At 61.7% G+C, this 55172-nt stretch carries 44 protein-coding genes; 21 read left to right on the plus strand and 23 right to left on the minus strand.

Annotated elements, in window-relative coordinates:
• From GIW28_RS20735 to GIW28_RS20770, 8 genes are all read left to right on the plus strand, one after another.
• Positions 1 to 565 (plus strand): ABC transporter permease subunit (locus tag GIW28_RS20735; RefSeq protein WP_236490408.1); only part of this gene is annotated, 565 nt, incomplete at its 5' end.
• 10 nt (positions 566 to 575) lie between these two features.
• Positions 576 to 2147, plus strand: coding sequence for an ABC transporter ATP-binding protein (locus tag GIW28_RS20740; protein ID WP_017136941.1), 1572 nt, complete (start codon positions 576 to 578; stop codon positions 2145 to 2147).
• Between the two features lie 101 nt (positions 2148 to 2248).
• On the plus strand, positions 2249 to 3655 hold the full coding sequence (locus GIW28_RS20745; protein ID WP_176992023.1) for a sigma-54 interaction domain-containing protein: 1407 nt from the start codon (positions 2249 to 2251) through the stop codon (positions 3653 to 3655).
• A 289-nt stretch (positions 3656 to 3944) separates the two neighbouring features.
• Positions 3945 to 5336 (plus strand): GntP family permease, encoded by a 1392-nt coding sequence (locus GIW28_RS20750; protein ID WP_017134627.1) that lies wholly within the window; start codon positions 3945 to 3947, stop codon positions 5334 to 5336.
• 7 nt (positions 5337 to 5343) lie between these two features.
• Positions 5344 to 6117: a 3-hydroxybutyrate dehydrogenase gene (gene hbdH / locus GIW28_RS20755; RefSeq protein ID WP_099549137.1), complete on the plus strand. Its 774-nt coding sequence runs from the start codon at positions 5344 to 5346 to the stop codon at positions 6115 to 6117.
• Positions 6118 to 6278: 161 nt separating this feature from the next.
• Entirely contained in the window at positions 6279 to 8237 is a 1959-nt protein-coding gene (locus tag GIW28_RS20760) for an acetoacetate--CoA ligase (RefSeq protein WP_236447060.1), read from the plus strand.
• Between the two features lie 137 nt (positions 8238 to 8374).
• The gene (locus GIW28_RS20765) at positions 8375 to 10912 is read left to right on the plus strand and encodes a PAS domain-containing hybrid sensor histidine kinase/response regulator (RefSeq protein ID WP_236447059.1); all 2538 of its coding nucleotides are present in this window, start codon (positions 8375 to 8377) and stop codon (positions 10910 to 10912) included.
• Between the two features lie 43 nt (positions 10913 to 10955).
• The gene (locus GIW28_RS20770) at positions 10956 to 11231 is read left to right on the plus strand and encodes a peptidylprolyl isomerase (RefSeq protein ID WP_010564624.1); all 276 of its coding nucleotides are present in this window, start codon (positions 10956 to 10958) and stop codon (positions 11229 to 11231) included.
• A gap of 120 nt (positions 11232 to 11351) precedes the next feature.
• Here the strand turns inward: GIW28_RS20770 and GIW28_RS20775 are convergent, their stop codons facing one another.
• The 8 genes from GIW28_RS20775 to GIW28_RS20810 form a co-directional block, all read right to left on the minus strand.
• Positions 11352 to 12257 (minus strand): sugar kinase, encoded by a 906-nt coding sequence (locus GIW28_RS20775; protein ID WP_236447058.1) that lies wholly within the window; start codon positions 12255 to 12257, stop codon positions 11352 to 11354.
• 118 nt (positions 12258 to 12375) lie between these two features.
• Entirely contained in the window at positions 12376 to 13584 is a 1209-nt protein-coding gene (locus GIW28_RS20780; RefSeq protein WP_236447057.1) for an amino acid deaminase, read from the minus strand.
• Positions 13585 to 13593: 9 nt separating this feature from the next.
• On the minus strand, positions 13594 to 14358 hold the full coding sequence (locus tag GIW28_RS20785) for an IclR family transcriptional regulator (RefSeq protein WP_017135913.1): 765 nt from the start codon (positions 14356 to 14358) through the stop codon (positions 13594 to 13596).
• Positions 14359 to 14524: 166 nt separating this feature from the next.
• On the minus strand, positions 14525 to 14914 hold the full coding sequence (locus tag GIW28_RS20790; protein ID WP_010210958.1) for a RidA family protein: 390 nt from the start codon (positions 14912 to 14914) through the stop codon (positions 14525 to 14527).
• A 15-nt stretch (positions 14915 to 14929) separates the two neighbouring features.
• Positions 14930 to 15712 carry an amino acid ABC transporter ATP-binding protein gene (locus tag GIW28_RS20795; RefSeq protein ID WP_017135914.1) on the minus strand — a complete coding sequence of 261 codons (783 nt, stop codon included), beginning with the start codon at positions 15710 to 15712 and terminating at the stop codon, positions 14930 to 14932.
• Positions 15709 to 16371 (minus strand): amino acid ABC transporter permease, encoded by a 663-nt coding sequence (locus GIW28_RS20800; protein ID WP_017135915.1) that lies wholly within the window; start codon positions 16369 to 16371, stop codon positions 15709 to 15711. The genes GIW28_RS20795 and GIW28_RS20800 overlap by 4 nt, the downstream gene beginning before the upstream one ends.
• Positions 16372 to 16382: 11 nt before the next feature.
• Complete coding sequence (locus tag GIW28_RS20805; protein WP_236447056.1) at positions 16383 to 17045, minus strand: amino acid ABC transporter permease; 663 nt, start codon at positions 17043 to 17045, stop codon at positions 16383 to 16385.
• A gap of 52 nt (positions 17046 to 17097) precedes the next feature.
• Entirely contained in the window at positions 17098 to 17946 is an 849-nt protein-coding gene (locus tag GIW28_RS20810; protein ID WP_017135917.1) for a transporter substrate-binding domain-containing protein, read from the minus strand.
• Positions 17947 to 18322: 376 nt separating this feature from the next.
• Here GIW28_RS20810 and GIW28_RS20815 point away from each other — a divergent pair, with 376 nt between their 5' ends.
• On the plus strand, positions 18323 to 18670 hold the full coding sequence (locus tag GIW28_RS20815; protein ID WP_017135918.1) for a thioredoxin family protein: 348 nt from the start codon (positions 18323 to 18325) through the stop codon (positions 18668 to 18670).
• On the opposite strand, the gene GIW28_RS20820 is transcribed toward GIW28_RS20815, so the two are convergent.
• The 3 genes from GIW28_RS20820 to rpiB form a co-directional block, all read right to left on the minus strand.
• Positions 18618 to 20195 (minus strand): TerC family protein, encoded by a 1578-nt coding sequence (locus GIW28_RS20820; RefSeq protein WP_017135919.1) that lies wholly within the window; start codon positions 20193 to 20195, stop codon positions 18618 to 18620. The genes GIW28_RS20815 and GIW28_RS20820 overlap by 53 nt on opposite strands.
• Before the next feature lie 369 nt (positions 20196 to 20564).
• Positions 20565 to 21545 (minus strand): sugar-binding transcriptional regulator, encoded by a 981-nt coding sequence (locus tag GIW28_RS20825; protein WP_017135920.1) that lies wholly within the window; start codon positions 21543 to 21545, stop codon positions 20565 to 20567.
• A 63-nt stretch (positions 21546 to 21608) separates the two neighbouring features.
• Entirely contained in the window at positions 21609 to 22070 is a 462-nt protein-coding gene (rpiB, locus tag GIW28_RS20830) for a ribose 5-phosphate isomerase B (RefSeq protein ID WP_016969738.1), read from the minus strand.
• A gap of 283 nt (positions 22071 to 22353) precedes the next feature.
• On the opposite strand from rpiB, the gene GIW28_RS20835 reads away from it, so the two are divergent.
• The 7 genes from GIW28_RS20835 to dhaL all read left to right on the plus strand — a co-directional run bounded on the left by GIW28_RS20835 (position 22354) and on the right by dhaL (position 29733).
• A complete protein-coding gene (locus tag GIW28_RS20835; protein ID WP_170040282.1) occupies positions 22354 to 23841 on the plus strand; it encodes a sugar ABC transporter ATP-binding protein in 1488 nt (495 codons plus the stop codon).
• On the plus strand, positions 23838 to 24815 hold the full coding sequence (locus tag GIW28_RS20840; RefSeq protein WP_017135922.1) for an ABC transporter permease: 978 nt from the start codon (positions 23838 to 23840) through the stop codon (positions 24813 to 24815). The genes GIW28_RS20835 and GIW28_RS20840 overlap by 4 nt, the downstream gene beginning before the upstream one ends.
• Before the next feature lie 34 nt (positions 24816 to 24849).
• Positions 24850 to 25857 carry a substrate-binding domain-containing protein gene (locus GIW28_RS20845; RefSeq protein WP_017135923.1) on the plus strand — a complete coding sequence of 336 codons (1008 nt, stop codon included), beginning with the start codon at positions 24850 to 24852 and terminating at the stop codon, positions 25855 to 25857.
• Positions 25858 to 25986: 129 nt separating this feature from the next.
• The gene (locus GIW28_RS20850) at positions 25987 to 26742 is read left to right on the plus strand and encodes an SDR family oxidoreductase (protein WP_236447055.1); all 756 of its coding nucleotides are present in this window, start codon (positions 25987 to 25989) and stop codon (positions 26740 to 26742) included.
• A 27-nt stretch (positions 26743 to 26769) separates the two neighbouring features.
• Positions 26770 to 27885 (plus strand): erythritol/L-threitol dehydrogenase, encoded by a 1116-nt coding sequence (locus GIW28_RS20855; protein WP_017135924.1) that lies wholly within the window; start codon positions 26770 to 26772, stop codon positions 27883 to 27885.
• A gap of 195 nt (positions 27886 to 28080) precedes the next feature.
• Positions 28081 to 29082, plus strand: a complete 1002-nt coding sequence (locus GIW28_RS20860; protein WP_017135925.1) for a dihydroxyacetone kinase subunit DhaK — start codon at positions 28081 to 28083, stop codon at positions 29080 to 29082.
• A gap of 3 nt (positions 29083 to 29085) precedes the next feature.
• A complete protein-coding gene (gene dhaL / locus GIW28_RS20865) occupies positions 29086 to 29733 on the plus strand; it encodes a dihydroxyacetone kinase subunit DhaL (RefSeq protein ID WP_017135926.1) in 648 nt (215 codons plus the stop codon).
• Here dhaL and GIW28_RS20870 read toward each other — a convergent pair.
• Positions 29690 to 30589: a LysR family transcriptional regulator gene (locus GIW28_RS20870; protein WP_236447053.1), complete on the minus strand. Its 900-nt coding sequence runs from the start codon at positions 30587 to 30589 to the stop codon at positions 29690 to 29692. The two genes, dhaL and GIW28_RS20870, sit on opposite strands and share 44 nt — an antisense overlap.
• 150 nt (positions 30590 to 30739) lie before the next feature.
• Between GIW28_RS20870 and GIW28_RS20875 the strand changes: the two genes are divergently transcribed.
• Positions 30740 to 32254: an MFS transporter gene (locus GIW28_RS20875; RefSeq protein ID WP_236459083.1), complete on the plus strand. Its 1515-nt coding sequence runs from the start codon at positions 30740 to 30742 to the stop codon at positions 32252 to 32254.
• Between the two features lie 176 nt (positions 32255 to 32430).
• On the opposite strand, the gene sohB is transcribed toward GIW28_RS20875, so the two are convergent.
• Positions 32431 to 33456 carry a protease SohB gene (gene sohB, locus GIW28_RS20880; protein ID WP_017135929.1) on the minus strand — a complete coding sequence of 342 codons (1026 nt, stop codon included), beginning with the start codon at positions 33454 to 33456 and terminating at the stop codon, positions 32431 to 32433.
• Between the two features lie 193 nt (positions 33457 to 33649).
• Between sohB and GIW28_RS20885 the strand changes: the two genes are divergently transcribed.
• Complete coding sequence (locus GIW28_RS20885) at positions 33650 to 34360, plus strand: histidine phosphatase family protein (protein WP_236447980.1); 711 nt, start codon at positions 33650 to 33652, stop codon at positions 34358 to 34360.
• A gap of 56 nt (positions 34361 to 34416) precedes the next feature.
• Positions 34417 to 34731 (plus strand): SCP2 sterol-binding domain-containing protein, encoded by a 315-nt coding sequence (locus GIW28_RS20890; RefSeq protein WP_099548211.1) that lies wholly within the window; start codon positions 34417 to 34419, stop codon positions 34729 to 34731.
• A gap of 63 nt (positions 34732 to 34794) precedes the next feature.
• On the opposite strand, the gene GIW28_RS20895 is transcribed toward GIW28_RS20890, so the two are convergent.
• From GIW28_RS20895 to GIW28_RS20905, 3 genes are all read right to left on the minus strand, one after another.
• Positions 34795 to 35388: a hypothetical protein gene (locus GIW28_RS20895; RefSeq protein WP_099548213.1), complete on the minus strand. Its 594-nt coding sequence runs from the start codon at positions 35386 to 35388 to the stop codon at positions 34795 to 34797.
• 322 nt (positions 35389 to 35710) lie between these two features.
• Positions 35711 to 38347 (minus strand): MGH1-like glycoside hydrolase domain-containing protein, encoded by a 2637-nt coding sequence (locus GIW28_RS20900; RefSeq protein WP_236447979.1) that lies wholly within the window; start codon positions 38345 to 38347, stop codon positions 35711 to 35713.
• Between the two features lie 131 nt (positions 38348 to 38478).
• Entirely contained in the window at positions 38479 to 39888 is a 1410-nt protein-coding gene (locus tag GIW28_RS20905) for an OprD family outer membrane porin (protein ID WP_169987635.1), read from the minus strand.
• 288 nt (positions 39889 to 40176) lie between these two features.
• Between GIW28_RS20905 and hglS the strand changes: the two genes are divergently transcribed.
• Positions 40177 to 41553, plus strand: coding sequence for a 2-oxoadipate dioxygenase/decarboxylase HglS (hglS, locus tag GIW28_RS20910; RefSeq protein WP_236448085.1), 1377 nt, complete (start codon positions 40177 to 40179; stop codon positions 41551 to 41553).
• A gap of 146 nt (positions 41554 to 41699) precedes the next feature.
• Here the strand turns inward: hglS and GIW28_RS20915 are convergent, their stop codons facing one another.
• The gene (locus tag GIW28_RS20915; protein ID WP_017135936.1) at positions 41700 to 41924 is read right to left on the minus strand and encodes a DUF465 domain-containing protein; all 225 of its coding nucleotides are present in this window, start codon (positions 41922 to 41924) and stop codon (positions 41700 to 41702) included.
• A 174-nt stretch (positions 41925 to 42098) separates the two neighbouring features.
• On the opposite strand from GIW28_RS20915, the gene tkt reads away from it, so the two are divergent.
• A complete protein-coding gene (gene tkt / locus GIW28_RS20920) occupies positions 42099 to 44162 on the plus strand; it encodes a transketolase (protein WP_017135937.1) in 2064 nt (687 codons plus the stop codon).
• Positions 44163 to 45063: 901 nt separating this feature from the next.
• Here tkt and uvrA read toward each other — a convergent pair.
• From uvrA to lexA, 6 genes are all read right to left on the minus strand, one after another.
• Positions 45064 to 47583, minus strand: coding sequence for an excinuclease ABC subunit UvrA (uvrA, locus tag GIW28_RS20925; RefSeq protein WP_236490409.1), 2520 nt, complete (start codon positions 47581 to 47583; stop codon positions 45064 to 45066).
• On the minus strand, positions 47580 to 49292 hold the full coding sequence (locus GIW28_RS20930) for an ATP-binding protein (protein WP_099548156.1): 1713 nt from the start codon (positions 49290 to 49292) through the stop codon (positions 47580 to 47582). Before GIW28_RS20930 ends, uvrA begins: the two co-directional genes overlap by 4 nt.
• 110 nt (positions 49293 to 49402) lie before the next feature.
• Positions 49403 to 52474, minus strand: coding sequence for an error-prone DNA polymerase (locus GIW28_RS20935; RefSeq protein ID WP_236447845.1), 3072 nt, complete (start codon positions 52472 to 52474; stop codon positions 49403 to 49405).
• Positions 52471 to 53883, minus strand: coding sequence for a Y-family DNA polymerase (locus GIW28_RS20940; protein WP_236459142.1), 1413 nt, complete (start codon positions 53881 to 53883; stop codon positions 52471 to 52473). Before GIW28_RS20940 ends, GIW28_RS20935 begins: the two co-directional genes overlap by 4 nt.
• Before the next feature lie 7 nt (positions 53884 to 53890).
• Positions 53891 to 54505, minus strand: coding sequence for a translesion DNA synthesis-associated protein ImuA (imuA, locus tag GIW28_RS20945; protein WP_017135401.1), 615 nt, complete (start codon positions 54503 to 54505; stop codon positions 53891 to 53893).
• A complete protein-coding gene (gene lexA / locus GIW28_RS20950; protein ID WP_017135402.1) occupies positions 54505 to 55122 on the minus strand; it encodes a transcriptional repressor LexA in 618 nt (205 codons plus the stop codon). The genes imuA and lexA overlap by 1 nt, the downstream gene beginning before the upstream one ends.
• Positions 55123 to 55172 lie beyond the last annotated feature (50 nt).

Here is a 55172-nt window from a genome sequence, read left to right on the forward strand (position 1 = left end):
CATCAGTGCCGCCATCGGCATCGCCGCCGGCGCCTTGCAGGGCTATTACGGCGGCTGGGTCGACCTGCTCGGTCAGCGCATTCTGGAAGTGTGGTCCGGACTTCCGGTGCTGTACCTGCTGATCATTTTGTCCGGCTTTGTCGAACCGAATTTCTGGTGGCTGTTGGGGATCATGGCGCTGTTTTCCTGGCTGGCCCTGGTGGACGTGGTGCGCGCCGAGTTCCTGCGCGGGCGCAACCTGGAATACGTCAAGGCCGCACGCGCCCTGGGCCTGGGCGATGGCAAGATCATTCGCCGGCATATCCTGCCCAACGCCATGACCGCCACCTTGAGCTACCTGCCGTTTATCTTGACCGGGGCAATTTCAACCTTGAGCGCCCTGGATTTTCTCGGGTTCGGCATGCCCGCCGGCAGCGCGTCCCTGGGCGAACTGATTGCTCAGGGCAAGCAAAACCTGCAAGCGCCCTGGCTGGGCCTGACGGCATTTTTCACCTTGGCGCTGATCCTGTCGCTGCTGGTCTTTATCGGCGAGGCATTACGTGATGCCTTCGACCCACGCTCATGAGTAATTGCGTATGAACCTGATCGAGATCCGCGACCTCAGCGTCGCCTTCAGCGGCCAGACCGTGGTGAGCAAACTGTGCCTGGACGTGCGTCCTGGCGAATGCCTGGCCTTGGTCGGCGAGTCGGGTTCGGGCAAGTCGGTAACCGCCCACTCGATTCTGCAATTGCTGCCAGACGCGGGCACGCACACCACAGGCTCGGTGAAGTATCGCGGCCAGGAGCTGATCGGCGCGTCGACGGCCACGTTGCAAAAGCTGCGCGGCAACCGTATTGCGATGATTTTCCAGGAGCCGATGACCTCGCTCAACCCGCTGCACAGCATCGAAAAACAGATCGGCGAAACCCTGCTGCTGCACAAGGGCCTGGGCGGCAAGGCGGCGCAGTCACGCATTCTTGAGCTGCTCGAACTGGTGGGCATCCAGAAACCCCAGGAGCGCCTCAAGGCTTACCCGCATCAACTCTCCGGCGGCCAGCGCCAGCGGGTGATGATCGCCATGGCCCTGGCCTGCGAGCCGGAGCTGCTGATTGCCGACGAACCCACCACCGCGCTGGACGTGACCGTGCAGCGCAAGATCCTGCTGCTGCTCAAGTCGTTGCAACAACGCCTGGGCATGTCGCTGCTGCTGATCAGCCATGACCTCAACCTGGTGCGCAGCATTGCCCAGCGTGTGTGTGTAATGCGCGCCGGGGAGATTGTCGAGCAGGCCGACTGCGAGACGCTGTTCACTGCGCCGCAACACCCCTACAGCCGCCTGCTGCTGGATGCCGAGCCGTCCGGCGATGCGCTGTGCAGTGATGAACGTGAGACGGTGTTGCAAGTCGACGACCTGAGCGTGCAATTCCCCCTCGGCGGCGGGCTGTTCAGGCGCAAAACCTGGCTACGCGCAGTCGACGGCATCAGCCTTAGCGTGCAGCGCGGCAAAACCTTGGGGATTGTCGGCGAGTCCGGCTCGGGCAAATCCACCCTCGGCCAGGCGATCCTGCGCTTGCTCGATTCCACCGGCAGTATCCGTTTTCAGGGTGAAGCCCTCGACCCGCTGAACAACCAGCAGATGCGCCCATGGCGCAAGCAGATGCAGGTGGTGTTCCAAGACCCGTTCGGCAGCCTCAGCCCGCGCATGTCGGTGCAACAGATCATCAGCGAAGGCCTGGAAGTGCACGCGCCGTGCAGCCTGGCCGACCGCGATGCGCAAGTGATCCAGGTGCTCAAGGACGTGGGCCTCGACCCCGCCAGCCGTCATCGTTACCCCCATGAGTTTTCCGGTGGCCAGCGTCAACGCATCGCGATCGCCCGCGCCTTGGTGCTCAAGCCTGCGCTGATGCTGCTGGATGAACCGACCTCAGCCCTCGACCGCACCGTGCAGAAACAAGTGGTGGCGCTGTTGCGTGAACTGCAGGAAAAATACGGCCTGACCTATCTGTTTATCAGCCACGACCTGGCGGTGGTGCGGGCCATGGCCCACGACATGATCGTGATCAAGGACGGCAAGGTGGTGGAGCGCGGCGCGAGCCATGTGGTGTTCGACGCGCCGCAACATCCCTACACCAAAGAGCTGCTGGCGGCGGCGCACATTCCCTTGTAGGCGCTGGCTTGCCTGCGATGGCGATCTTGAGGACGCCATCGCAGGCAAGCCAGCTCCCACAGGACCGTATTCCAATCATATTTTGCGTTGGCAGTGTGAGCATGAACATCAGCGACAGCCTCAAGGACTACCAGCAGGTTCGCGGCCTGGCCATCCAGTCGCTGTTCGAGATCATCGAGCAGTCCAGCGAAGGCACGGTGATTGTCGATCGCGACGCGAATATCGTGTGGATGAACGAGCGCTACGCCAAACGTTTTGGTCTTAAAAGCGCCGATGAAGCCATCGGCCAGCCGTGCGAGCAGGTGATTTCCAATAGCCTGTTACGCCAGGTGGTGCGCAACGACCAGCCGATTCTGCTGGATATCCAGGACACGCCCAAAGGCCCGCTGGTGGTGATGCGCCTGCCGATCCACGATGACGCAGGCGTGGTGATCGGCGCGATTGGATTTGCGCTGTTCGATGAGCTGCGCAACTTGTCGCCGCTGATCGAGCGCTACCTGAGCATGCAGCAGGAGCTGGCCTCCACCCGTTCGCTGCTGCGCTCGCGCCAGAGCAAATACAACTTCGCGCATTTTATTGGCACCAGCGCCGCCAGCCTGGAAGTCAAACGCCGGGCACGACGCAGTGCGAGTGCGGAGTCGCCCGTGTTGCTGCTGGGCGAAACCGGCACCGGTAAAGAGTTGCTGGCCCAGGCCATCCACGGCGCATCAACGCGCGCCCATAAAGCATTTGTCAGCATCAACAGCGCGGCCATTCCCGGCGACCTGCTCGAAGCCGAGTTCTTCGGCACCGCACCGGGCGCCTTCACCGGCGCCGACCGCAAGGGCCGCCCCGGCAAGTTGCAAATCGCCCAGGGCGGCACGCTGTTCCTCGATGAAATCGGCGACATGCCACTGCCGCTGCAAAGCAAACTGCTGCGGGTGTTGCAGGAAAAGGAATACGAGCCGGTGGGCTCCAACGAAATGGTGCACAGCGATGTGCGGGTGATTGCCGCCACGTCCATGGACCTGGAAGCGGCGATCAAGCGCGGCGAATTCCGGGCGGACTTGTATTACCGCCTGAACGTGCTGCCGATCCAGGTGCCGCCGTTGCGTGAGCGCCTGGAAGATATTCCGGCGTTGAGCGAGGCGATTCTTGAAGAGTTGCGCAGCCAGCATGAGCTTGACCGCGAAGCCTTGGCGTTGCTGGCGCAGCACGCGTGGCCGGGGAATATCCGTGAACTGCGCAACGTACTGGAACGCGCGGCGTTGTTGAGTGATGACCTGGTGCTGGATGCCGAAGAGATTCGCGCGGCGATCGGCACGTTCAGCCCGGTGGCCCGTGGGCGGGTGGAGACGGTCGAGGGCGAGACATTTGCGGCGGCGCGGGAGCGCTTTGATCGGGAGGTGATTGCGGCGGCACTCAAGGCCTGTGAAGGCAATGTGGTGGAAGCCGCCAAGCGGTTGGGGCTGGGTAGATCGACCCTGTACAAAAAAATGGTGGCATTGGACATGAGCGAGTCTCAATAAATAGACACAATTCCAAAAACAAAGACAGTCCACCGGGGGAGCTGGCTTGCCTGCGATAGCGGCCCATCAGTCAATACCTATTGAACTGAACCACCGCTATCGCAGGCAAGCCAGCCCCCACTTTTGATCCTTGTCAGTCTCAAAAAAGAGACAATCTCAAGAATTGCACCCGCACAAAATAATAATATCTATATATTTCAACAACTTAGTCAATTGGCACACATCTCGCTATAGCCCCTCTCCAACGCACCATCCCCACAAAAATAACAATTCGATCTGGAGACACACCATGAGTGTGATCATTGCCCTGGCAGCCCTCGCGCTGCTGATGCTGGCTGCCTACCGTGGCTACAGCGTGATCCTGTTTGCCCCCATCGCCGCCCTCGGCGCCGTGCTGCTCACCGACCCGTCCGCCGTCGCCCCCGCGTTTACCGGGGTGTTCATGGAGAAAATGGTCGGCTTCATCAAACTGTATTTCCCGGTGTTCCTGCTCGGCGCGGTGTTCGGCAAGCTGATTGAGCTGTCGGGCTTTTCGCGCTCGATTGTGGCCGCCGCCATCCGCTTGCTTGGCACGCGCCAGGCGATGCTGGTGATTGTGCTGGTCTGCGCCCTGCTCACCTACGGCGGCGTGTCGCTGTTTGTGGTGGTGTTTGCGGTGTACCCGTTTGCGGCGGAGATGTTCCGCCAAAGCAACATTCCCAAGCGCCTGATCCCGGCGACCATCGCCCTCGGTGCGTTTTCGTTCACCATGGACGCCCTGCCCGGCACGCCGCAGATCCAGAACATCATCCCCAGCACCTTTTTCAACACCACCGCCTGGGCAGCGCCGTGGCTGGGTTTGATCGGCACGGTCTTCGTGTTCTGCACCGGCATGCTCTACCTGGCGCGCCAGCGCAACAAGGCACAACGCGCCGGTGAAGGTTATGGCACCGAGCTGCGCAACGAACCGGAAACCGCCGACAACCTGGCGCTGCCCAACCCGTGGGTCGCGCTGTCGCCGCTGATTCTGGTGGGCGTGATGAACCTGCTGTTCACCCACTGGATCCCGCAGTGGTACGGCAAGACCCACAGCCTCAGCCTGCCGGGCATGAGCGCGCCGGTGACCACCGAAATCGCCAAGCTCACGGCGATTTGGGCAGTGCAGGCGGCGTTGCTGGTGGGCATCGTCATGGTGCTGGTGTTCGGCTGGTCGGCGATCAAAAGCAAGCTCGCCGAAGGCAGTAAAAGCGCGGTCAGCGGCGCGCTGCTGGCGGCCATGAACACCGCCTCGGAATACGGCTTTGGCGCGGTGATCGCCTCGCTGCCGGGCTTTCTGGTGCTGGCGGACTGGCTCAAGGGCATCCCCAACCCGCTGGTCAACGAAGCGATTACCGTGACCCTGCTGGCCGGTATCACCGGCTCTGCCTCCGGCGGCATGAGCATCGCCTTGGCGGCCATGTCCGAGAGCTTTATTTCGGCGGCCCATGCGGCCAATATCCCCCTTGAAGTGCTGCACCGGGTTGCGGCCATGGCCAGTGGCGGCATGGACACCCTGCCCCATAACGGCGCGGTGATCACGCTGCTGGCGGTCACCGGGTTGACCCACCGCGAAGCCTACAAGGACATCTTCGGCATCACGATCATCAAGACCCTCGCGGTGTTCGTGGTGATCGGTACTTTCTACGCCACTGGCATTGTGTGAGGTTTTCATGACGACTTTGAATGGCAAGACCGCCCTGGTTACCGGCTCTACCAGCGGCATCGGCTTGGGCATCGCACTGAGCCTGGCCAAGGCCGGCGCCGACCTGATCCTCAACGGCTTCGGCGACGCCAGTGCGGCGGTCGCCCAGGTGCAGGCGTTCGGCGGCAAGGTCGGGCATCACCCGGCGGACGTCAGCGACCCGGCGCAAATTGCCGACATGTTTGCCTACGCCGAGCGCGAGTTCGGCGGCGTCGACATTCTGGTCAACAACGCCGGTATTCAGCACGTGGCGGCCGTGGAAGACTTCCCGGTGGAACGCTGGGATTCGATCATCGCGATCAACCTGTCGTCGGTGTTCCACAGCACGCGCTTGAGTTTACCGGGCATGAAGGCCAAGGGCTGGGGGCGCATCGTCAATATCGCCTCGGTGCATGGTTTGGTCGGTTCGGTGGGCAAGGCGGCCTATGTGGCGGCCAAACACGGCGTCATCGGATTGACCAAGGTGGTGGGCCTGGAGACCGCCACCGGTAACGTCACCTGCAATGCCATCTGCCCAGGCTGGGTGTTGACCCCGCTGGTGCAGAAGCAGATTGATGATCGCGCGGCCAAGGGCGTTGATCCGCAGCAGGCGCAGCATGATTTGCTGGCCGAGAAACAGCCATCGCTGGAGTTTGTGACGCCGCCACAGCTGGGTGAGTTGGTGTTGTTCCTGTGCAGTGAAGCTGGCGCCCAAGTGCGCGGCGCCGCGTGGAATATCGATGGCGGCTGGCTGGCCCAGTAAATCAGGCACTGAAGATCACATGTGGGAGCTGGCTTGCCTGCGATAGCGGTGGGTCAGTAACCAATGAGCTAACTGACCCACCGCTATCGCAGGCAAGCCAGCTCCCACAGTTTCGACCTGTGTTGGCTGGAGGTTTTGTACAAAAACAAGAGATTGCGCAAATGTCCGAGATCCTCTGGCAACCCTCCCCCGAACGCATCGCCAACACGCGAATGGAGCAGTTCCGGCGCTTCATCAACCAACGCTACGGCGTGCAGCTGCGCGACTACCCAGCCCTGCACCAGTGGAGCATCGACCAGCGCCCAGCCTTCTGGCAGGCGATCGTGTCCTTTTTCGACGTACACTTTCGCAGCCCGCCCAGCACCACACTGATCGAAGGCGCGGCAATGCCCAGCGCCGAGTGGTTCCCCGGCGCGACCCTGAACTTTGCCGAACACCTGCTGCGCCGTCGGGATGCTCACCCGGCGGTGGTGGCGGTCAGCGAAGAGGGCCAGCGCGAACAACTGACCTATGCCGAACTGGCCGAGCATGTCGCAGGCTTGCAGCGCAGCTTGCGGGCGGCCGGTGTGACCCAGGGCGACCGCGTGGCTGCGTGCATGCCCAACACCTGGCAAACCCTGGTCGGCATGCTTGCCACCACCAGCCTGGGCGCGATCTGGTCGTGCTCCTCGCCGGACTTCGGCACCCAAGGCGTGATCGACCGTTTCGGCCAGATAGAACCCAAAGTGTTGATCACCTGCGCGGGCTACCGCTACGCCGGCAAAAACATCGACCAAAGCGCCAAACTCAATGAAATCCTCGAACGCCTGCCGTCCCTGGAACAGTTGATCATCGTGCCGTATGCCCGGCCCCAGGCGCGCAGCGAGGACTACCGCACCCACGCCAGGGTTGTACTGTGGAACGACTTCTACCAACCCGGCGGCGAGCCTGAATTTGTCCCGGTGCCGTTCGATCATCCGCTGTATATCCTGTACTCCAGCGGCACCACGGGCGTACCCAAGTGCATCATCCACGGCACCGGCGGCGTGCTGCTCACCCATCTAAAGGAACACGGACTGCACGCCGACCTGTCGCGCGAAGACTGCCTGTTCTACTACACCACCTGCGGCTGGATGATGTGGAACTGGCTGGTGTCAGTGCTGGCCCTGGGTGCCACGGCGGTGCTGTATGACGGCTCGCCGTTTCACCCCGGCCCCGAGCGGCTGATCGACCTGATCGACGCGGAAAAAATCAGCGTATTCGGTACCAGCCCCAAGTTTCTCGCCACCCTGGAAAAGGCCGGCCTGCAACCGCGTCTGAGCCACGACTTAGGCAGCCTCAAAGGCCTGATCTCGACCGGCTCGCCGCTGTCGCCGCAGAGTTACGACTATGTGTACCGCGAGATAAAGGCCGAGTTGTGCCTGTCGTCAATGTCGGGCGGCACCGATATCGTCTCCTGCTTTGTGATCGGCAACCCGGTGCTGCCGGTGCGGCGCGGCGAAATGCAGTGCAAGAGCCTGGCCATGGCCATCGAAGTGTGGGACGACCAGGGCCAGCCGCTGGTCGGGGAAAAAGGCGAGCTGGTGTGTACCCGGCACTTTCCGGCCATGCCGATTGGCCTGTGGAATGACCCCGACCAGAAAAAACTGCGGGCTTCGTATTTCAGCCAGTTCCCCGGCGTGTGGGCCCAGGGCGACTACGCCGAGCAGCGCCCCAATGGCAGCCTGCTGATTCATGGGCGCTCCGACGCGGTGCTCAACCCCGGCGGTGTGCGCATCGGCACCGCAGAAATTTATCGCCAGGTGGAAAAAGTCCCGCAGGTCCTGGAAAGCCTGGCCATCGGCCAACGCTGGCAGGACGATGTGCGGGTGGTGTTGTTTGTGCGGCTCAACGAAGGCGTCACGCTGGATGACGCGCTGGAGCAGCAGATTCGTCAGGTGATCCGCGCCAACACCACGCCGCGCCATGTCCCGGCGAAGATCCTCGCCGTCGGCGACATACCGCGCACCATCAGCGGCAAAATCGTCGAACTGGCGGTGCGTAATGTGGTGCATGGCGAGCCGGTCAAAAACACCGATGCCCTGGCAAACCCGCAGGCGCTGGAACAGTTTCGCAACCGCCCTGAGCTGGCGGACGGATGAAAGGTTTCAGCTCTGACGCACTGATTTGAAGACAACCCCTCAATGCATGCTATTTTTCGAGGGGTAGTCAGCCGTTCCCGTCTCGCGGGATAATCGGCTGTTGTCGTATTTCAAAGTGTCAGGTGCAGGGCTTTTTCATGAATGGAACATCCACCGGTAGCGAAGCCGCCGCATTGATTGCGCGGCTGAACTGGGCGCAAAGCCCGCTCGGTGAGGCCGATGACTGGCCACAAAGCCTGCGCACAGCCGTCGATATCGTCGTCCATTCACCGATGCCGATGCTGCTGTTGTGGGGCAGCCAGCTCACCCAGCTCTATAACGACAGCTTCGCCGTGCTCGCGGGCAACAAGCATCCCGAGGCGCTGGGCCAACCGGCCCATGACACCTGGCCGGAGCTTGAGAGTTTTACTGCGCCGATCTACGACGCGGTGCTCGGCGGCCAGGTGCGCACCTTCAGCGAACAGCGCTTTGTGCTGCAACGCAATAACCGCGACACCGAAATCTGGCTCGACCTCACCTACAGCCCGGTGCGCGACGAAGGCGGCAGCGTGGCCGGGATCTTGGTCACTGCCATCGAGACCAATGAGCGGCGCAGCAAAACCCTCGAACTGCAACAGCGCTCCGAGGACAGCCTCAAGGCCCAGCACAACAGCGAACAACGTCTGCAACTGGCACTGGCGGCAACCGATGCGGTGGGCACCTGGGACTGGGATATCGGCGAAGACCGCTTTATCGCCGACGCCCACTTTGCCCACTTGCACGGTGTCGACCCGCAAGACGCCGGCCTGCTCCCCATCAGCGACTACCTGCACGGCGTTCACCCCGAAGACCGCGGCATGGTCGCGCGCAGCATCAAGCATTGCATCACCTTCGGCACCGAATACGCCGAGGAATACCGCCTGCTGCAGGCCGATGGCCAGGTGCGCTGGGTGTTTGCCCGCGGCCGCTGCTACAAGGACCACCAAGGCCGCCCGGCGCGTTTCCTGGGGGCCGCGCTGGACCTGACCGAGCGCAAGCAGACCGAACAGGCGCTGCGTCAAAGCCAGACCGAGCTGCAACTGATCATCAACGCCATGCCGGTGCTGATCGGTTATGTCGACCACGAGCAGCGCTTTCGCCTCAACAATAGCGCCTACCTCGATTGGTACGGCATGACGCCCCAGGAGCTGTACGGCAAAAGCATCCGCGAAGTACTCGGCGACGAGGTGTATGCCGGGCGCGCGGACAAGATCGACGCCGCGTTGCGCGGCAAGGCCTGCAGCTTCATGACCATCACCCCGCACCGCGACGGCCGGCCGCGCCATGCGCTGATGAAGTACTTGCCGCGCTTCAGCAATGACGGCTCGGTGAATGGTTTCTACATTTTTGTGATCGATGAGACCGAACGCAAACTCACCGAAGAAGCCCTGCGCCACCTCAACGAAAACCTTGAAGAACGCGTGGCCCAGCGCACCCAGGCATTGGCCGAGGCCAACCAGCGCCTGCAAAACGAGATGTTCGAGCGTGAGCGCGCCGAAGACGCACTGCGCCATGCACAAAAAATGGAAGCGGTCGGCCAGCTCACCGGCGGTATCGCCCATGACTTCAACAATATGCTCACCGGCATTATCGGCAGCCTGGACTTGATGCAGCGCTATATCGCCGCCGGGCGCAGCGACGAAATCGGCCGTTTTACCGATGCGGCCGTGTCGTCCGCCCATCGCGCGGCCGCCCTCACCCACCGGCTGCTGGCCTTCTCCCGCAGGCAGTCGCTGGACCGCCGGCCACTGGACCCGAACGAGCTGGTGGCGTCCCTGGAAGATTTGTTCCGTCGCACCAAAGGCGCGCATATCACGCTCAAGGTGCAATTGGGCAAAGATATCTGGCCGGTCAACACCGATGCCAGCCAGCTGGAAAACGCCTTACTCAACCTGGTGATCAATGCTCGCGACGCGATGCCCGACGGCGGCGAATTGCGCATCGAAACTGCCAACAGTTACCTGGACGGCACCGACATCACCACGCTGGAGCCGGTCAAGGCCGGCGACTACGTGATGCTCGGCGTCTGCGACAACGGCACCGGCATGGCGCCGAAGATTCTCGCCAAGGCCTTCGACCCGTTCTTCACCACCAAGCCCATCGGCCAGGGCACCGGCCTGGGGTTGTCGATGATCTACGGCTTTGCCCAGCAATCCGGCGGCCATGTGACCATCCAAAGCGAACCCGGCCAGGGCACCTGCGTGCGCCTGTACCTGCCGCGGTTGCACGGCACCGCGCTGGAAAGCAACCTGCCGCCGCATTTGGGCGAAGCGCCGCTGGCACTCGCCGGTGAAGCGGTGGTGGTGGTCGAGGATGACCCGGCGGTGCGCATGCTGGTGGTCAATGTGCTCGCCGAGCTGGGCTACACCGCTCACCAGGCGGCAGATGCGCGCACCGCGCTGCCGCTGCTGGAATCGGACCTGCGCGTGGACCTGCTGGTCACCGATGTCGGCCTGCCGGGCATGAACGGCAGGCAACTGGCCGAAATCGCCCGTCAGCACCGGCCTGGCCTGCGCGTATTATTCATGACCGGTTACGCTGAACAAGCCGCCGAGCGCCAGGGCTTCCTGGAGGACGGCATGGACATGGTGGCCAAGCCGTTTTCCATTGATCTGCTGGCGACTAAAATCCGCAGCATGATCAACGTCGACGAATGAGTTCAGGCATAATCGCGCGCCGTCGCACACCTGGTAGAACCTTATGAAAGCCCAAGCCCGTCATATTCTGGTGAAAACCAGCGAAGAAGCCGAACAGCTCAAGCAGCGCATTGCCAAGGGCGAAGCGTTTGATGTGCTGGCCAAAAAGTACTCCACTTGCCCCTCCGGCAAGCGCGGCGGTGATTTGGGTGAAGTGCGGCCTGGGCAGATGGTGGGGGTTATTGATGCGGTGATCTTCAAGAAGCCGGTGAAAGTGGTGCACGGGCCGATCAAGAGCAAGTTTGGTTACCACCTGGTGCAGGTGTTTTACCGCGACTGAGGGGTTGGCTCAGGACCGCTATCGCAGGCAAGCCAGCTCCCACACTTGAGCGCATTTCAACTGGAAAAATTCAGTCAAATGTGGGAGCTGGCTTGCCTGCGAACCGCCGCAGGCGGCCATTCACCGCGCAATCAAAGCCCCGGGCACCTGAATCACCCTACTCGCCAACCGATGCCCGGCCAACGCCGCCTGTTCAGGCGAGCCGCCCTTGAGCCGACTGGCCAAATACGCCGCACTGAACGAGTCCCCCGCCGCCGTCGTATCCACCACCTTCTCGACCTTCAGCGCCGGCACTGCAAAGCGCTCGCCATCACAACGGATCAAGCACGCATCCGCGCCACGCTTGAGCACCACTTCTGCAATCGCCGGGTACGCCGCGAACACCTGCTCGCTGTTGGCATAACCAAACAACGCGCGCTCGTCATCCTCGGTCAGCAGGGCGATATCCACCTCGGCCAACACCTGGTGATACGCCGCGCGCGCCGCGTCGACACTCGCCCACAGGCGCGGGCGATAGTTGTTGTCGAACACCACCTTGCCACCGCGCCGGCGCGTTTCGATCAGGGTTTGCAGCAAGCGCTCACGCCCGACTTCGCCCAATACCGCCAGGGTGATGCCACTGAAATACACCACGTCGTAGTCCGGCAACGCAGCCAGGATCGGCTCGGCTGCCGGCGTGGTAAAGCAGTCGCGCACAGCGGCTTCGTTGCGCCAGTAGAGGAATTTGCGTTCACCATTGGCGTCGGTCTGGATGCAGTACAACCCCGGTAGACGCCCGGGCAGGCGCTGGACCATGCCCAGGCCAAGGCCTTCGGCGGTCCATTGCTGGCACATGGCATCGCTGAAACTGTCATCGCCCAGGGCGGTCACGTAGTCGACCGTGCCAACGGCACCCAACTCGCGGCGCAGGTACACCGCCGCGTTCAGGGTGTCGCCGCCGAAGCTCTGTTGCAGGCTGCCATCGGCGCGGTGTTGCAGTTCGATCATGCATTCGCCGATCAGGGCGATGCGCGGGTTTGTGTTCATGCCTTGGGTCTCTCGGTGTGCTGGAGGGCCTCATCGCAGGCAAGCCAGCTCCCACAGCTGGAATACATTTCAACTTCAAATGTGGGAGCTGGCTTGCCTGCGATAGCCACGACGCGATCTAGAAGCAGGTCTGCAAGGATTCAATGACCTGCAACTGCTCATCCACCAGGCAACCCACCTGCCACTTGTCAAAGGTCAGGCACGGGTGCGAAGTGCCAAAGGAGATGATGTCGCCGATACGCAACTCAACCCCCGGTGCCACCGTCATGAACGCATGCTGGTCCATCACCGCCGTGACTTTGCACGCGGTTACATCATCGCCTTCAGCCGGCACAATCCCGGCCTTGTAGCGCTTGAGCGGCACCGGCAAACCGGCGTCGTAGGCCACGTCGCGCTTGCCCAGGGCAACCACCGCAAAGCCAGGCTCGGGCATCGATTGCACGTGTGCCCAGACTTCCAGGGCCGGGCGCAGGCCTTCGTTGAGGTCGCCGCGACGATCAAGCACGCAGCACTGCGCTTCTTTGTAGATGCCATGGTCGTGGGCCACATAGCTGCCGGGGCGCAACACGCTGAGCAAGCGCCCGGCGGCGTTTTGCGCTTCGAACGACTCGGCGATCAGGTCGTACCAGGCCGACCCCGAGGCGGTGATGATCGGCTTGGGCAAGTCGAACGAGCCATTATTTTGCAGGTCCACGGCCAGGCGCACCAGGCTGGCGGCGAAGTCACGGATGCCGCTGACGGCGTGTTCGCCGTGGATCACACCTTCGTAGCCTTCAATACCCGTCAGGGCCAGGGCCGGTTGGGCCTTGATTGCCTTGGCCAGCTCGCGCACTTCCTGCTCGCTGCGGCACCCGCAACGGCCACCGACCACACCGTATTCGATCATCACGTTCAGGCGCAGGCCACGGGCGGCGAAAAACAGCCCCAGGTCAGCGACGTTGTCCGGATGATCAACCATGCAGTGAAAGTCAAAATGCGGGTCCGCCAGCAGGTCGGCGATCAGCGCCATGTTCGGCGCGCCCACCAGCTGGTTGGCCATCAATACGCGGCGCACGCCACCGGCATAGGCGGCGCGGGTCTGCACGGCGTTGGCCAGGGTGATGCCCCAGGCGCCCGCCTCGATCTGACGCTGGAACAGCGCCGGCATCATGCTGGTTTTGCCATGGGGCGCGAGCTCTGCACCGCTGTTGCTGACAAATGCCTGCATCCAGCGGATGTTGTGTTCCAGTGCATCGCGGTGCAGCACCAGGGCCGGCAGGCTGACGTCACGGACCAGATGGGCGCCAATGGCAGCGGCGCCTTTTTCAACGGCATTGAGGGCAGACATGAAGTACTCCTATTCGTTGATACGCCGGGCCAGGTTATTGGCGCTGTCGATCAACACCCGGCGATAGTCGTTGTAGTTTTTGGTCGCATCGGCGCGCGGTGCAACGATGCACAAGGTCGCGATGCTGATGCCCTGCGCGTCCCGCACCGGGGCGGCAAAGCAATGGGTGAAGGTGTCGGCCACGCTGTCGAAGGAGAAAAACCCATCGAGGGTGGCTTGACGGATTTGCGCCAGGAAGGTTTCCAGCGGCAGGCGCTGGCCGTCCGGCAGGATAAAGTCGTCGTAGTCGATCAGGTCGATGATCTGCTGGTCGCTCAAGTGCCCCAGCAACAAGCGCCCGGAAGCGGTCCAGGGGATTGGCGCGTTTTCGCCGATGTCCGAGGAGATACGAAAATGCCGCTCGCCTTCGCGCATCAGCGCCACCGTGTATTTGCGCCCGTTAAGCAGGCACATCTGCGCGGTTTCATGGGTCTGGCTGACGATCTCCTGCAAGGCGTGGTCGGCCTCGCGGGTCAGGTCGAAATGGCGCAGGTGCGCCTGGCCGAGAAAGTACAGCTGGCGGCCGAGGTAGACGTGACCGTCCTTGCCCACCGTTTCCAGAATGCGCCGCTCCAGCAACGACGCGACCAGTTCATAGACGGTGGATTTGGGGCTGCCGATGCCGCTGGCAATATCATTCGGGCGCAGGGGCTGGCCGATCTCCTTGAGAAAATCGAGGATATCGAATGCACGGTCCAGTCCTTTGGCGCGGCGCTTGATGGTGTCTTCGGTCATGGCAGTCGTCGATCCGGTCATAGTGGTAATGCTGCACAGTGATACCCTGTGGGAGCGGGCTTGCCCGCGATGGCGGTGGTTCAGTTACCCAGGGCTGCCTGACACGCCGTCATCGCAGGCAAGCCAGCTCCCACATTGGATTTCAGTGATCTCAAGAGAGGGGCATTTAGCCTTTTTTCTTGTAGGCCACGCAATCGATCTCGACCTTGCAGTCCACCATCATGTTGGCCTGCACACAGGCGCGTGCCGGGGCGTGTTCCGGGGTGAAGTATTCGCCGAACACTTTGTTGAAGCTCCAGAAGTCCCGTGGGTCTTCCAGCCATACGCCGACGCGCACCACGTCTTTGAGTTCGTAACCGGCCTCTTCCAGAATCGCCACCACGTTGCGCATGGTCTGGCGGGTTTGCTCGATGATGCCGCCGGTGATGATTTCACCGTCTACCGCCGGCACCTGGCCCGACACGTAGAGCCAGCCGTCGGCTTCCACAGCGCGGGCAAAAGGACGCGGCTGGCCGCCGCCGGCAGTGCTACCGGCACCGTAACGAGTAATGCTCATAAAAATTGCTCCTGATTAAAAACGAATGTTCTTCAAAAATTCCGCCAGGCGCGGCGATTGCGGGCGTTCGAAGATGTCTTTCGGCGCCCCCTGCTCTTCAATGCGGCCCTGGTTCATGAAGACGATCTTGTCCGACACTTCATAGGCAAAGCGCATTTCGTGGGTGACCAGCAACATGGTCATGCCCTCTTCCGCCAACCCCTTGATCACACTGAGCACTTCGCCCACCAGTTCCGGGTCGAGGGCCGAGGTGACTTCATCAAACAGCATCAGGCTGGGGTTCATGGCAATGGCGCGGGCAATCGCCACGCGCTGTTGCTGACCGCCGGAAAGTTGACCGGGGAAGTGGTTGCGGCGTTCCAGCAGACCTACGCGGTCCAACCATTTTTCGGCCAGGGCCACAGCCTCGTCCTTGCCCATCTTCTTGACCTTGAGCAGGCCAAGGGTGACGTTTTGCAACGCGGTCAGATGCGGGAACAGGTTGAATTGCTGGAAGGCCATGCCGGTCATCGCACGGTGCTGGGCAATCACCCGCTCGGGGTGACGCACGCGTTTACCGGCGATTTCGCTGTAGCCGATGGACTCGCCGTCCAGGCTGATCTGCCCGCCCTGGAACTCTTCGAGCAGGTTGACGCAACGCAGCAAAGTGGTCTTGCCCGAGCCGCTGGAGCCGATCAACGTCACCACGTTGCCGCGCTGCATGGACAGGTCGACGCCCTTGAGCACCTCGACCTGGCCATATTGTTTGCGCAGGCCACGAATGTTCAGCAGCGGTTGGTTGGTTTGAGGTTGGTTCATGGCAAGGCCACCCGCTTTTCAATGTAGCGCCCGAATAACTCGATGGCGTAGTTGATGACAAAGAACAGAAACCCGGCGAACAGGTAGAACTCCAGGGTCATGAAGGTACGTGCGATGACTTGCTGGGTGCTCAGCAGCAGTTCGGCCACGCCGATCACCGAGAGCAAGGTCGAGGCCTTGACGATTTCGGTGGAGGAATTGACCCAGGTCGGCAGGATCTGGCGCAACGCCTGGGGCAACAGCACGTAGGTCAGCGACTGTTTGAACGTGAGCCCAATCGCCTTGCCCGCTTCCAATTGCCCACGGGGAATGGCTTGCAGCGCGCCGCGCACGATTTCCGCCACGTGGGAGCCGCAAAACAGCGTCAACCCGACGGCGCCGGCCTGGAACGCGCTGATCTGCCAACCGAGCGCCGGCAGCATGTAAAAACACGCCAGCACCAGCACAAACACCGGCGTACCGCGCACCAGGTCGACGTACAGACGAAACGGCGCGCGCATCCAGAACTTGCCGTAGGTGAGGATCAACCCGGCAAAGATACCGATCAGCGTGCCAAAGATAATCGCCAGCACCGAGCAATAAATACTGGTTTGAAACCCCGCCCAGAGCGTATCCCGGGCGATCCACAACTCATGCAGCCAGCTTGGGGACTCGTACATGCAAACCCTCCTTAACGACGGATCGCCAGACGCTGTTCCAGGTAACGGAGCAGCATGGCAATGAAGTAACAGGCCGCCACGTAGAGCGCGGTCGTGACCATCCAGGTTTCAATCACCCGGTAGCTTTCGACGTTGATCTTGCGGGCGTAGTAGGTCAGCTCCGGCACCGCAATCGCGGCCGCCAGCGACGTGTCCTTGAACAGCGAAATAAAGTTGTTCGACAGGGCCGGCAACACGTTGCGCAGCATCACCGGCACGGTGATGTAGGCGCGGATTCGCCACTCGCCCAAACCGATGGCCAAGCCGGCTTCACGCAAGCCCTTGGGAATATTCAACAGCCCGGCGCGGAACACTTCGGTCAGGTAAGCACCGGCATACAGCGACAGGGTGATGATGAACGAGGGGATCTTGTCGAGCCGGCCCCCCAGTGTGGGCAAGGCAAAGTAGATCAACAGGATCAGCACGAGGATCGGCGTATTGCGGATCACCGTCACATACACCGAGGCGAAGATTCGCAACGCCCGGTGCTTGGACAGCATGGCAAACGCCATCATCAGGCCGATCACGCAACCGATGGCGATCGACAGCAAGGCCAGTTCGAGGCCCAGGCCGAGCCCCGCCAGCAAGCTGGGGAAATCACGCCACACGGCGGCAAAGTTCAACTGATAGTTCATGGTCGGCAGTACCTGCTCGGGGCGCCGTCAGCGACGCCCCAGGATTTACGATTTACTTGAACTCAACCGGGAAACCGATCGCAGGTTCTGGCAAATCCACACCGAACCATTGCTTGAACGAGGCTTTGTAGGCCGGGAATTCCACGCCGGTCATGGCTTCATGCAGCGCGGTGTTGACGAAGTTCAGCCAGTCCTGATCGCCACGCTTGACCGCGCACGCGTAGGTTTGCGGGCTCCAGGCGTAGGTCGGGCTGCGGTAGCGGCCCGGGTTTTGCACCATCAGGTATTTGACCGAGGACTGGTCGGTGGCGGCGGCATCGGCACGGCCGGAGTTCACCGCCTGGTACATCAGGTCGACGCTGTCGTACTGGTCAACCTTGGCCTTTGGCAACGCCTGGTGCACCAGCTCTTCGGCATACACGTTTTGCAGCACGGCCACGGTCACGCCATCGCCCGCCGCTTGCAGGTCTTCGATTTCCTTGTATTTGCTGTTGTTCGGCAGCAACAGGCCCACACCTTCGCGGTAGTAAGGCAGGGTGAAGGCAACCTGCTGTGCACGGCTGGCGGTGACGGTGATGAACTGGCAACTCATGTCGACCTTGTCGGTCAGCAGGTTGGGAATACGCGCGTCAGAGGACTGCACCACAAACTCGACCTTGCTTGGGTCGTTGAACAAACCTTTAGCCACGATTCGGCCGATGTCGATATCAAAACCCTGCAACTTGCCATCCGCTCCCTGGAAGTGCCACGGCGCATTGGTACTGCCTGTACCCACAATGAGATGCCCACGCTTGAGCACATCATCGAGCTTGCTGTCCGCCGCGTGCACAACGCTTGCGAGGGAAGCCGATGCGGCGAAGAGAAAAACACACGCTTTAAACACGGAAGGTCGGTGATGCATGACAAGCACTCCAGGAGTTGTGTATTCCGCTATACCGGAACTTGGTATGTAACAACGGAATAGACAGCAGAAAGTGTGCCACACGCGCTAACGGAAAAATATGTCAGGGATAAATTCTTTTTAAATCATATGGATAGTTAACTGGCCAGGACGCGGCGTTACGCCACCCTTTCGAATCGGCTTGCTACCCAAGACCCCACACACCGGTGACAACCCTCAATCGAGTGCGCCAGAACAGTGTTACCGCGCACCCTTGCAGTGCGCGCGCCATGGATGCGTGAGCATGTCTACCTGTGAAGGTTGACAGTAGACGGCCCTGCCCGGCAGTTCTAGCGTATGTACCCAACGTCTATGAGCGGGCACGCAAGGAAATCCTATGGGCATTGCAAGCATGACTTACAGCGATCTGGAGGACTACGAGGCGCAACTGAAAAAATATGCGGCGGCCATCGTGTTATTCACTCATCCCGATTGCCCGGGCTGCGTTGGACTCGACGAGAGGTTCGAGACCATCGCCAAACAATACGCTGGCCCTGTAACAGCACTGATCGTGAATACCGACCGAAATCCGAGGGTGCCCAGCGTATCGGGCACCCCGGCGACGCTGGTGTACCAGTTTGGCAAGGTGCAGGAGCAGCTTGTTGGCCGCCCCTTAGACGCTGATGCGTTTTTCAGCGACCTGTTTGAGGATTATTCATCAAGGGAAATAACAGCACCTGTATGACCCGACGCTCCTCAACCGCCGCGACGGTCAAGCGCCAGCCCTCATGCTCCAGGCTATCACCCACCACGGGCAGGCGGTCGAGCAGGCTCATCACCAACCCGGCGAGGGTTTGATAGTCCTGGGTTGCGGCAGCCTTGAAGCCGGTACGCTGGCGCACCAGGTTAAGGTTCAAGGCGCCATTGGCGCGGTAGCCCTCGCCCTCCTCGACAATATCCGGCCCTTCGATTTCGCTGGCGTCCGGCAACTCACCGGCGATGGACTCAAGGATGTCGGTCATGCTCAACACGCCCATGAAGTCGCCGAATTCGTTGATCACGAACGCAATGTGAGTTGACTCCTGGCGCATTTGCTCCAGCGCGTTCAGGATCGAAAAGCTCTCCAGCAAATTGACCGCCCGGCGCGCCAGGTGCTCAAGGTTAGGCTCATTACCGGCCAGGTACTCCTTGAGCAGTTCCTTTTTGTGCACAAAACCCAACGGCTCATCCACAGCGCCGTTGCGGATCAACGGCAGGCGCGAATAGGACGAATGCATCAGTTTTTGCCGGATGGTGTCGGCGTCGTCCGCCAGATCGATACAGTCGACCTTGGCCCGCGGCGTCATCAAGGTACGGATCGGCCGCTCGGCCAATTGCAGCACGCCGCTGATCATCACGCGCTCACGTCGATCAAACAGCGGGCCTTGGCCGGCATCCGGCTCACCCAGCAGGTCAGCAACGTCGTCATCCACGCCCTCTACCGCCAAACTGCGGCCACCGAGCAAACGCATCACCGCATGGGCGGTACGCTGGCGCACGGGCAAGGTGCCCTGCGCCGACTTCTTGCGACGGGCGCGGGCAATCTGGTTGAACAGCTCGATCAGGATCGAGAAACCAATCGCCGCGTACAGGTAGCCTTTGGGAATATGGAAGCCCAGGCCTTCGGCGGTCAGGGCGAAACCAATCATCATCAAAAAGCCCAGGCACAACATAATGACCGTCGGGTGCGCGTTGACGAAACGGGTCAGCGGCTTGCTCGCCACGATCATCAGGCCGATGGACACGATCACCGCGATCATCATCACGGCCAACTCATCCACCATACCCACGGCGGTAATCACCGCGTCGAGGGAGAACACCGCGTCGAGCACCACGATCTGCGCCACGATCGGCCAGAACATGGCGTAAGCCACATTGCCCGTGCGCTGCGCCACATGGCCTTCAAGGCGTTCGTGCAACTCCATGGTGGCCTTGAACAACAGGAACACACCACCAAACAACATGATCAGGTCACGCCCAGAGAAGCTCTTGTCGAACACCTCGAACAGCGGCTGCGTGAGCGTCACCAACCAGGAAATACTCGCCAGCAGGCCCAAACGCATCAGCAACGCCAGCGACAAACCGATCAACCGCGCACGGTCGCGCTGCTCCGGCGGCAATTTGTCCGCCAGGATCGCGATAAACACCAGGTTGTCGATGCCCAGCACCAGTTCCAGCACAATCAAGGTCAACAGGCCGAGCCAGGCCGTTGGATCCGCTAACCATTCCATTTAATAGAGTCTCTTTAAAGTTTTCAGAACGCCGGACACGGCAAGGCGCGGTCAGTGGACCGGGACAAGGTTAGCAGTCGGAATACGGGATGCTTCAGCGGGAACAGCGACAGTGGGTGCCTTGGGGAAAGACGACTGGGAGGCTCCGAGAGGGTGTTCATGCAAGTCCTGCAGTGAGAAAAGGACTTGAATCGTACAGTCGAAACTCAAATTTCCCACACTGCAAAACTATTACAAAATCTGTAAGCCCAACACATAACCCCTGTGGGAGCTGGCTTGCCTGCGATAGCATCACCTCGGTGTTACTGAAAGACCGAGTTGTCTGTATCGCAGGCAAGCCAGCTCCCACAGTTTTTGACCTTTGTACATTCAGGACTTACGCGTCGCATCATCCAGCGCCAGAATCGTGTGCGCATTCGTCACCGTGGTCGCCAACGTATTAATCACCCCCGAGCGCAACGCGCCAAGCGTCGCCGCCGCCTTGGTGTTCTCGCTGGCAATCGCCACCACATCCGGGATGCGAAACAACTCCTGCACGGTCAACCCGATCACCCGACCTTGAATCGCGTTGACCGCCGGCTGGCCGTGGATGTCGATAAAGTCATACCCCATCATGTCACCCACCGTGCCGGACAAGCGCGCCTGGGCGATCTCCTGCGGCGAGAACCAGCCCATGCGCACCATGTTGCTGTTCTCGCTCATGTCGCCAATGCCGATCAGCGCGATGTCTGCACGCCGCGCGCGATCAAGGGTTGAGCGCACGGTGTCATTGTTGATCAGCACGCCACGCAATTCCGGGTTGGCCACCAGTGCCGGTGCATACAGACTTTCACTCTCGCCACCAAAACGCAGGGCCAGGCGTCGGCAGATATGGTCGGGGTTCATGTATTCGCCCGCCTTGAGCGAACCACCAATCGCGCAGACAAATGTGCAGTTGCGCGTCACCGGCAAGAACACGTTGTCGGCGACCGCGCCAACGTTACGGCCCATGCCGACGGCGACGATCATGCCGTCGCTCAAGGTTTTGTTCAGGTAATTGGCCACCAGGCTGGCGACGGCCGAGCGCTGGGTGTCGGGTTCGCTGTGGTCGACCGCAATCAAAGCGCGGTCCAGCTTGAAGCGCTCCACCAATGCCCGCTCCAGCTCGTTGTTCATCGCCGGGTGCTGCAACACCCGCACCTCGACAATCCCTTCATCGCGCGCACGCTTGAGCAAGCGGCTGACTTTGGCCCGCGACAGGTCGAAGCGCTTGGCAATGGCCTCCTGAGTGACGTTCTCAAGGTAATAGAGCATCGCCACTTCGGTCATCTGATCGATATCGCTGGCAATGCGCTGGGTACTGTCACTCATGGGGACGGGCTTCCGTTTCGGCGTCAAAAACCCATTCTCCCGACTCTTGCCCCGTCCCGTCCACTACTGATGCCCATCGCGCTCGATCGCGTTGATACGCTCGACCTTGGCCCCGGAACGCGCCGCCTCAAACTCCGACTCCAGAAACGATTTGACGATGCTTTTGGCCAGTTCGGCGCCGATCACCCGTGCGCCAATAGAGAGGATTTGTGCATCGTTGCTCTTGCGTGCGCGCTCCGCCGAATAGGTGTCATGGGCCTGGGCCGCACGAATGCCCAGTACTTTATTGGCCGAGATGGCCATGCCAATCCCGGTGCCGCATACCAGCACGCCGAGGCGTTGCTGCCCGGCATTGATGGCGGTGGCCACCGCCAGCGCGATGTCCGGGTACAGCACCGGCGCGGTGGAGTGGGTGCCGAAGTCGGTCACCGGGTAACCCAGCGCCTCGATATGGCGCTTTAACAGCTCTTTGAGCTCAAAACCCGCTTCATCGCATCCGATAGCCACCGGGAAAGGTGTGTTCATGGCGTCTGGCTCCGCTGCCGTTTAGGTGCTTTAGACTGATCATTTGATCAGTCAATGAAATTTCGCTCAGTTATTTCTCGGGTATTGCGGCCCTTCTGTCAAGCGAGTTTTAGCTGAGCTCCTAGTCAAAGCCGTATAAACAGGCTTGATTTGCGCAAACAGGCGTATTTATAACTTTTTAGTGAAAGCGATTGACTGATCAGAATTTCATTTGATACACATATGATCACAGCAAAAAATGACTGTGCGACCTAATAAGAATTCACAGCACGAGGACACGCCGATGGCCACGCCATTACTGCTCCAGGCTGAACACGTCGCCAAGGCTTACGCCGGGGTGCCTGCCCTGCGTGACGGGCGCCTTTCTCTGCGGGCCGGCAGCGTGCATGCGCTGTGCGGCGGCAATGGCGCCGGCAAGTCGACCTTCCTGAGCATCCTGATGGGCATCACCCAGCGTGACGCCGGGACCATCCTGCTCAACGGCACGCCCGTACAGTTCAACCGCCCAAGTGAAGCCCTGGCAGCGGGGATCGCGATGATCACCCAGGAACTGGAGCCCATCCCTTACATGACCGTCGCCGAAAATATCTGGCTGGGCCGCGAACCGCGCCGCGCCGGTTGCATCGTCGACAGCAAGACCCTCAACCGCCGCACCCGCGAGCTGCTCGAAAGCCTGGAATTCGAGGTCGATGCCACCAGCCCCATGCACCGCCTGAGCGTGGCGCAGATTCAACTGGTGGAAATCGCCAAGGCGTTCAGCCATGACTGCCAGGTGATGATCATGGACGAACCGACCTCGGCAATCGGCGAGCGCGAAGCGGAAACCCTGTTCAAGGCCATTCGCCGCCTCACCGCGCGCGGCGCCGGCATCGTCTACGTGTCGCACCGCTTGAGCGAGCTGGCGCAGATCGCCGACGACTACAGCATCTTCCGTGACGGCGCCTTTGTGGAAAGCGGGCGCATGGCCGATATCGACCGCAACCACCTGGTGCGCGGGATTGTCGGCCAGGAGCTGACACGCATCGACCACAAGGTCGGCCGCGAATGCGCCGCCACTACCTGCCTGCAAGTCGATAACCTGAGCCGCAATGGCGAGTTCCACGACATCAGCCTGCAACTGCGCCAGGGCGAAATCCTCGGCATCTATGGGCTGATGGGTTCGGGGCGCAGCGAGTTTCTCAACTGCATCTATGGGCTGACGGTTGCGGACTCCGGCAGCGTGACCCTGCAAGGCAAGCCCATGCCCATCGGCCTGCCCAAAGCCACGATCAACGCCGGCATGTCGCTGGTCACCGAAGACCGCAAAGACAGCGGCCTGGTGCTCACCGGCAGCATTCTTTCCAACATTGCGCTGTCGGCCTACAAGCGCCTGTCGAGTTGGTCGCTGATCAATGCGCGCAAGGAAACCCAACTGGCCGAGGACATGGTCAAGCGCCTGCAGATCAAGACCAGTTCACTGGAATTGCCGGTAGCGTCCATGAGCGGCGGCAACCAGCAGAAAGTCGTGCTCGCCAAATGCCTGTCGACCGAGCCGGTGTGCCTGCTCTGCGACGAGCCGACCCGTGGCATCGATGAAGGCGCCAAGCAGGAGATCTACCACCTGCTCGACCAGTTCGTGCGCGCCGGTGGCGCTGCCATCGTGGTGTCGTCCGAAGCCCCGGAACTGCTGCATTTAAGTGATCGCATCGCCGTATTCAAGGGCGGCCGACTGGTGACCATCAGCACCGACACCGCCCTTTCCCAGGAAGCCTTGTTGAGTCTTGCCTCATGAATGCCAAAACCATCGCACCGCCCATGACCACCGCGCCGCGCAATCGCCTGCGCTTGTCCCTCGACCGCTTCGGCCTGCCACTGGTGTTTATCCTGCTGTGCGTGGTGATGGCGTTTTCCAGTGAATACTTCATGACCTGGCGCAACTGGATGGACATCCTGCGCCAGACCTCGATCAACGGCATCCTGGCCGTAGGCATGACCTACGTGATCCTCACCAAAGGCATCGACCTGTCGGTGGGCTCGATCCTGGCCTTTGCCGGGCTGTGCAGCGCCATGGTTGCGACCCAGGGTTATGGCCTGCTGGCGGCAGTCAGTGCGGGGATGTTTGCCGGTGCGATGCTCGGTGTGGTCAACGGTTTTATGGTCGCCAACCTGTCGATCCCGCCGTTCGTGGCCACCCTCGGCATGCTCAGCATCGCGCGGGGCATGACCTTCATCCTCAATGACGGCAGCCCGATCACCGACCTGCCCGACGCCTACCTGGCGCTGGGCATCGGCAAGATCGGCCCGATTGGCGTGCCCATCGTGATCTTTGCGGTGGTCGCACTGATCTTCTGGATGGTGCTGCGCTACACCACTTACGGCCGCTACGTGTACGCGGTGGGCGGCAATGAAAAGAGTGCGCGCACCTCGGGTATCGGCGTGCGCAAGGTGATGTTTTCGGTGTACGTGGTCTCGGGTCTGCTCGCCGGGTTGGCCGGCGTAGTGCTCTCGGCACGCACCACCTCCGCCCTGCCCCAGGCCGGGGTTTCTTATGAGCTGGACGCGATTGCCGCCGTGGTGATCGGCGGCACCAGCCTGTCGGGCGGCACCGGCAGCATTGTCGGCACGCTGTTTGGTGCGCTGCTGATCGGCGTGATCAACAACGGGCTGAACCTGCTCGGCGTGTCCTCCTATTACCAGCAGGTCGCCAAGGGCCTGATCATCGTGTTCGCAGTACTGATCGACGTGTGGCGCAAGAAAAAACGCTAGAGAACGACCCACAACAATAACCGGAGTTCTACTCATGAAACTTGGTACCACTTTGGCCGCCGCGGCGACCCTCACCCTGCTCGCCAGCAGCATTGCCTTTGCCGCCGATGGCAAGACCTACAAGATCGGCGCGGCCGTCTACGGCCTCAAGGGCCAGTTCATGCAGAACTGGGTCCGCGAGCTGAAAGAACACCCGGCGGTCAAAGACGGCACCGTGCAACTGACGGTGTTCGACGGCAACTATGACGCCCTGACCCAGAACAACCAGATCGAAAACATGGTGACCCAGCACTACGACGCCATCCTGTTCGTGCCGATCGACACCAAGGCCGGTGTCGGCACCGTGAAGCAAGCCATGAGCAACGACGTGGTGGTCATCGCCTCCAATACGAAAGTAGCCGATGCCTCCGTACCTTATGTGGGTAACGACGACGTGGAAGGCGGCCGCCTGCAGGCCCAGGCCATGGTCGACAAGCTCAACGGCAAAGGTAATGTGGTGATCATCCAGGGCCCGATTGGCCAGTCGGCGCAGATCGACCGGGAAAAGGGCGAGCTGGAAGTGCTGAGCAAGCACCCGGACATCAAGATCATCGAGAAAAAGACCGCCAACTGGGACCGCGCCCAGGCCCTGACCCTCACCGAAGACTGGCTGAACGCGCACCCCAAAGGCATCAACGGCGTGATCGCGCAAAACGACGATATGGCCCTGGGTGCCGTGCAGGCGCTGAAGTCCCACGGCTTGACCTCCAAAGACGTGCCGGTCACCTCTATCGACGGCATGCCGGACGCGATCCAGGCGGCGAAGAAAGACGAAGTCACCACCTTCCTGCAAGACGCCCAGGCCCAATCCCAAGGCGCGCTGGATGTGGCGTTGCGCGCACTGGCCGGCAAGGACTACAAGCCGCAATCGGTGATCTGGGAGCGCTACGGCAAGGACGTGAAATGGGGCGATGGCACCGCCAAGAACTACATCCTGCCGTGGGTGCCCGTCACTAACGCGAATGCCGATGCGCTGTACCAACAAGTCAGCGGCGGCAAGTAGCTTGATCGTTCCCACGCTCCGCGTGGGAATGCATCCCGTGACGCTCCGCGTCACCCAACATCGGGACGCAGAGCGTCCCAGGCGGCATTCCCACGCAGAGCGTGGGAACGATCAAGAGAGGAGTCATTCATGTCTGGATTCTGGAACCAAGCCTTCGACCTCACCGGCCGTTGCGCGGTGATCACCGGCGGCGCCGCCGGCATTGGCCTGGCCTGCGCCCACCTGCTGGTGGAGCGCGGCGCCCGCGTGGCCTTGCTCGACCGCGACCCGGCGGTGGTGCACGTCGCGGCCAGCCTGGGCGACGGCCACCTGGGTATTGCCGTCGACCTCAGCCAGGTCGGCCAGATACAGCGCACCATCGACAGCGTATTCGAACATTTCCAGCGCCTGGATTACCTGATCAACAGCGCCGGCGTGGTGTTGCTGGACAAGGCCATCGACGTCAGCGAAAGCGCCTGGGACACCACCCTGGACATCAACCTCAAGGCCAGCTTCTTTGTGGCCCAGGCCTGCGCCAGACACATGTTGGCGCAGGGCAGCGGGCGCATCGTCAACCTGGCCTCCCAGGCCGCCGTGATTGGCCTGGACCGTCACGTCGCCTACTGCGCGAGCAAGGCCGCCATCGTCGGCATGACCAAAGTGCTGGCCATGGAATGGGCGCCACAGATCAACGTCAACGCCATTTCCCCGACCATCGTCGAGACCGCCCTGGGCAAAAAAGCCTGGGCCGGTGAAGTGGGTGAAAAGGCCAAATTGCAGATCCCGGCCGGCCGCTTCGCCCAGCCGGAAGAAATCGCCGGGCTGGCGCTGTACCTGCTCAGCGACGCCGCGCAGATGATCACCGGCGCCAACATGGTGATCGATGGCGGCTACAGCATTCAGTAATTCATCTTTTGTCGTGAGGTTTTTGCCATGTCCACCGCCACCGAACGCACACCTGAACACCTCTCCCCGGTCATCCCGAAAACCATGCAGGCCGTGGTCTGCCACGGCCCGGAAGACTATCGCCTGGAAACTGTCGACGTGCCCACGCCCGGCCCCGACGAGATTCTCACCAAAGTCGAGCTGTGCGGCATCTGCATGGGTGACATCAAGACCTATCGCGGCGCGCCGTCGTTCTGGGGCGATGCCGAGCAACCGCGCTATGTGAAGCCGCCGATGATTCCGGGGCATGAGTTCGTCTGCCGTGTGGTTGCCCTCGGCCCAGGCGCAGAAAAACGTGGCGTGGCAGTCGGTGACCGAGTGATCTCCGAGCAGATCGTGCCGTGCTGGGGCTGCCGTTTCTGCAACCACGGCCAGTACTGGATGTGCCAGAAGCACGACCTCTACGGTTTCCAGAACAACGTGCAGGGCGCCATGGCCCAGTACATGATCTTTACCAAGGAAGGCATCATCCACAAAGTTCCGGAATCCATCGCCCCGGATGAAGCCATTTTGATCGAGCCGCTGGCCTGCTCGCTGCACGCGGCCGAGCGCGCGAATGTCGACCATGACGACGTGGTGGTGGTCGCCGGTGCCGGTACCTTGGGCCTGGGCATTATCGGCGCGGTGCGCCTGCGCAACCCGAAAAAGCTCATCGTGCTGGACATGAAACCCGAACGCGCCGCCCTCGCCTTGCGCATGGGCGCCGACGAGGTGTGGAACCCGGCCGAAGTCGACGTGATGGCCAAGATCCGCGCGATCACCGACGGCTATGGTTGCGACATTTATATCGAAGCCACCGGGCACCACAAGGCGGTGAACCAGGGCCTGGCGATGCTGCGCAAACTGGGGCGCTTCGTCGAATTCAGCGTGTTCAATGACGAGGCCACGGTAGATTGGTCGATCATCGGCGACCGCAAGGAATTGGATATTTTGGGTTCACACCTGGGACCCTACATGTACCCGCGCGCCATCGACTTTATCGGTAACCGCAAGATCGACATGCGCGACGTGGTGACTCACAAATTTGCGCTGGCGGACTTCAAGGAAGCGTTCGCGGTGATGGAGCGTGGGGACAAGTCGCTCAAAGTAGTCCTGCAACCCTGACTTCAGCGACACCCCCTGACCCTGTGGGAGCCGGGCTTGCTGTGGCGAGGGAGCTTGCTCCCGCTGACTGCGCAGCGGTCTGCGGCTTTTTGGGGGCGCTTCGCACCCCAGCGCAAGCAAGCTTGCTCGCCACAATAAGCCAGCTTTCACAATTAAAAGTGTTGCCCTTCAAGAACAAGAACAGGAACCCGCGTTATGAATCGAGTCATCAACGATCCGGACCAAGTGGTCGAGGACATGCTGCGCGGCATCCTGGTCGCGCACCCCGAGCTGCGCCAGTACGAAACCAACCCAAGGGTCATCACCAAGGCCAAGCCATCGGCAGCCGGCCGCGTCGGCATCGTCACCGGCGGCGGCTCCGGCCATGAACCGGCCTTCCTCGGTTACGTCGGCCCAGGCCTGGTGGATGCCGTGGCCGTCGGCGAGATTTTCTCTTCACCCACCGCCAAAAGCTTTTTCGACGCCTTCCGCGCCGCTGACCATGGCGCGGGCGTGGCCTGCCTGTACGGTAACTACGCCGGCGACAACATGAACGTGAAGCTGGCCATGAAAATGGCTGCCAGCAAAGACATGCGCATCCGCACCGTGGTCGCCAACGACGACGTGGCTTCCGCGCCCAAGGCCGATATCGCCAAGCGCCGTGGCGTGGCCGGCGAAATATTCATGTGGAAGATCGGCGGCGCTGCGGCTGCCCAGCATTATGACCTGGATGGCGTGATTCGCGTCGCACAGAAAACCGTGGATAACTGCCGCTCCATCGGCATCGGCCTCACGCCCTGCACCATTGCGGCCGTGGGCAAACCGAACTTCCAGATTCCCGATGGCCAGATGGAACTGGGCATCGGCCATCACGGCGAACCGGGCATTGAAGTGATCGCCATTGAACCGGCTGCCGCCATGGCCGAGCGCATGCTCGCGCCGATCCTCGCCGACCGCGATTTCAGCCAGGATGACAGTGTGGTGGTGCTGGTCTCGGGCCTGGGCGCCACGCCGGTGATGGAGTTGTATGTGTTCTACGCCGAGGTCGAAAGCCAACTCAAGGCCAAGGGTTTGAAGATTCACCGTTGCTACGTCGGCAACTACTTCACCTCCCTGGAAATGATGGGCGTGACCCTGACCCTGCTCGGCCTCGACGCCGAGCTTAAAACCCTGATCGACCAACCCTGCCGTTCCATCGGCATGACCCAGGCGGAGTGAACCATGAGCCAGCACTTTTCCACCCGCGACGGCAGCGCCATTGTCGCTGACCTGGTCAGCGTGATCGTGGCCAACCGTGAATACCTCAGTGAAATCGACGGCGCCATTGGCGACGGTGACCACGGCATCAACATGGCCAAGGGCTTTGCCCATTGCGGGCGCAGCCTCGAAGGCCGCCAGTTGACCCTGGCCGAAGCCCTGGATGAACTGACCCTGAGCCTGATGGAAGGCATCGGCGGCTCCATGGGGCCGCTGTATGGCAGCCTGTTTATCGGCATGGCGGATGAGGTGCGCAGCAGCGATGACATCGACGCGGCAACCTTTGCCCACCTGCTGCGCGGCGGCCTGACCTCGTTGCAGGACATCACCGAAGCGGGCGTGGGCGACAAGTGCTTGATGGACACGCTGATCCCGGCGGTTGAGGCCTTTGAGCGTGCGCATGCCAGTGGCGCGTCGTTTAATGATGCGCTGGAGGCGATGAAAACCGCCGCGTCCCAAGGGCGCGATTCGACCAAAGACCTGATCGCCAAAATCGGTCGCGCCAGCCGCCTGGGCGAGCGCTCGCTGGGTGTACTGGATGCGGGGGCGGTGTCGTGCTGCCTGATTCTTACGCGCCTGGCCGATTCCGTGCAGCCCCGGCTGACTGCTTGACCTGCTGGATATAACGCGCCACCGCCGGCGCTTTTTCAAAGCGCCGGTGAATCAGCGACAGCCACGACAACGCTGCATCATCCTGATGAATCGTGCGGTAGACCACGCCCGGCAAACCCACATGCCCGACCATCGATGCCGGTACCACTGCCACGCCCTGCCCTAACGACACCAACGCCACCACCGCAACCAACCCGCCCGGCTGCGGCCCCAGGCGCGGCGCGAAGCCGCCTTGGGCCGCCACGTGCAAGGTGCCGTTAATTTGTTCCGGCAATATAAACGTCTCGTTTTGCAGGTGTTCGCAGCCGATGGCCTTGAGCCCCAGCAGCCAGGAATCCTGAGGCAGCGCCAACACAAAGCCTTCGCTGTCCAGACGCACCGCCTCCACGCCGTCAGGCAAGGTCATGGGCGAGCGGATATAGCCGATGTCATAACGCCCATCGGCTACAGCACTGGGTAACGTCGCCATTGCGCATTCGCGCACATTCACACTCACATCGGGAAACGCCTGGCTGAACGCCTGCATTTGTTTTTGCAGCAGCCCCGAATACACCGCCGATGCCACATAGCCCAATTCGATATGCCCGATTTCTCCCCGCCCGGCGCGCTGGGCGTTGCGTTGGGCGAACTCGAACTGGCGCACGGTGGCTTCAGCCTCGATCAGCAAGGCGGCGCCGGCTTCAGTGAGGCTGACTTCACGTTGCTGACGGATAAACAGGCGCGTGCCCAGCGTGGCTTCCATGTCCTGAATTTGGCGGCTCAAGGTCGGCGGCGCGATGCCCAGTTGTTCAGCCGCGCGGGTGAAATTGCGCTGCCTGGCGACGGCGAGGAAGTAGCGGAAATGGCGGATTTCCATTCAGGCATTAGCTCAAAGGTAATGAAGTGCAGGGTTCCAGCTAATAAAACAGAGCATAGCCGGAGATAAGCTCAACGTACTTCCACACTAGAGAGCCCTTGCGATGCACGTCAACTGTGTTTCCCATATTACCTGTAAGGCAATCAAGCCATGAGCCAGGTCAGCCCGCGCCTCACCCTGCTGACCGCCTCCGGCGTCTGCTCGCTGATTGTGCTCGACACCAATATCGTCGCCGTCACCCTGCCAAGTATTGCGCGCGACCTGGGTGCGAATTTCGCCGATATCGAGTGGGTGGTCAGCGCCTACATGCTGGCGTTCGCCGCGTTATTGCTGCCCGCCGGCAGCATCGCCGACCGCTTTGGTCGCAAGCGGTCGCTGATCTGGGGCTTGAGCATTTTCATCCTCGCCTCGCTGGGCTGTGGCGCTGCACCGAATGCGTTGCTCCTGGACATCGCCCGCGCCGTCAAAGGTGTCGGCGCAGCCTTGCTGCTGACCTCTGCCCTGGCCTCCATCGGCCACACCTTTCACGATGAAGTAGAGCGTGCCAAAGCCTGGGCGTTCTGGGGTGCGTGCATGGGCGTGGCGATGACCGCCGCGCCGACACTGGGCGGCGTGATCACTCAGTACCTGGGCTGGCGGTGGATCTTCTACCTCAACCTGCCCGTGGGCCTGGGGTTGATGGCGTTGGCGCTGCGGGCGATTCCCGAATCGCGCGACACTCAATCGGCACGCCTGGACCCGTGGGGCAGCCTGGCCTTCAGTGCCAGCCTGATGTGCCTGATCTGGGGTTTGATCGAGGCCAATCGCATCGGCTGGGATAACCCGCTGACCTACACACGCCTGATTGGCGGCGCAGTGTTGCTGGGGGTGTTTGTGCTGGTCGAACGTGTGCAACAGCGGCCCATGGTCGACTTGCAACTGTTCCGGCACCCGCGTTTTATCGGCGCGCTGCTGGGGATGTTTGCCTACGCCGGCTGTGCCCAGGTGATGATGACGTTACTGCCGTTTTATCTGCAGAACGGCTTGGGTTTTTCTGCCATAGCGTCGGGTCTGGGTATGTTGCCGTTTGCCCTGACCATGCTTATTTGCCCACGCATCGGGGCACGGCTGGCCGGACGCTTTGCGCCTGCAACGATGATGGCAACCGGTTTGATTCTGGTGGGCTGCGGCAACCTGTTAAGCGCCTGGGCGGTCAATGCGGGCGGTTATCTGCCCTTCGCGCTGGCGATTGCGGTGACGGGCGCCGGTGCGGGCCTGCTCAATGGCGATACGCAGAAAAACATCATGGCCTGCGTGCCACGTGACCGCGCGGGCATGGCGTCGGGCATGAGTACCACCATGCGTTTCAGCGCGATCATGTTGGCGATCGGCGTGTATGGGGCGCTGCTCAGCAGCCATAGCGAGCAATTGCTCAGCGCGAGTATCGACGCGCAATGGCAGGCGCAAGCGGCGGCGATTGCATCGAGGGTAGTGGCCGGGGATATGCCGGCAGCCATGGTTTTGTTGCCGGAACCGGCGCGGGCGCTGGTGCAGCCGCTGGCGCGGCAGGCGTTTGTGGGTGGGTTCAGCGGGGTGTTGTGGGTGGCGGGGTTGTTGGGTTTGCTGGGGGCGTTGGTGGTGGGGACGTTGATGCGAAAACCGATTCCCGCCCTGCCCCAAAACTAAATGTGGGAGCCGCTACGATCGTTCCCACGCTCTGCGTGGGAATGCATCCTGTGACGCTCCGCGTCACCTTGCGTCATCTAAGGCGGGACGCGGAGCGTCCGGGGCGGCATTCCCACGCGGAGCGTGGGAACGATCGGTAAGCCCGTTCCCACACTGGGATCACCTACCGCCTGTCGTTACCAGAACCGCTGCTGGGTCAACCGGCTCCACCAGGTCAGCAACACACGGTCCACCGAGCCGCTGGCCGCCAGGCCCACGCGTTCCTGCAGGCTTTTACGCTCGGCGTAGTGCAGGTGGAACACCTCGGCCGTCTTGGCCTTGGTCGCCAGGTATTCGTCGCTGGTTTGCAGTTCGTCGACCAGTTGTTTATCGAGCGCTGCAACACCCAGCCACACTTCTCCGGTCGCGACGTCATCGATGGCCAGCTGCGGGCGATAGCGCGACACAAAGTTCTTGAACAACTGATGAGTGATGTCCAGGTCTTCCTGGAACTTCTCCCGGCCCTTCTCGGTGTTTTCGCCGAACACGGTGAGGGTGCGCTTGTATTCACCGGCGGTCAGCACTTCAAAGTCGATGTCGTGCTTTTTCAGCAGGCGGTTGACGTTGGGCAGCTGCGCCACCACACCAATGGAGCCGAGGATGGCAAAGGGTGCGCTGATGATCTTCTCGCCAATGCACGCCATCATGTAGCCGCCGCTAGCCGCCACCTTGTCGATGCACACGGTCAACGGCACACCGGCCTGACGGATACGCGCCAGCTGCGACGAAGCCAGGCCATAGCTGTGCACCATGCCGCCGCCGCTTTCCAGGCGCAGCACCACTTCGTCTTTCGGCGTGGCCAGGCTCAGCAGCGCGGTGATTTCATGGCGCAGGCTCTCGGTGGCCGAGGCCTTGATGTCGCCGTCAAAATCCAGCACAAATACCCGTGGCTTGGCCTCGGGTTTCTTCTTGCTGTTCTTCTTTTCGGTCTTGCTTTCGGATTTGCGCAGGGCCTTGAGCTGGTCCTTGTCGAGCAGGCTCGACTCGAGGCGCTCACGCAGGCCTTTGTAGAAATCATTGAGCTTGCTGACCTGCAATTGGCCGGCGGATTTGCGCCGCCCCTTGCTGCGCAACGCGGCGAAACTGATCAGTACCACCAGAATAGCGACCACCAGGGTGACGGTCTTCGCCAGAAAGCTCGCGTATTCGGCCAAAAAATCCATATGTCTCCTTAAAAAAGCACGGCGCCAGGCGCGGATGGCCCCAGCATACCGACGGCACCGCCTTCGGACCAGTGCTCAAACCGCCAGCAGTCGGCCTCTAACGCACTTTTAAAACAAGCGTATGTTTTTTCATTGACAGCTCCCTGCCATCCTCATAACCTCGCCAGACTTTCAACGTACCGGGAAAACGGACGTGGGCAGCATCTATCTGATTCGACATGGCCAGGCCTCCTTCGGTGCAGACGACTATGACGTCCTGTCGCCCGTCGGCGTAGAGCAAGCGCAAGTACTCGGTCGCCACCTGGCGGACCTGGGCCTGACGTTTGACCGCTGCCTGTCTGGCGACCTGCGTCGCCAGCAGCACACTGCCTCCGCCACATTCGATCAATACCGTGCCCTCGGCCTGTCAGCCCCAACCTTGGAAATCGACCCGGCCTTCAACGAATTCGACGGCGAAGCGATCATCCGCGCCCTGCTCCCCGACCTGCTGACCACCGAGCCTCACGCCTTGGATATCCTGCGCAACGCTGCGCAAAACCGCAGTGAGTTCCAGCGCATTTTCGCCCTGATCATCGAGCGCTGGCTGGCCGGCACCTACGACCCACCCGGTCTGGAAAGCTGGCTGGGTTTCGTGGAGCGTGTGCAGGGTGGCCTGCAACGCATCCTGGAAGCCGCCGACAACACCGACAAGGTCGCCGTGTTTACTTCCGGCGGCACCATTACCGCCCTGCTCCACCTGATTACCCGAATGCCTGCCGCGCAGGCCTTCGAACTGAACTGGCAAATTGTTAACACCTCGCTCAACCAGCTTAAATTCCGTGGTCGCGAGGTGGCACTGGCTTCCTTCAACAGTCATACCCACTTGCAACTGTTGAAGGCGCCGCAGCTCATCACATTCCGATGAATTGCGGCCAACCGTGACCCCAAGGTCACTGGACTCTACCTTAAAGGATCGAAACCATGACTGACGTAGCCAAAGCTGTAGAAGCAATGAAAGCCAAATTCAACCCAGGCGCTGCCGACGGCCTGGACCTGGTGTTCGGTTTCCGTATCGACGACACCCAGAACTTCTCGCTGGTGGTCAAGAACAACACCTGCGAACTGCTGGAAGGCGAAAACCCTGACGCCCAGGTTACCCTGGTGACCGACGGCGAAACCATGGAAGGCATCGTCAGCGGCGATACCGACGGCATGCAGGCCTTCATGAGCGGCAAGCTGCGCACTGAAGGCGACATGATGCTGGCCATGAAACTGAGCGAGCTGTTCCCGGCCTGATAACGCCGCGCTCAAAAAAAATCCCGCCTTTCGGCGGGATTTTTCGTTCAGCCAGCCTCCCGGTCAGCGGGTGTTGGCGTCATCCATTTCTTCAAACGTGTCCATGTACGCAGGGTCATTACCATCGTTTTCACGAATCACACGCCCTTCATACTCGGCGGTGATTTCACCGGTATTGACGTCAAGCCCAACCACGATCACCAGCTTGTATTTGCCCACTTGCAAGTACATGTCATAGAGGTCCCGGGGTTCATCAGGCGCCATAAAAAAGCTGTAGCTGTAACGTACGCGCTTGGTTAACACGGGCCACTGTGCTTCAAACGTGCGGGAATCGAAGGATGGGAGCACATCGCTGATTCCACGCAGCGCGGCCTCGACCAGTTGGTCATTGTCCTTGGCCTTGAAGACCACCGGATGAGTGCGAGTCATCGACCGCATAGGGTTGGGAACAATATCCGTTTCAAGGCGGTACATGCCGCTGCTGAACCACTTTGTTGCATCGAAGGTGTCGTCACCTTTCTCGCATTCGCGGCAATGCATCATCAGCGGGGCCGCGGCGCTTTCTCGGGAATACAGTGAAGTCATGAACACACCGCAGGTGAGCAGCAATACCCCCAATAGGCCTGCACTGCCAACCCGCGCGATAACATTCGCCATCGTCTACATCCTTGTCTGAAGGGGCGGCGAATTTACCTGATTCAGACCTCTTGGTGGCGGGATTTTTTTGCCCGTCATTTCACAAGCGATGTAGTTTTAATGTGGGAGCTGGCTTGCCTGCGATAGCCATAGGTATCTACACAACTTTTGAAGGCAGCCAATTTCTCCTGTGGCGAGCAGGCTTGCCACAACAGCCCACTTGCAACAGACTCCGTGTTAACCGGTTGTGTAGATACCTATGCTGCGATAGCGGTGGGTCAGCCCACCCGTGTGTGGCTGATGGCAAGCCAGCTCCCACAGAAAAGCGAATCAGTGGCGCGGCTTAGCTTTTCGGCTGCAGCAACAACGCCACCAACGCACTCCACCCGGTCTGATGCGACGCCCCCAACCCACGCCCGGTTTCGCCATGGAAATACTCATGGAACAACACCAGATCGCGACTGGCCGGGTCTGCTTCCAATTGCGCATAGCCCGCCATCGACGGGCGCAGGCCATCTTCATCGCGCAAAAACAAGCGGGTCAGGCGCTGGCTGAGGCTGTCGGCCACTTCTTCAAGGGACGCCAGATAACCACTGCCCGTCGGGTACTCCACCGAGAAGTTATCCGCGTAGTAGCGGTGAAACTCGCGCAGCGATTCGATCAGCATGTAGTTCACCGGCATCCACAGCGGCCCGCGCCAATTGGAGTTGCCGCCGTACAAACGTGAGTCGGACTCGCCGGGCTGGTAGCGCGCGCACAGGGTGTCGCCATTCATCTTCAGCGCCAGCGGCTGCTCGGCGAAGGCCTTGGATAACGAGCGCACGCCAAACGTCGACAAAAACTCCTGGTCATCGAGCATGCGCCGCAGCAGGTCCTTGGTGCGTTCGCCGCGTAGCAAGGCGAGCAACAGGCGGTTGCCCTGCCCCGGTTCGTTCCAGCGCGACACCAGCTTGGCGAGGTCAGGCCGGTGTTTCATGAAGCCCAGCAGCCGCTCACGCAAGCCTTGCAGGCCTTCGTGCTCGCGTTGCTCCAGCACCAACACGGCAAACAACGGCATCAGGCCGACGATGGAGCGCAGGCGCACCGGCTCGCTCTGGCCGTCCGGGCGGTGCAGCACATCGTAGAAGAACTGGTCCTGCTCATCCCACAAGCCTTCGGCGCTGTCGTCGACACGGTTGATCGCACCGGCGATGTACAGGAAGTGCTCGAAAAACTTCACCGCGATATCCACGTACACCCCATTGCGCTTGGCCAGTTCCAGGCCGATGCGCATCAGGTCCAGGGCATAGGCGGCGACCCACGCGGTGCCGTCGGCCTGATCCAGCTGGTAGCCGGGCGGCAAGGTGGCCGAGCGGTCGAACAAGGCGATGTTGTCCAGGCCCAAAAAGCCGCCCTGAAACAGGTTGCGGCCCTCGGCGTCCTTACGGTTGACCCACCAGGAAAAATTCAGCAGCAGCTTGTGGAAAATCCGCTCGAGGAAATCCATGTCACCCACGCCGGTCAGCGCCTTGTCCTGCTGATACACGCGCCAACTGGCCCAGGCATGCACCGGCGGGTTGGCGTCGTCGAAACGCCATTCATACGCCGGCAACTGGCCATTGGGGTGCATAAAACGGTCTTTGACCAGCAACAACAGCTGTTGCTTGGCATACCCCGGATCAATCAGCGCCATCGCTACGGCCTGGAAGCCCTGGTCCCAAGAGGCGTACCACGGGTACTCCCAGGTGTCGGGCATGGACAGGATGTCGAAGTTCGACAAGTGCCGCCAATGGGTATTGCGGATGTGCAGGCGCTCGGGCGGCGGCGCGGGTTGGGCCGGGTCGCCGTCGAGCCACTGGTTTACATCAAAGTAGTAGAGCTGCTTGGACCACAGTAACCCGGCCAGGGCCTGGCGCTGTACATTGCGCGCGTCATCATCGGCAATGCCTTGCTGCAGGGCGGCGTAGAAGTCGTCCGCCTCCTGGCGACGCAGCTCGAACAGCTTGCGTGCATTGACCTCAGGCGCGTCCACCGGCGCAAACCGCAGGTACAGGGTTTTGCTCTGCTGGCCCACCAGTTCGAGGCTGAAACGCGCGGCGACCTTGGTGCCCGTGTCGCGACGGATTGCCGAGTCTGCGCCGCCCACCACGTAGTCGTTGATGCCGTCCTTGAACGGCCCCTGCGCCGGTTGCCCATCGAGCTTGGGGAAGTTGCTTTCGTTTTCGCAGAACAGCCACTCCAGGCCGTCCTCGCCCCAGGCGCTGAGATGGCGATCGGTCAGCTCATGATGCCGGGCCAGCACTCGTTCACCGTCCAGGCGCAACTGCGGCTTGGGCGCGTCAAAGGTCCAGCTCCAGTCATTACGCGCCCACAGTTGGGGCAGCACCTGCACACGCGTCGGCTGGTCCGCGCGGTTGTGCACGGTGACGCGCATGAAAATATCGTCGGGCTGATGCTTGGCGTATTCAACCGTTACATCACAGTAGCGGTTGTCTTCGAATACGCCGGTGTCGAGCACTTCGTACTCGGCATCCTCAAGCCCACGGCGGGCGTTTTCGGCGATCAGGTCGGCGTAGGGAAACGCCGCATGCGGGTATTTGTAGAGCATGCGCATATAGGCATGGCTGGGCACGCCGTCGACAAAAAAGTACAGCTCCTTGACGTCTTCTCCGTGGTTGCCCTCGGCGTTGTTGAGGCCGAACAGGCGCTCCTTGATGATGCTGTCACGCTCGTTCCACAGCGCCAGGCCCAGGCACCAGCGTTGCGCCTTGTCGCTGAAGCCGGCCAGGCCGTCCTCGCCCCAACGGTAGGCGCGGCTGCGGGCGTGTTCGTGGGGGAAGTAGGCCCAGGCATCGCCGTCGGCGCTGTAGTCTTCGCGCACCGTGCCCCATTGGCGTTCACTCAGATACGGGCCCCACTCGCGCCAGCGCTCGGCGTCTTCGGCGGCCAGGCGCTGGCCTTCAAGGGTTGCAAGGATGTTGGTTGCGGGCGTGGCCGTCATTGGGTCCTCCATCACTGACACAGTGGGGGCAGTGTAGAACCCATCCGTGCGCGGATGCACATGAAGTCGTGTTCGCGCGCGCAAAAAAAGAGGCCGCTGACTAGGCGGCCTCCGTTTGTGGCGGCGCGAGCTTAGAAGATCGCGTAGGTGTAGTTGAAGATCAGGCGCGTCTGGTCCTGGTCCGCAGTGCCGGTGTTGTGACCTTTGTAAGTACCAGTACGGAAGGTGGTGCCGAAGCCTTTGAGCGGGCCTTGCTGCACCACGTAGTCCAGGCGGAAGTCGGTTTCGTTTTCTTTCTGATCCGAACCACCGGCCACTTTGGACTTGATGCCCGTGCCGTCCAGGTACGCCACGGAGGCTTTCAAGCCTGGCACAAGGGCCTTGAAGTCGTAGGAGTACTGGCCAAAATTGACCTGCTCGCCCGCGCGGGAAAACTGGCCCACCACGGCGTCGGTGAACAGGTAGAAGTCGCTGCCGCCCGCGCCTTGTGCGTTTGGATCAGCGATGCTGCCCTGGTTGACCCAGACGAAGCCGCCGTCATCGCTCACACCGATGTGACCGAGCATCAGGCTGCTGCCGCCCAACTGGTAGGTGAACGCGGCGCTGTAGGTTTTGTTGTCCACTTCACCGGCGTGCTTGGCGTAGCCGCCGTTGTTGTTGAACTGGTAGCCGGCGTCACCGTTTTTGCCGTCGCTGGTGCTGTCGAAATAACGCAGGTCAGTCTTGAACGATTGGTCATTGCCCAATGGCAGCACGTGAACCAGGCCGAAGTAGTTCTGTTTGTAGAAGTCCTGCAGGTCGGCGTAGTAGTACTGCAACGTCAGGTTTTTAGCGATGGCGTTGTCGGACGAGCCAAACGGTTTGTAGTCCACACCGCCGAACTTGAAGCTGTCGCTGTCGCGGGTACCGCCGGCAACGCTCAAGCCCGTGGAGTTGCTGGAAGCACGGCCTTCGGCACGGTTGAGCTCACCACCGGTGAAGGTCACGTTGGGGATGTCGTTGGAGGTCAGGATGCCGCCGTCGAAGGTCTGCGGCGCCACACGGCTGTCGTTGGAAACCAGAATAGGCAACACCGGGGCCAAACCGCCACCAACGTGCAACTCGGTCTGGGAAATACGGAATTTCACGTTACCCGCAGCGCGACTGAAACTGTCGGCGGGTTCAGTGCCGTTGTTTTTGGTCGGGAAGAAGCTGTTGCCGTTACCCGCCAGGCCCGGGCCTGCGGCGTGGCCGTCGCCACCGTCCAGACGCAAGGCGCCGAACGCCATTACGTCAAAACCGACGCCAAGGGTGCCTTGGGTGTAGCCGGATTTGTAGTCAAAACGCAGCAAGGTCGCGGCTTCGCGCAGATCGTTGTTGGTGCCCGAACGGTTGTCGGCGCTGTAGTACATGGTCCGCGAGCTGACAGCCGCATGGCTGTCTTCAAGAAAACCGCTGTGCCCCGTGCCCGTGCCCAGAGAACCGAGCCCGAAGTCATCAGCGCACGCGTGTTGCGCGAGCAACGCTGCGGTGATGGATAACGCCAGTGTAGAAATTTTCATGTGTAACGGCCCCTAAACATTTTTTTATGTGCGTTGTGTGCAAACGGCGTTTTCATCCCTACAAACGTAACGATTGTTTCATGAGGACCGGGGCGCGCCTCGTGAAGAATTAGTTAGGAAAGTACCCGTGAAAATGAAATTTTCCTGGCGCCGATTTTTGTCATATTCATGTCATTTCATTCATTTGCAGAATGAAGTCCTGAGGATTCTTCGTTTGCCAGCCCCCTTAAAGCCCAACAGAATCCAGAGAAAGGCCGCACCCTCACCACCGTGTTCAGGAATTTTTCTATGCCAAGTGCCGCGTATGTCAGCCCCGACGAGATTCGCAAAGACTTTTCCAGGGCCATGTCCGACATGTACCGAGATGAAGTTCCGCTTTATGGCGCGCTGATGGAGTTGGTGGCCGAGACCAACACGCGGGTTTTGGACAGTGATTCCGGCCTGGCCAAACAACTGCAGCGCACCGGTGAAATGGAGCGCCTGGCCATGGAACGCCACGGCGCCATCCGCCTGGGCACCGCCCATGAGCTGGTCACCATCGGCCGTCTGTTTGCGGTGATGGGCATGCAGCCGGTGGGCTATTACGACCTCACACCCGCCGGTGTGCCGGTGCATTCCACCGCCTTTCGCGCTGTGCATGAACAGGCGCTGCAGGCCAGCCCGTTCCGCGTCTTTACGTCCTTGCTACGCCTGGAACTGATCGAAAACCTCGAGCTGCGCGCCTTCGCCGAAAGCGCCCTGGCCAAACGCTCGATTTTCACCCCTGGCGCCTTGGCGCTGATCGAGCAAGCCGAACGCGACGGTGGCCTTAACGCGGCGGATGCCCAAGCCTTTATCCGCGAGGCTTTGGAAACCTTTCGCTGGCACCACACCGCCACCGTGACCGGCGCCCAATACCAGCAATTGAGCGACCAGCATCGCCTGATCGCCGACGTGGTGGCGTTCAAAGGTCCGCATATCAATCACCTGACCCCACGTACTCTGGACATCGATCAGGTGCAGGCCGCGATGCCCGGCAAAGGCATCACGCCCAAAGCCGTGATCGAAGGTCCGCCACGTCGCCAGTGCCCGATCCTGCTGCGTCAGACCAGCTTCAAGGCGCTCGACGAGCCCATCGCGTTTACCGACGCAAAAGGCAGCCACAGCGCGCGTTTCGGCGAAATAGAACAACGGGGTGTGGCGTTGACGCCAAAGGGTCGCGCCCTGTACGACCAGTTGCTGAACGCGGCGCGCGACGAACTGGGCGCCTTCCCGAATGAGGGCAACGCTGCACGTTACGTCGAATTGATGGCGCAACACTTCCAGGCCTTCCCCGATAACCACGCGCAGATGCGTGAACAGGAACTGGCGTATTTCCGCTACTTCGTCACCGAGCAAGGCTTGGCGGCACGCGGCCAGGCCGGTCAGCCGCAAACGTTGGAGGCCTTGATGGCGGCCGGGCACGTGGCGGTGGTGCCTTTGGTGTATGAGGATTTTCTGCCGGTGAGTGCGGCGGGGATTTTCCAGTCGAACCTGGGCGATGCGGCGCAAAGTCACTACACAGCCCATTCGAACCAGGCTCAATTCGAGCAGGCGCTGGGCCGTCGGACGATTGATGAATTGAAGCTGTATGCCGAGACGCAGCAGCGCTCCATGGATGAATGCATCCAGGCGCTGCGTCCATGAAATAGGATGCCCGCCCGGCTCAGCAGCGCAATCCTTGCGCCGCAACAGTCCCCAGAGCCGGGTGGACGGCCGGCATCATAAGCAGTGAAACGCCGGCTGTCGCTCAGACAATTCTGAACAAATATGTCCGCGTCCTGTAGGACGTTTTATTGCAGCAAGTCCCTGATCTCGTCTTTAACCAACAGGCGTTTATCCTTCAGCTTCTTCAACGCCTCATCACTACCGGATGCCTTTTCGGCGCTCACCACCAGCTCATCGACGGTGTTGTACTTATCAAACAGCGCGTTCAAATGGGGATTTTTCGCCCGACGCCCGTCGACCTCTTCCTTGCTCAAACCCAAATCCTGATACAGGTCGTGTTTCACTGGCATGGAGTACCTCCGCAAGTTGTTCAATGGCCTACGCCTTGAAGCTAGCCCATTCCAAGGGGTCTTGTCATGTCTTGGGTCAAGGCGGTCCCGTTCGTCGTAATGCGCATGATGGGATCAAACCTTTGCCGTGCCCTGCCCTCCACTGTAGATCGCCACCCGAGGGAGAACGGTTTCATGACTCACGCTGCCACTGCTGTCGACACCCAATGCATCAACACCATTCGCACCCTGGCCATGGATGCCGTGCAAAAGGCCAACTCCGGCCACCCCGGCACGCCCATGGGCCTGGCACCGGTGGGCTACACGCTGTGGAGCCGCTTCCTGCGTTACCACCCCGAACATCCGGATTGGCCTAACCGCGACCGCTTTGTCTTGTCGGTGGGGCACGCCTCGATGCTGTTGTATTCGCTGCTGCACCTGGCCGGTGTGGTCGAGATTGATGCCCACGGCAAGCGCTCCGGCCAGCCGGCGATCAGCCTGGACGACATCAAGCAATTCCGGCAGATGAGTTCCAAGACCCCCGGCCACCCCGAGTACCGCATGACCACCGGCGTGGAAACCACCACCGGCCCGCTGGGCCAGGGCTGTGCCAACAGCGTCGGCATGGCCATGGCCGAACGCTGGCTGGGCAAACGCTTTAACCGCGACGGCCAGGTACTGTTCGACTACAACGTCTACACCCTGTGCGGTGACGGCGACATGATGGAAGGCATCAGCAGCGAAGCGGCGTCGATGGCCGGGCACTTAAAGCTCGATAACCTGTGCTGGATCTACGACAACAACACCATCAGCATCGAAGGCCACACCGAGCTGGCGTTCAGCGAAGACGTGATCAAGCGCTTCCAGGCCTATGGCTGGCACACCTTGCACGTCACCGATGCCAACGACCTGCAAGCCCTGAGCGCAGCGCTGGAAACCTTCCAGGCCAACACCGGCGCGCCAACCCTGATTGTGGTCGACAGCGTGATCGGCTACGGCTCACCGCACAAACACAACACTGCCGCCGCCCATGGCGAGCCATTGGGCGAGGAAGAAATCCGCCTGACCAAAGAGGCCTACGGCTGGCCGCAGGATTCCAGCTTCCTGGTGCCCGACGACGCCCGCACGGTGCTGCGCGATGCGCTGCTGGAACGCAGCCAGCCGCTGTATGAAACCTGGCAGCAACACCTGGCGCAGCTGGAGCAGTACGAACCGGAACTGGCCGATGAATTGCGCCGCATACGCGCCGGCGAAATGCCGGAGCATTGGCAGGACGAACTGCCCCACTTCGACACCGACGCCAAGGGCATCGCCAGCCGCGCCGCCGGCGGCGAGGTGCTGAATGCCTTCGCACAACAAATCCCCTGGCTGCTGGGCGGCTCGGCGGACTTGTCGCCATCGACCAAGACCAACCTCACCTTCGACGGCGCCGGGCGTTTCAGTGCCGATGACTACAGCGGGCGCAACCTGCACTTCGGCATCCGCGAGCACGCCATGGGCGCGATTGCCAATGGCATGGCGCTGTCCTACCTGCGCCCGTACACCTCGACCTTCCTGGTGTTCAGCGACTACATGAAACCGCCGATCCGCCTGGCGGCAATCATGGAATTGCCAGTGGTGTTCGTATTTACCCATGACTCGATTGGCGTGGGTGAAGACGGCCCGACGCACCAGCCCATCGAACACCTGACGCAACTGCGCGCCACGCCAGGGTTGCTAACCCTGCGCCCAGGCGATGCCAACGAAACGCTGGAACTGTGGAAGGTGGCCCTGGCGCAAACCCATCGGCCGAGCTGCGTGGTGTTGTCGCGCCAGGCGTTGCCGACCTTGGATCGCACAAAATATGCGGCGGCGTCCGGGGCGGCCAAAGGCGCTTATGTGTTGGCGGGTGCCGATAAGCCTGAGGTGCTGCTGTTGGCGACCGGCAGTGAAGTGAGCCTTGTGGTGGTGGCTTATGAGCAGTTGAAAGCTGAGGGCATTGCCGCTCAGGTGGTGTCGATGCCCAGCTGGGAATTGTTTGAAGACCAGGATCAGGCGTATCGCGACAGTGTCTTGCCACCCGCGGTAAAAGCCCGTGTGGTAGTGGAACAGGCAGGCCCGCTGGGTTGGGACCGCTACGTTGGGCAGACTGGCGCCAAGGTGGTGATGAACAGTTTTGGCGCGTCGGCGCCGTTGGCCAAGTTGCAGGAAAAGTTCGGGTTTACGGTGGAGAATGTGGTGAAGCAGGCCAAGGAGCAGATTCGACTGACTGGGCGTTGAGGGGGCATATCCGTTATTTAGGTAACGGCGGCGTATGGTTCCGCTCTTACAGCGGGTCACTTTTGCAAGGACCGGAATGCCGGCCCAGTCAAAAGTAACCAAAAGGTCCTCGCCCCAACACTCGGTGCCTCGCTGTGGCTCGGCATGCCCGCAATCCGCCAGTGATTTGGGGGGGCGATTTCAGATCAAGATCAAAAGCGCAGATCAAAAGACCGCTGACTTCGTCATCGAAAAGAATGTAAGAGCCGGAGCAACAGCAACAGCAGAGCCATACTCGGTCAAAGGTGGGAGCTGGCTTGCCTGCGATGGCATCAACTCTGTGTGCCTGATATACCGAGGTGTCTGCATCGCAGGCAAGCCAGCTCCCACAGAAAAGCAGCTCTTCAGTGCATGCAAATCCGCAGTCGATCTCATATTCAAAACTGCATGCGCTCCCACATTTAGACCCCGCGGCATCAGGTAGATAGGCTTTTGCCTTGCACTTGATCTGGCTCTTGCTTCAACCACTCAGGTCGGCTTTCAGGCCGCCGTGCTGTAGATCTTGATCTTGATCTTGCTTTTGATCTGAGACGCCCCGTTAACCACGATGGCCGAACGCAGGCTTGAATCCGTGGGTAACCCGGCAGGACGCCGGGTTAGCCGCGCTGGGCCAAGGATGGCCCATCGCGGCGGCCCACGGATTCAAGCCTTCGTTCTGGCACACCGAGCCTAAGCGAGGTGCCGAGTGGTGGGGCACAGACCTTTTGGTTACTTTTGGCTGGGCCGGCATTCCGGGCGTTTGCCAAAAGTGACCCGCTGTAAGAGCGGAACCATAAGCCGCCGTTACCCGAATAACGGATATGTACACCGACAAACCGCCATCGCAGGCAAGCCAGCTCCCACAATTAATCGGCGTTGAAACTTACACCAACTCCCGCGCCAGAAACGGTGCGGTACGGCTGGCTTTGCTCTTGGCCACCTTCTGCGGCGTACCACGAGCCACCACCTTCCCGCCCAAATCCCCAGCCCCCGGCCCAATATCAATCACCCAATCCCCCTGGGCCACCACGCGCATCTCATGCTCCACCACAACCACCGTATGCCCCGCGTCCACCAGATGATTAAGCTGGCTAAGCAAGCGATCCACATCCCGAGGATGCAAACCGGTAGTCGGCTCATCCAACACATACAACGTCGCACCCCGGGCATTACGTTGCAACTCGGTCGCCAACTTGATCCGCTGCGCCTCACCGCCGGACAGCTCAGTCGCCGGCTGCCCCAACCGCAAATACCCCAGGCCGATATCACGCAATACCAACAACGAACGCAACACCCCAGGCTGCTCGGCAAACACCTCGACCGCCTGCTCCACGGTCAACCCCAGCACCTGGGCAATGCTCAAGCCTTGCCACTTGATCGCCAACGTCTCAGGGTTATAACGCGCCCCATGACACGTCGGACACGGCGCATACACGCTGGGCATAAACAGCAACTCGACACTGACAAACCCTTCCCCCTCGCAATGGGGGCAACGGCCCTTGGCGACGTTGAACGAGAACTGCCCGGCATCGAAATGACGCTTCCTGGCCGCCGGCGTTGCCGCAAACAATTTGCGCACGTTATCGAACAACCCGGTGTAAGTCGCCAGGTTAGAACGCGGCGTGCGGCCGATGGGTTTCTGGTCCACCTGCACCAAACGTCGAATCTGTTCCAAACCGCTGCTGATCCGCCCACCACTGCTTTGCGGGGCATCATCTTCAAGGCTCGGTTCTTCGTCGCTTTCCAGCACACGGCCCAAGCCTGTGCCCACCAGTTCCAACAGCGCCTGGCTGACCAGACTGGACTTGCCCGAGCCGGAAATACCCGTCACCGCCGTAAAGCAACCCAGCGGGAAATCCACGCTTAGATCCTTGAGATTATTACGCGTCACGCCTTCAAGCTTCAGCCACCCCGACGGCTCACGTCGCGTCGTGCTGCAAACGCGCCGTTCGGCAAACAAATACTCGCGCGTCTGCGAGGCCTGCACATCCGCCAAACCGGCAGGCGGACCGCTGTACAGCACTTGCCCGCCGTGCTCACCGGCAGCCGGCCCCACATCGATCAGCCAGTCGGCCCGGCGCATGGTTTCCAGGTCATGTTCCACCACAAACAACGAATTGCCGGCCGCTTTCAAACGCTCAAGCGCAGTAAACAATGCTTCGCCATCCGCCGGGTGCAGGCCTGCCGAGGGCTCGTCCAGCACATAGATCACGCCGAACAGCTGCGAGCCCAACTGGGTGGCCAGGCGCAGGCGCTGCAATTCCCCTGACGACAAGGTCGGCGTGCTGCGCTCCAGGGACAGATAGCCCAGGCCCAACTCGGTGAGGGTGCTGACCCGCTCCAGCAAGTCCTGGGCGATACGCTGAGCGGCAAGGCGCTTTTCCACCGACAGCTTCATTTTGTCCTGCCCCGCCGCCACCGGGCGCAGCAGCTCGGCCAACTGCGCCAGCGACAGTTGCGACAGCGCGCCGATGTCCACCCCGGCAAACTTCACCGACAGCGCCGCCTTGTTCAGCCGCTTGCCCTCACACGCCGGGCACGCACTGCCCTGCATGAACTGCGACACGCGCTTTTTCATCAGTGCGCTTTGGGTATGGCTGAAGGTGTGCAGGATATAGCGCCGCGCACCGCTGAACGTGCCCTGGTAGCTCGGCTCCAGCTTGCGTTTCAACGCGTCGCGGGTTTGCTGTGGGGTGAAGCCTGCGTACACCGGCACGGTCGGGGTTTCGTCGGTAAACAGAATCCAGTCGCGCTGCTTTTTCGGCAGGTCGCGCCACGGGATGTCCACGTCATAGCCCAGGGTCACAAGGATGTCGCGCAGGTTCTGCCCCTGCCACGCCAAGGGCCAGGACGCCACCGCACGCTGGCGAATGGTCAAGGACGGATCGGGCACCATCAGCGCCTCGGTCACCTCATACACGCGGCCCAAACCGTGGCAGTGCGGGCAGGCGCCCTGGGGCAGGTTCGGTGAAAAGTCCTCGGCGTACAGCATCGCCTGCCCCGGCGGATAACTGCCGGCACGCGAATACAGCATGCGGATCAGGCTCGACAAGGTGGTGACGCTGCCCACCGACGAGCGTGCACTCGGCGTGCCGCGCTGCTGTTGCAGGGCCACGGCCGGGGGCAAGCCTTCGATAGCGTCCACATCGGGTACGCCGACCTGGTCAATCAGGCGCCGCGCATAGGGCGCCACCGATTCGAAATAGCGGCGCTGAGCCTCGGCATACACCGTGGAAAACGCCAGGGATGATTTGCCCGAACCCGAAACGCCGGTAAATACCACCAGGGCATCCCGGGGAATGTCTACATCGACGTTACGCAGGTTGTGTTCGCGGGCGCCGCGCACGCGTACAAAGCCTGGGCGCTGGGCGGTGATCGGGGGGATGTTGCGCTGTGACGTCATGGGCAACCTTGTCTGGCGGTGAGCACGCTGCGCACCCGTTGCGTGAGGGCTTCGGGGCTGTAGGGCTTGCTCAGCAGATGAATGTCGGAGCTCAGCAAATGATTGCTGGAAAGAATGTCGCGGGTGTGCCCGGAGGTGAACAGCACCGCCACCGGCGGGTGCTGCACGCGCGCCCAGTCGGCCAGGTCGGTGCTTTTGACCCGGCCGGGCATCACCACGTCGGTAAAGATCAGGTCCGGCTGCACGCCGTTTTGCAGGGTTTGCATGGCCCGGTCACCGTCTTCGGCGGTCAGTACCGTGTAGCCCGATTGCTGCAGCAACTCGACCACGGTCAGGCGCACGCCTTCGTTGTCCTCGACCACCAGGATGGTTTCCTGGCCGCCACTGTGAGTCGCCTGCTCGGTGTCGACCTCACCACATTCGGGTTCCAGGCTGTGGGGGAAATACATCTGCACTACCGAGCCTTTGCCCTCCTCGCTCCACACCTCCACATGCCCGCCGCTTTGGCGCACAAACCCGAACACCATGCTCAGGCCCAGGCCGGTGCCGTGCCCTTCGCGCTTGGTGGTGAAGAACGGCTCGAACGCACGCTTGAGCACCTCCTGGGGCATGCCGACACCGGTGTCGGTCACTGCCAAACGCACGTATTCACCGGGCTTGATGCTTTTACCGATGCAATCGCCCGGGTTGAGGATGATATTTTCGCCGCTGATGCGAATCACGCCTTCGCCTTGCATGGCATCGCGGGCATTGATCGCCAGGTTGAGCAGCGCGTTTTCCAATTGGTTACGGTCGACATTGATGCACCAGGAATCCTGGGGCAATTGGACGTCAATATGGATGGTTTCGCCCAGGGCGCGTTGAAGCAGCTCGCCCAAGCCTGCGTAGATGCGCTGCGGGTTGTACACCGCCGGTGACAACGGCTGGCGACGCGCAAACGCCAACAGTTGCGAGGACAGCTTGGCGCCGCGCTCCACCGCCGCAATGGCCGCCGTGACCCGGCGCTGCACCTGGGGGTTGTCCGGCTCATTCCGGGCCAGCAGGTGCAGGTTGCCGGCGATCACTTGCAGCAGGTTATTGAAGTCATGGGCCACGCCGCCGGTCAGGCCGCCGATGGCTTCAAGCTTCTGGGATTGGCGCAACTGATCTTCGGCGGCGGAACGCGCTTGCACTTCGGCGGCGACGCGTTGCTCCAGGTTATGGGTGAGTTCCTGGCGCAGGCGCTCGGAATGCACGTGCTCGGTGGTTTCCACCACAATCGCCAACACCCCGGCTGGCTGCTGATTGTCCCCGGCGACGGGGCTGTAATAGAGGTCCAGCCAGACGGTTTCCGGCTTGCCGTTACGCAACAACACCAGGTCTTTGTTGTTAAACGTCAAGGTGCCACCCGCCAGGCAGGTGTCGACCACGTGGCGATTGAACTCGGCCACCTCCGGCCAGCCCAGCTCCACCGGCGTGCCGAGCAAGTACGGATGCCGACCGCCGGCAAACACCGAATAGCTGTCGTTGTAGATCATGTAGCCGGCCCGCCCCCACAGCATCACCATCGGCACGGGCGAGGCCAGCATCATCTGCACGTTGCAGGCCAGGCTGGCGCTCCAGGTGTCAATCGGGCCAAGATCCGTGGCGGACCAATCGAAAGCACGGATACGCTGGGCCATTTCACCGGACCAGCCTTCACAGCCGTAGGGGTTGGATAAAAATTGCATCGGTTGGCTCTGTGCAAAGAGAGGGTATTTGCAACGTTTTGGAGCGCGCCAGCGGCGGATGGTTTCACTTGTTATAAGTTAGGAGGTAATGGCGACAAAAACCACTGCCCTCAATGAAAATCCCGGCTGCGCACATGAATGCCTTCCAGCAGTGGCGTCAGGTCGGTGAGACGCCCGGCAATCAGGTGCCGCACCTCGCCCACCGCCTCCCAGCGCCCGTCGACTTTGAGCAGCCGCGAGCCGACCAGCGCCAGGCGCTGGCGTTCTGCCAGGTCGCGCCAGACCACCACATTGAGGTTGCCGAATTCATCTTCCAGCGTCACAAAGGTCACGCCGCTGGCGGTGCCAGGGCGCTGGCGCCCGGTCACTAGACCGGCGACGCTGACATTGCGCCCATGCTCCACCGCCATCAGCTCCAAAGAACTGCGGCAGCGGCGTTTGCGCAACTCATCACGCAGCAACGCCAGCGGGTGCGGGCCGAGGGTGGTGCCAACCGTGGCGTAATCAGCCTGCAAGTCTTCACCAACCGTCGGCGCCGGCAATTGCACCGCCGCTTCGTCGGGGCTCGGCAGGCCCGCGAACAACCCCAGCTGTTTATGCACGCCTGCCACTTCCCAGCGTGCCCGGTGCCGGTTGCCCGCCAACGCACGCAAGGCCCCGGCATCCGCCAGCAACGCCTGGGCCCGCGCATCCAGGCCAGCGCGGTCGTCCAGGTCGGCAATGTCGCTGAACACTCGACGCTGGCGCGCCGCCTCGATGCGCCGCCCATCCTCCTCACGAAACCCCGAGATCATGCGCAACCCCAGGCGAATCGCCGGTTGCTGGCCGTCGACAGGCTCCAGGCTGCAATCCCAGTCACTGGCCAGCACATCCACCGGGCGGATCTGCAAGCGATGGCGCCGCGCATCCTGCAGGATCTGGTCCGGGCTGTAGAAACCCATGGGCCAGCTGTTGATCAAGGCACAGGCGAACGCCGCCGGTTCATGGCACTTGAGCCAGCAACTGGCGTAGGTCAGCAAGGCAAAACTGGCCGCATGGGACTCGGGGAAGCCATAGCTGCCAAAGCCTTTGATCTGCTCGAAAATCTGCGCGGCAAATTCCTCGCTGTAGCCGTTCTTGAGCATGCCGGTGCGCAGACGCTGCTGATGCGGTTCCAGGCCACCGTGGCGTTTCCAGGCGGCCATGGAACGGCGCAACTGGTCGGCTTCGCCTGGGCCATAGTCGGCGGCGACCATGGCGATCTGCATCACCTGTTCCTGGAACAGCGGCACGCCCAAGGTGCGTTTCAACACTGCCTCAAGTTCCGGTGACGGATAAGTGGTGGGCTCTTCGTTATTCCGGCGCCGCAGGTACGGATGCACCATACCGCCCTGGATCGGCCCAGGCCGCACAATCGCCACCTCAATCACCAGGTCGTAGAAGTTCTGCGGCTTGAGCCTGGGCAGCATCGACATCTGCGCCCGCGACTCGATCTGGAACACGCCGATGGTGTCGGCCTTGCTGATCATTGCGTAGGTTGCCGGGTCCTCCTTGGGGATCGTCGCCAACGCCAGATCGCGGTTGCGATGGCGGCGCAGCAAGTCGAAGCAACGGCGTATCGCGCTGAGCATGCCCAACGCGAGGATATCCACCTTGAGCAGGCCGACGGCGTCGAGGTCGTCCTTGTCCCACTGGATAATGGTGCGCTCGGCCATGGCGGCATTTTCCACCGGCACCAGGGTGTCCAGCGGGTATTCGGAAATCACAAAACCGCCAGGGTGCTGGGACAAGTGCCGGGGAAAGCCGATCAGTTGTTGAGTCAATGTCAGCACACGCCGCAGGATCGGGCTTTGCGGGTCGAAGCCGCCTTCGCGCAGGCGTTCCAGCGGCGGCGCATCTTCACTCCAACGCCCGCAACAGTCGGCCAGCGCGTTGATCTGGTCCGGCGGCAAACCGAGGGCCTTGGCCACGTCGCGCACCGCGCCGGACGCGTGATAACTGCTGACCACCGCCGTCAACGCCGCGCGGGTGCGGCCGTAGCGTTGGAACACGTACTGCAGCACTTCCTCGCGGCGTTCATGTTCGAAGTCCACGTCGATATCCGGCGGTTCATTGCGCTCCTTGGACAGGAAGCGTTCGAACAGCATATCCGTCAGGCTTGGGTCGATTTCGGTGATGCCCAAGGCAAAACACACCGCCGAGTTGGCGGCCGAGCCACGGCCCTGGCACAGGATCGAACGGCTGCGGGCGAAGCGCACGATGTCGTGCACCGTCAGGAAGTAGCTTTCGTAACCGAGGTCGCTGATCAACTGCAATTCCTTGTTGATCTGCTGCAAGGTCTTGGCGTCAACACCGTGTGGCCAGCGCTGGGCAATGCCTTCCTCGGTCACGGTGCGCAGCCAGGATTGGGCATCATGGCCGGCGGGCACCAGTTCGCGTGGGTAGTGGTAGCGCAACTGGCTGAGATCAAAGGTGCAACGTTTCGCGATGGCCAGGGTTTCGTCGCGCAAGGCTTGCGGGTACAGCGCGGCCAACGCCTCGAGGCTGCGTAAATGCCGCTCGCCATTGGGGTGCAGGCGCGTGCCGGCTTCGGCCACCGGCACGTGATGACGGATCGCGGTCATGGTGTCTTGCAAGGCCCGGCGCCCGCGCGCATGCATGTGTACATCGCCGCAGGCCACCGCCGGGATCTGCAGGCTGGCGGCCAGGGCCAGGCGCTGCTGCAAATGGCGCGCATCGTCCTGGCCGCAGTGCAGGTGCACCGCCAGCCACAGGCGTTCGGCGAAGGTGTGTTGCAGCCATTGGAGGGTGGCCTGGGTGTCGCTGTCTTCGGCCACCCACAGCGCCAGCAGGCCGGGCATCGGTTGTTCGAAGTCGGCGTGCAGCAGGCGGTAACGGCCTTTTTCGGCGCGGCGGCGAGCCAGGGTGATCAGGCGGCACAGGTGTTGATAGCCGCTGAGATCTTCGACCAGCAACACCAGTTTCGGGCCGTTTTCGATGCGCACTTCGCTGCCGATAATCAGCGGCAAATCCACCGCCTTCGCCGCCTGCCAGGCTCGTACGATGCCCGCCAAGGTGCATTCGTCGGTGATCGCCAGGGCGCTGTAGCCTTGGCGCTTGGCACGTTCGAACAGCTCCAGCGCACTGGACGCGCCGCGCTGGAAACTGAAATTGGACAGGCAATGCAGCTCGGCATAGCTCATGCGAACCAGCCTTGCAGCCACAGCCCGTCGTTCTGCCCCACACAGCGATAGGCCCAGCCTTGCTGGCCGGCACGGGTGCGGATCAGGTAATAGTCGCGGCGGATATCGGCGCCGTCCCACCAGCCGGATTCGATGCGTTCCGGGCCCATCAGGATCTGCACGCCCTGCTCGGCCAGCAAGGTCGGTTCAGTCAGCAACCAGCCGGGGCGCTGCACCTTGTGCAAGGTCGGGCACGCACGGCTGTCGGCGCTCGCCTGCCAGGCACATTCGGGGCGGTGGTCGGCGTGAAAGCGCAGGCTTTGTACGGCCTCATCGCCAAGCCGTGCGCGCAAGCGTTCGCGCAGTTGCTCCCAAGGCAAGGTTTGTTGCGGGCGATCGTCGAACAGGTCCTGGCGTTGTGGCACAAACACCGGCAGGTCCTGGGCCACCAGGCGGAACCCGCGCACCGGAGAGGTGACTTGCACCTGTTCCAGGCGGCCACGGGCCAGTTCGAACAGCATCGACGGTTCGCGCTCGGCACTGAGCAGGCCGACCTTGATCACGCTGTCGGGCGCCTGGGCGTGTTCCAGGTGCAAGTCGAAGCGCTGCACGCCACTGTCGCGCCCGCAGAGGAAGGCGGACAAGTCACCGGTCAGACGTCGCAATGGGAACAGCAGCGCCTGGTGGGATTGCACGTCGAAATTCAGCTCGATGCGCACGTCGAACTGATCCGGCGGCTGGTAAAACGCCAGGGCCAGTGGGCGCTGCCCGCTCAGGGCATCCAGGTGCTTGAGCAAGCCGGCGTCAAAGCGTCGCGCCAGGGTGTGCCGAGGCAACGCCTGCACCTGGGCCAAGGTACGCAAGCCCATACGCGACAAGGCCGTGGCCGCCTGCGGGTCCAGACCGGCGCGGTCGATGGGCAGTGGCCCCAAGGCTTGCTGCAACGCCTCCTCACCGATCGCCAGGCCATCATAGATATTCGCCAGCACCCGCGCCGCCGCCGGGTTCGGCGCGGCGACGATACGGTGGCGAAAGCCCAATTCGGTCAACTCCTGGCGCAAGCGCGCCTCAAACTGCGGCCACGGCCCGAACAGGCCCAGGCTCGACTCGATCTCGAACAGCAACGCACGCGGGTAATACACGCTGACCTGGGAGCTGAAACGGTAGGCCCAGGCGGCGAGGAACTGCTGCCAGCGCTCGATTTCGGCGGGGTCGTATTCGGCGCTGGCAAAGGTTTTGGCCAGGGCATGCGCGGCCGTCAGCGATTGACCTGATCGCAGGCCCAAGGCGCGGGCGGCGGCATTGACGGTTTGCAGCACGCGGCGCTGCGGTGTGCCGGCCAGCAGTACCAACGGTTGATCCGGCTCAGGGTGCACACGCTGCACCCCGTCCAGCGCCAATTGCGGGAAGACAATACACACCCAGCGCATGGCAACCTCAGTGCCCCGCCAGTGCTATCGGCGCCGGGTGGGCCAAGCCGCCCCGGCACTTGAGCACCCGCACTTGCGCAGGTTTTGCCTCGACGGCCAGGCGCAAGGCGGCGGGCGATGAATTGACCGCCTCGCTCAAAGCGCGCCAGGCAAACGCCAGGGTTTGCCCGGTCTCGGCCGCCACCTGCAAGCGCCGCAAGGCGCGGTCGTCGGCCTTGCGCGGCCAGCACAGCACCGCGCCGCAACTGCCCGAACGCAGGCACTGCTCCACCGCCCACAACACGTCGCGCGCCTCGGCCTGGATCACCGAAAGCTGGCGCAAATCCACCCCGGCGTTCTGCCAGGCGTGGGGGTACGGCGTGTAGGGCGGCGCCACCAGCACAATCCGCTCGCCCGCCGTTGATAAGCGGGCCAGGGTTGGCAACACCAATTGCAGCTCGCCAACGCCCTCCTTCGCCATCAGGATTTCACTCAGCGCCGACTCCGGCCAACCGCCCGTGGGCAACACCGCGTCCAGCGCCGCCAGCCCAGTGGGGTGCACGCTGGCCGGTGGCACGGCGGGCCGGCCTTTCCAGACGCGGCCGCCATTGAACAGCGTATCCAGAGCAACGACGGCGCCCATCAACCTTGCCTCACCAGGCCGCAGAACACCCCTTCGATGGCCAGGTCCTGATCCGGCCCGACCACAATCGGTTGATACGCGGGGTTGCGCGGCAGCAGGCGCACCTGCTCGCCGTGGCGCTCAAAGCGTTTGATGGTGACTTCACCGTCCAGGCGTGCCACCACAATCTGCCCGTTCAAGGCTTCGGCGCTGCGGCGCACGCCCACCAGGTCGCCGTCGAGGATGCCGTCTTCGATCATCGAATCGCCCTGCACACGCAGCAGGTAATCCGGGGTTTTGGCGAAAGTGGCGGGGTCGAGTTGCAGACGATTGTGCACTTCGGCATCGGCGCCGATGGGCAGGCCGGCGGCGACACGGCCGAGTACGGGCACGTCCAGCCATTCGGGACGCGCCGGTTGGTTGAGCAGGCGGATGCCACGGGCCTGGTTGGGGTTGACCTCGATGAAACCGGCTTCGGTCAGGGCCACCACGTGTTTGCGAGCGACGCTGCGCGAGGCAAAGCCGAACGCCTCGGCGATCTCGGCGAGGCTTGGGGGCTGGCCTTGTTGCGCGATACGGTCGCGAATGAAGGTCAGGATGGCGGTGCGGCGGGGGGTCAGGGTTGTCATGGAGTACATTTGTACTCTTGTGGGAAATTTCTGACAATAGCCGGTAGTCGGGATTGGGG

The sequence above is a fragment of the Pseudomonas sp. PA-5-4B genome, assembly GCF_021606215.1.
Lineage (GTDB): Bacteria > Pseudomonadota > Gammaproteobacteria > Pseudomonadales > Pseudomonadaceae > Aquipseudomonas > Aquipseudomonas edaphica.

Bases quoted from the DNA above. Each gene is read 5' to 3' on its own strand.
- GIW28_RS20740 (WP_017136941.1), top strand. From the start codon at position 576: ATGAACCTGATCGAGATCCGCGACCTCAGCGTCGCCTTCAGCGGCCAG.
- GIW28_RS20745 (WP_176992023.1), top strand. From the start codon at position 2,249: ATGAACATCAGCGACAGCCTCAAGGACTACCAGCAGGTTCGCGGCCTG.
- GIW28_RS20750 (WP_017134627.1), top strand. From the start codon at position 3,945: ATGAGTGTGATCATTGCCCTGGCAGCCCTCGCGCTGCTGATGCTGGCT.
- hbdH (WP_099549137.1), top strand. From the start codon at position 5,344: ATGACGACTTTGAATGGCAAGACCGCCCTGGTTACCGGCTCTACCAGC.
- GIW28_RS20760 (WP_236447060.1), top strand. From the start codon at position 6,279: ATGTCCGAGATCCTCTGGCAACCCTCCCCCGAACGCATCGCCAACACG.
- GIW28_RS20765 (WP_236447059.1), top strand. From the start codon at position 8,375: ATGAATGGAACATCCACCGGTAGCGAAGCCGCCGCATTGATTGCGCGG.
- GIW28_RS20770 (WP_010564624.1), top strand. From the start codon at position 10,956: ATGAAAGCCCAAGCCCGTCATATTCTGGTGAAAACCAGCGAAGAAGCC.
- GIW28_RS20775 (WP_236447058.1), bottom strand. From the start codon at position 12,257: ATGAACACAAACCCGCGCATCGCCCTGATCGGCGAATGCATGATCGAA.
- GIW28_RS20780 (WP_236447057.1), bottom strand. From the start codon at position 13,584: ATGTCTGCCCTCAATGCCGTTGAAAAAGGCGCCGCTGCCATTGGCGCC.
- GIW28_RS20785 (WP_017135913.1), bottom strand. From the start codon at position 14,358: ATGACCGAAGACACCATCAAGCGCCGCGCCAAAGGACTGGACCGTGCA.
- GIW28_RS20790 (WP_010210958.1), bottom strand. From the start codon at position 14,914: ATGAGCATTACTCGTTACGGTGCCGGTAGCACTGCCGGCGGCGGCCAG.
- GIW28_RS20795 (WP_017135914.1), bottom strand. From the start codon at position 15,712: ATGAACCAACCTCAAACCAACCAACCGCTGCTGAACATTCGTGGCCTG.
- GIW28_RS20800 (WP_017135915.1), bottom strand. From the start codon at position 16,371: ATGTACGAGTCCCCAAGCTGGCTGCATGAGTTGTGGATCGCCCGGGAT.
- GIW28_RS20805 (WP_236447056.1), bottom strand. From the start codon at position 17,045: ATGAACTATCAGTTGAACTTTGCCGCCGTGTGGCGTGATTTCCCCAGC.
- GIW28_RS20810 (WP_017135917.1), bottom strand. From the start codon at position 17,946: ATGCATCACCGACCTTCCGTGTTTAAAGCGTGTGTTTTTCTCTTCGCC.
- GIW28_RS20815 (WP_017135918.1), top strand. From the start codon at position 18,323: ATGGGCATTGCAAGCATGACTTACAGCGATCTGGAGGACTACGAGGCG.
- GIW28_RS20820 (WP_017135919.1), bottom strand. From the start codon at position 20,195: ATGGAATGGTTAGCGGATCCAACGGCCTGGCTCGGCCTGTTGACCTTG.
- GIW28_RS20825 (WP_017135920.1), bottom strand. From the start codon at position 21,545: ATGAGTGACAGTACCCAGCGCATTGCCAGCGATATCGATCAGATGACC.
- rpiB (WP_016969738.1), bottom strand. From the start codon at position 22,070: ATGAACACACCTTTCCCGGTGGCTATCGGATGCGATGAAGCGGGTTTT.
- GIW28_RS20835 (WP_170040282.1), top strand. From the start codon at position 22,354: ATGGCCACGCCATTACTGCTCCAGGCTGAACACGTCGCCAAGGCTTAC.
- GIW28_RS20840 (WP_017135922.1), top strand. From the start codon at position 23,838: ATGAATGCCAAAACCATCGCACCGCCCATGACCACCGCGCCGCGCAAT.
- GIW28_RS20845 (WP_017135923.1), top strand. From the start codon at position 24,850: ATGAAACTTGGTACCACTTTGGCCGCCGCGGCGACCCTCACCCTGCTC.
- GIW28_RS20850 (WP_236447055.1), top strand. From the start codon at position 25,987: ATGTCTGGATTCTGGAACCAAGCCTTCGACCTCACCGGCCGTTGCGCG.
- GIW28_RS20855 (WP_017135924.1), top strand. From the start codon at position 26,770: ATGTCCACCGCCACCGAACGCACACCTGAACACCTCTCCCCGGTCATC.
- GIW28_RS20860 (WP_017135925.1), top strand. From the start codon at position 28,081: ATGAATCGAGTCATCAACGATCCGGACCAAGTGGTCGAGGACATGCTG.
- dhaL (WP_017135926.1), top strand. From the start codon at position 29,086: ATGAGCCAGCACTTTTCCACCCGCGACGGCAGCGCCATTGTCGCTGAC.
- GIW28_RS20870 (WP_236447053.1), bottom strand. From the start codon at position 30,589: ATGGAAATCCGCCATTTCCGCTACTTCCTCGCCGTCGCCAGGCAGCGC.
- GIW28_RS20875 (WP_236459083.1), top strand. From the start codon at position 30,740: ATGAGCCAGGTCAGCCCGCGCCTCACCCTGCTGACCGCCTCCGGCGTC.
- sohB (WP_017135929.1), bottom strand. From the start codon at position 33,456: ATGGATTTTTTGGCCGAATACGCGAGCTTTCTGGCGAAGACCGTCACC.
- GIW28_RS20890 (WP_099548211.1), top strand. From the start codon at position 34,417: ATGACTGACGTAGCCAAAGCTGTAGAAGCAATGAAAGCCAAATTCAAC.
- GIW28_RS20895 (WP_099548213.1), bottom strand. From the start codon at position 35,388: ATGGCGAATGTTATCGCGCGGGTTGGCAGTGCAGGCCTATTGGGGGTA.
- GIW28_RS20900 (WP_236447979.1), bottom strand. From the start codon at position 38,347: ATGACGGCCACGCCCGCAACCAACATCCTTGCAACCCTTGAAGGCCAG.
- GIW28_RS20905 (WP_169987635.1), bottom strand. From the start codon at position 39,888: ATGAAAATTTCTACACTGGCGTTATCCATCACCGCAGCGTTGCTCGCG.
- hglS (WP_236448085.1), top strand. From the start codon at position 40,177: ATGCCAAGTGCCGCGTATGTCAGCCCCGACGAGATTCGCAAAGACTTT.
- GIW28_RS20915 (WP_017135936.1), bottom strand. From the start codon at position 41,924: ATGCCAGTGAAACACGACCTGTATCAGGATTTGGGTTTGAGCAAGGAA.
- tkt (WP_017135937.1), top strand. From the start codon at position 42,099: ATGACTCACGCTGCCACTGCTGTCGACACCCAATGCATCAACACCATT.
- uvrA (WP_236490409.1), bottom strand. From the start codon at position 47,583: ATGACGTCACAGCGCAACATCCCCCCGATCACCGCCCAGCGCCCAGGC.
- GIW28_RS20930 (WP_099548156.1), bottom strand. From the start codon at position 49,292: ATGCAATTTTTATCCAACCCCTACGGCTGTGAAGGCTGGTCCGGTGAA.
- GIW28_RS20935 (WP_236447845.1), bottom strand. From the start codon at position 52,474: ATGAGCTATGCCGAGCTGCATTGCCTGTCCAATTTCAGTTTCCAGCGC.
- GIW28_RS20940 (WP_236459142.1), bottom strand. From the start codon at position 53,883: ATGCGCTGGGTGTGTATTGTCTTCCCGCAATTGGCGCTGGACGGGGTG.
- imuA (WP_017135401.1), bottom strand. From the start codon at position 54,505: ATGGGCGCCGTCGTTGCTCTGGATACGCTGTTCAATGGCGGCCGCGTC.
- lexA (WP_017135402.1), bottom strand. From the start codon at position 55,122: ATGTACTCCATGACAACCCTGACCCCCCGCCGCACCGCCATCCTGACC.